This window comes from Pseudonocardia lutea (genome assembly GCF_042658055.1).
Lineage (GTDB): Bacteria > Actinomycetota > Actinomycetes > Mycobacteriales > Pseudonocardiaceae > Pseudonocardia > Pseudonocardia lutea.
This window is the reverse complement of the sequence record NZ_JBHSQK010000044.1, coordinates 18677-73450: the sequence shown is the minus strand read 5'-3', so window position 1 is coordinate 73450 and position 54774 is coordinate 18677. Positions and strand designations below refer to the sequence as shown.

Genomic DNA, 54774 nt, shown 5'->3' with positions numbered 1-54774 from the left:
CCTCGACGAGGCGTTCGAGGCCGTCCCGGTCGAGGGGGTGAAGTGCTGGGTCGGCGTCGCCGGCACGATCACCACGCTCTCCGGGATCGCCCAGGACCTGCCGGAGTACGACCCCGAGGCCGTGCACCTGTCCACCCTGTCCCGCGACGACGTGCACCGGGTCGCCCAGATGCTGATCTCCTCGTCGCGCGAGGAGCGGGCGAAGCTCGGTGCGCTGCACCCGGGCCGGATCGACGTGATCGGGGCGGGCGCGCTCGTCGTGGAGGCGCTGGCGGACGAGCTGCACTCGCGCGCCGGGATCGACAAGCTGGTCGTCTCCGAGCACGACATCCTCGACGGGATCGCGCGATCGATCGCGTGAGCGGACCCGCGGGCGGATCGCCGGCGCCCGCCGGACCGGCGGCGCCCGGCGAGGTGTCGGCGCCCGACTGGCCGCGCCACGCGGGGCCGGCCGCGCCGACGCTCGCCGACCTCGACGCCCGGGTCACCGAGTGCCGGGCCTGCCCGCGGCTGGTCGAGTGGCGGGAGAAGGTGGCGCGGGAGAAGCGCGCGGCCTTCCGGGACTGGGAGTACTGGGGGCGGCCCGTCCCCGGGCTCGGGCCGCCCGACGCGCGGTTGCTGGTCGTCGGGCTCGCCCCGGCCGCGCACGGCGGCAACCGGACCGGGCGGATCTTCACCGGGGACCACTCGGGCGACGTCCTCTATGCGGCGATGCACGCCGTCGGCCTCACCAACCAGCCGACCGCCGTGCACCGTGACGACGGGCTGCGGTTGATCGGCACCCGGATCACCGCACCGGTGAAGTGCGCCCCGCCGGAGAACAAGCCCACCCCGACCGAGCGCGACACCTGCCGGCCGTGGCTCGACGCCGAGATCGAGCTGGTCCGCCGCAGCCTCCGCGCGGTCGTCGTCCTCGGGGGGTTCGGCTGGCAGGCGCTGCTGCCGGTGCTCGCCGACCACGGCTGGACGATCCCGCGGCCGCGCCCCCGGTTCGGGCACGGCGCCCACGTCGAGCTGGCGTCCGTGCGGCCGGGGGGCTCGCTGCACCTGTTCGGCAGCTACCACGTGAGCCAGCAGAACACCTTCACCGGCAAGCTGACCCCGGCGATGCTGGAGGAGGTCCTGGCCGCCGCGGCCCGCGCCGCCAGGCTGTAGGTGAACTCACACCGGGCAGGACGCAGATCACGCCGGATCCGACGGTCGGGCTTACGTCTCCGGGGTACGAATGTGGGTATGGCGCACGCTCAACGAATCGTCGTGGTCGGTGGCGGCTACGTCGGCATGTACACCGCTCTGCGGCTGCAGAAGAAGCTGCGCCGCGGCGAGGCCGACATCACGGTCATCGACCCCCAGTCCCACATGACCTACCAGCCGTTCCTCCCCGAGGCGTCGGCCGGCTCGATCGAGCCGCGGCACGTCGTGGTCCCGCTGCACAAGGTGCTGCGCGGCTGCCGCGTGCTGACCGGCCGGGTCACCGCGATCTCCGACGCGCACAAGCAGGTCACGGTGCAGACCGCGGCCGGGCACACCACGACGCTGGGGTACGACGTCCTCGTCGTCGCCCCCGGCTCGGTCGCCCGGACCCTGCCGGTCCCCGGCCTGCCGGAGCAGGGCATCGCCTTCAAGACCGTCGGCGAGGCCATCTACCTGCGCAACCACGTGCTGTCGCGGCTCGACGCGGCCTCCACCACCGCGGACCCGGAGCTGCGCAGCCGGCTGCTGACCTTCGTCGTGGTCGGCGGCGGGTACGCGGGCGTCGAGGCGCTCGCCGAGCTCGCCGACATGGCCCGCTACGCGACCCGCTACTACGAGGGCATCGAGCCCGGCGACCTGCGCTGGGTCCTCGTCGAGGCGATGGACCGGATCATGCCCGAGGTCGGCCCGAAGATGGGCGCGTACACCGTGCGCCGCCTGCTCGACGCCGGCATCGAGGTCCTCCTCGAGACCCGCGTCGAGGCGATGGTCGACGGGCACGTCGTGCTGTCCGACGGGCAGGAGTTCGACGCCGACACCATCGTCTGGACCGCCGGCGTGAAGCCGAACCCGATGCTGGAGCAGACCGACCTGCCCCGCGGCCCCCGCGGGCACGTCGAGTGCGCGGCCGACCTCACGGTCGACGGGCTGAAGGGCGTGTTCAGCGCGGGCGACTGCGCGTCGATCCCGGACCTCACCAAGGACGACCCGAACGCCCGCACCAGCCCGTCGGCGCAGCACGCCGTCCGGCAGGCCAAGGTGCTCGCGGACAACATCGTCGCGTACCTGCGCGGGTACGAGATGAAGCAGTACCGGCACAGCTACGCGGGTTCGGTCGCGAGCCTCGGCCTGTACAAGGGCGTCGCCCAGGTCTACGGGATCAAGCTCAAGGGCTTCCCGGCGTGGTTCATGCACCGCACCTACCACGTGAGCCGCATGCCCACGTGGAACCGCCGCTTCCGGATCGTCATGGACTGGACCACCGCGCTGCTCATGGGCCGCGAGGTCGTGGCGCTGGGCCAGATCCACGAGCCGAAGGCGGAGTTCAGCCGGATCGCCGGCGGCACGGTGACCCCGCTGCCCCCGACGGTCGCGCAGGAGGCCGACGCCAAGGCCAGCTGACGCGGCTCCGGCCGACAGGCGCTCGACGGCGCCCGCCCTTCACCGGGGGCGGGCGCCGTCGGCGTTCTCGCCCCGCCCCGTCGTTAGGCTGCGGGCGGGCCCCCGTAGCCCAACGGCAGAGGCAGGCCCCTTAAAAGGGTCACAGTGTGGGTTCGAGTCCCACCGGGGGCACCCTCGTGAGACCGCGGGAGGCCGCGTGCTCCCTACTTCCGCACACGGAAGCGGAGCATCGTCACGGGACCCGACCGGCTGGTACCCAGCGGTTCGAGGTCGATCCTGCCGAGGCCCCCGGGCGAGAACCGCACGCCGTCGCCGAGGAGCACCGGCAGCACGTACACCAGGACCTCGTCGACGAGGCCTCGCCGCAGGCACTGACCGGCCAGGTCGGCTCCGAGGATCTCCAGGTTCCTGCCCCGCGCGGCGGCGTGCGCCGTGGCGACGGCCTCCCCCAGATCGCAGGTGAGGAAGGTGACCCCGGGCTCCGGCTCGTCCGGCGGCCGGTGCGTCAGGACGAACAGCGGCCCCCCGTCGTAGTCGGTGTCCTCCGGGGACATCCGCCTGGCGACCTCGTAGGTGCCCCGGCCGGCCAGCATGGCGCCGGTGGCCTGCACGACCTCGGGAAACGCGTACTGCGTCGCGTACTCGAGGACCCAGTCCATCGCGTGGTCGGGGCCGGCGACGAAGCCGTCCAGCGACATCGACCTGTTCACGACGACCTTGCCCGGGCCGGTATGCGTATCGCTCACGCCGGTGATGACCGGGAGCAGGTCACGAACTCATCGGCGTCGGCGGGACGAATGCCGTCCCGGCGACGACCGATGACTCCGCGCCGCCGTCGCGGTCCTGTGTTCGCGCGACAGGAGGGGATTCCGATGGACGGGACCACGCGGGTCGAGTCGGGGGGACGGGACGGCGCCCGGACGGGCGGTCCGCCGCGCGTCCTGACCGACGGGGGTCCGAGATGGCGGTGATGGAGGACGTCCGGCCGCTGGGCGCCGAGCTGGAACGCTCCTACCCGGTGTACGTCCACGGCAGGTTGAAGTTCCGGGTGAAGCAGATCGTCTACGTGGCGTTCTCCCTCGACGAGAGCGTGATGGGCTTCGCGTTCCCCAAGGAGGAGCGGGCGGCGCTCGTCGCGGGCGAGCCGCACAAGTTCCGGATGCCGTCGGCGTCGGAGATGCGTTTCAACTGGGTCGACGCCGAGCTCGCGGCGCTGGACCCGACCGAGGCCCGGGAGCTCGTCGTCGACGCGTGGCGCATGGTCGTGCCCCGGAAGCTCTCGCGCGCCTACGACCTCGCCCATCCGAACGGCCCGGGCTGACGCCCCGACGCGGCACGGCACCGGGGATCAGGCGCGACGCGGACCGGACGGGGACGCCAGACCCGTCCGCACGCCCCCGGTCGGCCGTCGCGGCCGTCTCGGGCCCTCGCTGTCGGCTCCCGGACCCGGCGGCCTTCGCCGGCGACGCCGACTACGTCCGCAGTCGGTGGGCGGCCGCACCGGCGGCCGCGCTGACCGCGGAGCTCGACGGCAGGGTCGTCGGGTCCAACTTCGCCACCCGGTGGGGGAGCGTCGGGTTCTTCGGGCCGCTCACCGTCGATCCCCGGTTCTGGAACGGGGGCGTCGCGCGGCGGCCCCTCGACAACACCATGGAGGGGTCCGCCGCTCCACCGTGTCGGAGGTCGCCAGCAAGCTCCAGGCCGACGGCCTCATCGAGTACAGCCGCGGGAACGTGCACCTGGCCGACCGTCCCCGGCTCGAGGAGGTCGCCTGTCCTGCTACGCGGTCGTCAAGGCCGAGTTCGACGCACTCGCCGCCGACTCCTGAGCGAGGCGGAGGTACGTCTCGTCCACGTCAGGGTGGCGGCGGGACCGCGCCGAGCTGCACGAGGAGCCCGAGCGTGTCGGCGCAGGACCAGCGCTCGACGCAGCGGGCCTCGGCGAAGTGCAGGATCGTGATGCCGGGCTGGGTGACCCGGATGCCGGTCGCGGGGATGCCCATGAAGTCCCCGTCGTGCCGGCCGGTCAGGGTGAAGCGCGCGACCAGCCGGTCGCCGGAGCCGAAGGTCTCGTGCAGTTCCAGGTGGTTCTCCGGGAACGCCGCCCAGAGCTTCTCGTAGAACGCGCGGACGGCCGGCTTGTCCATCGGCTCCGGGGACATGCCGTGCAGCCGGATCCGGTCGTCGTACACCTCGAGGTAGCCGGCCAGGTCGCCGGCGTTCCACCGCTCGATCGCCCGCGCGAGCGCGGTCTCGTTGCGCGACTCCGTCGTCGTGGTGGTCATCGTGCCCTCCTCCGAGGGGAGCGACCGTGGACGGGTCGGCCAGCGTACTGCGGCCGAACCGCCTCTCGCGAGGGACCGACGGGGCCGGTCAGTGGGCGAGCTTGAGCCCCACGACCCCGGCGACGATCGCGACCAGGCACAGCAGCCTGGCCACGCTCGCCGACTCGCCGAGCACGAAGATGCCGTACAGGGCCGTTCCCACCGCCCCGATCCCGACCCAGATCGCGTAGCCCGTGCCGACCGGGATCTCGCGGAGCGCGTACGCCAGCCCCGCCATGCTCGCGACCAGCGCCACGCCGAACACGATCGCCGGGCCGATCCGGGTGAAGCCCCGCGACTGCGACAGGGCCGACGCCCACACGGTCTCCAGCACACCCGAGACGATCAGGACGATCCAGGCCATCGCGCACCTCCTGCGCGTCGTCTTGTCGTTCCGGGTACGACGCACTCGTCCGGGGGTGCCGCGGGAGCGGGTCCGTCCCCGACCGTACCGGCGGCCCCGACCCGGGGCAGCGGGTGGTGACCGACCTGACCGGCGCGCAGGAGTCGATCAGGACGTCGACGGTGCGGACCTCTCGCCCGAGCCGCTCCTGCCAGGAGCAACGGTCCCGCGTTGCGCGAGACCGACGGCCCTGGCTCGGGGCGGGCCGAGCGCGGACGGTTGCCGCCGCCGTCCGGGGCCGCCGCGGGCGAGGTCCGCGAACTCGCGCGGCGGCGGACCGGGGCCGGTGGACCCACCGAGGGTGACCCTCGTCGAGCGGGGAGACCGATGACCTCCACGGGTGCGCCGGTTCCCGTCCGCGGCTCGGCGGCCAGCCAGAGATCCACTGGAGCGAACTGTCGAAGGATGTCCGCCATGCCCGGCCCGACCGAAACCTCGGACTACGCCTCGGCGATCCGGCCGCTCACGATCACCACTGCGGAGGGGGACCTGAAGGACCTGCGTGCGCGCATCGCGGCCACGCGCTGGCCCGGGAAGGAGACCGTCGAGGACGACTCGCAGGGCGTGCCCCTGGCGATGGTGCAGGCGCTCGCGCGCTACTGGCAGACCGAGTACGACTGGCGCAAGTGCGAGGCCGAGCTCAACTCGGTGCCCAACTTCCTCACCGAGATCGACGGGCTGGACATCCACTTCATCCACGTCCGTTCCGGGCACGAGGACGCGTTGCCGATCGTCGTCTGCCACGGCTGGCCGGGTTCGGTCGTCGAGCAGCTGAAGCTGATCGGCCGGCTGACCGATCCGACCGCGCACGGCGCGAGCGCGTCCGACGCGTTCCACGTGGTGATCCCGTCGATGCCCGGGTACGGGTTCTCGGGCAAGCCGACCAGCACGGGCTGGGGTCCGGTGCGCACGGGCAAGGCCTACGTCGAGCTCATGAAGCGCCTCGGCTACGACCGCTTCGTCGCGCAGGGCGGCGACTGGGGCGCCATCGTCGTCGATCTGATGGCCGGCGGCCGCAGCCCGGGGCCGGCCGAGCCGGCGCCGCCGGAGCTGATCGGCATCCACACCAACATGGCCGGCGCGATCCCGCCCGACCTCTTCTCCGCGTCCTTCGCCGGCAGCCCGCCGCCGTCCGGCCTCTCGGACGAGGAGCTGAGCACCTACGAGCAGCTGCGCAGCTTCTTCGCGACACACGTGGCGTACGGGCTGATCGCGGGGACGCGCCCGCAGACGCTGTACGGACTGGCCGACTCGCCGGTCGATCTCGCGGCCTTCATGCTCGACCACGGCGACGGGCTCGGTCAGCCCGGGCTGGTCCAGCAGGTGCTCGAGGGACGTCTGGAGAAGCCGAGCGACCTCACGCGCGACGACATCCTCGACAACATCACCCTGTTCTGGCTCACCAACACCGGCATCTCCTCGCTGCGGATGTACTGGGAGTTCGCGGGCGGCTTCTTCGACACCAAGGGCGTCACGATCCCGGTCGGTGTGAGCACGTTCGCCGACGAGATCTACCGGGTTCCGCGGAGCTGGGCCGAGCAGGCGTACCCCAACCTCGTCTACTACAACCAGCACGACAGGGGCGGCCACTTCGCCGCCTGGGAGCAGCCGCAGCTGCTCTCCGAGGACATCCGCGCAACGTTCCGGTCGCTGCGGTAGAGGGATCCGTGGCTCGCGGGCCCGACGACGGGCCGGCCGTTCTTCCCCCCGTCGCGCCGGCGGTCGACCCGTGATCCGAGCGCGGACCTGCGACGACGGCGCAGAGGACAGGCCCGCACGCCCTTCCGCTGCGGGGCGCTCGCTGGCTACGTTCCTGCGATGCAGACCCGGATCATGGGCACGACGATGCCCGTCCTGGAGATCACGATGGGTCCCGGCGAGCAGGTGATCGCCGAGGGCGGGGACGTCGCCTGGCTGTCCCCGGGGTTCGGCCTCGACACGTCGACCCGGTTCGGCTCGGGTGGCCGGGGCGGGTTCATGAGCGGCCTGAAACGCGCACTCGGCGGCGGGCAGCTGTTCCTCACCGAGTACACCGCCCCGCGGGAGGGCGGGTTCGTGGCCTTCGCGACCGACCTCCCGGGCACGATCCGGGAGCTGCGGGTCGACGCCGCGGACGAGTTCATGGTGCAGTCCGGCGCCTACATGGCCAGCACCCCGCAGGTCGAGGTGTCGGTCGGGCTGCAGAAGAAGCTCGGCGCCGGGATCTTCGGGGGCGCCGGCGTGGTGTTCCAGAAGCTGGCCGGCACCGGCACCGCCTGGGTCCAGCTCGCCGGCGAGATCACCGAGTACGACCTCCCCGCCGGGCGGTCCATGCTGATCCACCCCGGTCATCTGGCGCTGTTCCGCGCCGGGATGGGGCTCGAGTTCACCTCGGTCCGCGGGGTGAAGAACAAGCTGTTCGGGGACTCGCTGCTGCTGGCGGAGATCCACGGGCCCGGGCACGTGTGGCTCCAGTCGATGACCGCGGAGAAGCTCGCCTCCGCGATCGAGCCCTACCTGCCCGACCGCACCCCCTCGTCGTCCTCCGGCAACGGCTGACCCGCCCGGGCTCCGCCCGCGACCCGCTCGTCCAGGCGGGCCGCGCAGCGGGCGATCCCCTGCCTGATCATCCGGCCGTACCCGTCGTCCGGCAGGGCGCCGACGGCCCGTTCGGCCTCGACGAGATGGACGCGGGCCTGCCCGGTGTCGCCGAGCCGACGGTGGACGTCGGCCAGGTTGAGGTGCAGCGACGGGTAGAAGCCGGCCACGGTGAGCGAACCGTGGTGCTCCCGCGCCCGCGCGTCGGTGAGCTCGTCCGCCGCCGCGAGCGCGCGGAGGTCCCAGCGCAGCTCCTCGCCGAGGTCCTCCTGCACGTCCGCCGCGTGGTGGGCGAGCGCGCACCGGTGGAGCGGGTCGCCGGAGGGGCCCAGCCGCGCCCACAGCCGCGCGAACCGCTCCCGCGCCTCCGCGCGCGCTCCGGCGTGCCCGCGTGCGACCGCCTGCGCGATCTCGGCCATCACCGGGTCGGGCCGCTCCGTCATGTCGTCCTCCTGTCCGCCTGCCGGGACCCTACGGACGGGGTCCGACAGTTCCCGCGGGCCGCGCCCTCGGCGAGGATCGGCGCCGTGACCCCGCTCGACGCCCTGCTCGCCTTCGGTGCCGGGCTGGTCGTCGCGGTGGTCACCACGCCCGTCGGGGTGTCCGGGGCGGTGTTCCTGCTCCCGGTCCAGTTCGACCTGTTGGGGGTGCCCAGCCCGGCCGTCACCCCCACGAACCTGCTGTACAACGTCGTCGCCACCCCCGGCGCCCTCCTGCGCCACCACCGCACCGGCGCCCTCGGCGGCCCGCTCGCCCGCCGGCTCGTCGCGGGCACGCTGCCGGGTGTCGTCGCCGGGACCCTCGTGCGGGTGCTCCTCGCCCCCGGCGACCGGGTGTTCCGCGTGCTCGCGGCCGCGCTGCTGCTCGGCGTCGGGACCTGGTTGTGCCTGCGGGGCCGGGCCCGTCCGGCGCCGCGCCGCGCGGTGCGCGGAGGGGTCCTGACGGGGCTCGGCGCCGTCGTCGGGCTCATCGGCGGCCTCTACGGCATCGGGGGCGGGTCGTTGCTCGGGCCGATCCTGGTGGGGGCCGGGATGACCGTCGCCGTCGTCGCCCCGGCCGCGCTCGCCGCCACGTTCGTGACCTCGGTGGCCGGCGTGGCGACCTACGGGCTGCTGTCGCTGGTCGTCGACGGTCCGGTCGGCCCGGACTGGGTCACCGGCCTCTGCTGCGGCGCCGGCGGCCTGCTCGGCGGCTACCTCGGTGCCCGCCTGCAGCCCCACGTCCCGGAGGCGGCCCTGCGCGTTCTGCTCGGCCTCCTCGCGATCGGGCTCGCGGTCACCTATCTCGTCCGGGCGGCCGCGGCCTGACCCGTCCGCGCATGCGGGGGGCCCAGCAGGGCGGAGCCCGGCGGCGTCAGCCCGCGGTGGTGGCCGGGTACGTCGGCGCCGGGAGGTCCAGCACGCGGGAGGTGCGGAGCCGCCAGATCAGGTAGGCGACGCCGAGCCGGGTGCGGCCGATGCCGTCGAACGGGTCGAACCCGACGACGCCGGTGATCACGTCGAGCCGGGTCCGCAGCGTGCTGTGGTGCACCCCGGCCAGCCGCGCGGCCTGCCGGACCGACCCGGCGCGCACCAGCGCGTCGAGGGTGGCCGGGCCCCAGGCGTGGCGCATGACCGCGTCGAGGGCGTCGACGTCCGGGAAGTCGAGGTCGAGCCCGGTGTCGGCGAGCAGCTCGATCACCCCGCCGTACCGGTCGGCCGCCACACAGGGCGCCTCGGGCGGGGCGCACAGCCGCAGCGCGACCACGGCCGTGCGGAACGAGCGGTGCAGGTGCTCCACGGTGGTCGCGACCCCGAGGCCGGACGGGATCGCGCCGCCGGGCGCCCGGTCCTCGGGCAGGACGAGCGCGTGGATCGGCCCGTGCGGCGTGGCGACGACGTCCTCGGCGCCGGCGGGGTGGTCCTCCCACGCCGCGAACAGCGGCGCGGCGAGCACCCGGTAGCGGACGCCGGGGGAGAGGCGGAGGCGGGCCGCCGCGGTGCGGCGCTCCTCGACGGGGACCGAGCGGTCGAGCAGCAGGCCCAGCTCGCCGCGGTCCGGCTCCCGCCGGCCGCGCCCGTGCCGGATCCGCACGGCGAGCATCAGCCGCTCGAGGACGGTCCCGTCGTTCACCCGGGCGGGTCCCTCGCGTTCGAGCCACACCGTGAGGCCGTCGCAGCGGATCGACGAGCCCGGCGGCGGGAGCGCGCGGCCCTGGACGACCTTCCCCGTCGGTGCGACCCGCACGGACCGCGGCGGCGGGAGGTCGGTGCAGAACCCGGCGGTGCAGCCCGCGAGCGACGCGGCCGCGTTGAGCAGGCCCCGGGTGTCGACGTTGCCGACCATGAGCTCGTCGAAGCAGGCGATCACCCGCAGGTCCGCGCCGTCGTGCGGATCGGGGCCGGGGACCCGCCCCGGGAGCTCCTGCACGACAACTCCATCCCGTCGCTCCGGAGCGCACAGTGTAGTGGTCCGGATCACGAAGGAGCACCGGTCGATCGGGCAGGGCCCGCGCCGGGGTGGGTGATCGTGCACGGACCCGCCACGGCCGGCGGACCGGCCGCGGCGGGCGGGCGTCAGAGGCTGGCGTAGAGCGCGGACTCGAAGTCGCCGTAGAGCTTCCAGGCCTCGTTCTCGGTGATGAACGGCAACGAGTTCGTGTAGATCGAGGCGCAGACGCCGGTCGCGCGGTCGACGAAGAAGTGGGTGTTGAACAGGCCCGCCCACGCCCCGGTGCCCGCCCGCCGCCGTCCCGGGAGGTCCTGGGTGTTCAGGAGCAGGCCGAGGCCCCACTTCCAGCCCGGCCCGATGCGCAGGCTGTCGGTGATCGGCGGGTCGGCGGTCGGGATCTCCGCCGGGACGTCCAGGTCGCCGATCTGGTTGGTGAAGGCGGCGTCGACGGTCTGTTCCGTGAGGATGCGGGCGCCGTCGAGCTCGCCCCCGCGCAGCAGGGCCCGCTCGAAGCGGATGTAGTCGCGCGGGGTGGAGTAGAGGCCGTGGCCACCGGCCCACCAGTCCGGCTCCTGCGGCAGCAGCTCGCCGGCCGAGGCCCAGTTCCCGTCCTCGCCCCGGACGTGCACGGTCACGCAGTTGTCGCGGCGGCGGTCGTCGAGCAGGAACATCGTGTCGTCCATGCCGAGCGGGCCGGTGATGTTCTCCTTGATCACGACGTCGAGACCCGTGCCCGCCACGGTCTCGACGACCCTGCCCAGCCAGTCCGTGTTGATGCCGTACTCGAACCGGGTGCCCGGGTCGGCCACGAGCGGGGCCTTGAAGGCCTCCGCGCCGCCGAGGACGTTCGGCAGGCCGGTGACCTTCTGGTAGGTGTCGAGCGCCTCGTTCCAGAACCAGTACCCCAGGCCGGTCGTGTGCGTGATCAGCTGCTTCACCGTCGCGCGGCTGCCGGCCGGACGCAGCTTCGGGGTGTCGCCGTCGAAGCCCTCGAGGACCTGGAGCTCGGCGAACTCGGGGCGGTAGGTGTCGACGGGTGCGTCGAGCTCCAGCTCGCCCCGCTCGATCTGCTGCAGCGCCGCGACCGTCGCGACGATCTTGGTCATCGACATGATCCGGAACTGCGTCGACGTGGTGACCTCGTCGGTGGCCTCGCCGACGATGCGCGGCCCGGCCCCGCCCTCGTAGAGGATCCCGTCGCGGTCCGCGGCGATCGCCGCGACGTGCGGCACCGCGCCGGCCTCGACGGCGTCCCGCAGGACCCGGTCGATGGCGCTTCCGTCGATGGCACTGGACATGCTGAGCTCCGTCGGTCGGCGGGGGGAGACCGCGCGTCGGGCGCGGCGCCGTCGATCGTGCCGAGCCGCCGCCCGGCGCGGTACCGACGATCATGCGCAGCTTCGGGTGCGACGCCCGCCATTCGGCGGGGTGTCCCCCTGGCCCGGGGCGGGGCCATCGCGTGGTGAGCGGGGTCCGCGGTGGGTCCCGGACGGGCGGCGGCAGGTCGAGGAGCTGCCGGACGGGTCCGTGCTCCCCGAGCACGCGACGAGCACCGTGGTCCTTCGCCCACCCGCCTGACGGCCGAGGACGCTCAGACCGTCGCCCCGTTCCAGTGGATCTCCCCGTCCGGCCAGTCGGGCTGCGTGACGGGGAGGACGAGGGTGGTCGAGGAGATCTCGTCGACGAAGGGCTGCGGCTCGGTGGTGTCGTCGGGCGAGTACACGGCGCGCCGCGGGGAGAGCCGGCGCCAGCCCCCGCGCTCGTAGAAGGGGACGTGCTGCTCGGCGCACATGAGGATGCCGAAGGGCACGGCCAGCTCGCCCAGGAAGGCCCGCACCCGGTCGAGCAGGGCCAGGCCGACGCCCTGCCGCTGCAGCCCCGGCCGCACCGCCACCAGACCCACCACCGCGGCCAGCTGCTCCCTGCCGCCCACCTGCAGGAACCGCCGCAGCACGCCGGCGTGCGCGGCCGGTCCCTCGAGGTCCCACCCGACGACGCGGGCCTCGGGCCGGACGTACGACCAGGTCCGCACCCCGCCGAAGAACTGCGGGAGGTGCGCGTAGGACCTCCGGAGCAGCACCGCGAGCTCCGCGTGCTCGCGCATGCTGATCCGGCCCTCGCGGCATGCACTCCACTGCACCCCCCGACCCTCGCAGACATCGCCGCCCACGGCCGGACGGAGCGGGCACCCCGGCCGGCCACGGGCGGCGACGGGCACGGCCCGGATCCGGTCCCGCGGGCACCGGGCCCGGGCCCCGGGCGGAGGCCCCTCCGGCCCAGCGGCTCGGCGGGAGTGCTCCACCGGACGCGTGAACGACCGCCGAACGGGGTACAGCCGCATCATGACCATGGTCGAGGCGAACGAGAGGACGGACGTGGTCGGACGTCGCGTGGACGGCCCGCGGCCCGCCTCGCTCGTCGCCGCGTTCCGGGACGCCAGCTGCCTGCCCGGTCTGCGCGCCTGGCTGCGCGAGCAGCTCGCGCCGACGGACACCCTGCTCGACGCCGAACTCGTGTGCACCGAGCTCGTGACCAACGCCGTCGAGCACGCGGGCGGGCCCCGGCGGGTCCGGGTCACCGTGCTCGACCGGGTCCGGATGCGTATCGAGGTCGACGACGCCGGGGCCGGCGCCCCGCTGACCGTCGGCGAGTCGCGGCTCGGCGAGCACCGCGGCCGGGGTCTGACGATCGTCAACGCGGTCGCGCACTGGGGCGTCCGCCGCACCCGCACGGGCAAGACGGTCTGGGCCACGCTCGAGCTGGCCTGACGGCCTCGGCGACCCCCGCGGTCGGAGCGTCCTGCCTCGGTCGTGCGTCGGGCGGCGCGCGCGGTGAGGCGCGCCTTCGGGGCCTCCGTGGCGGGCGGTCCGGTCCCGGATCCCCTCGAGCACGCTGTCGCGCATGCGGTCGAGGTGCTCGCCCGGGGAGCCGATCCGGACGATCTCGCTGATATCCGGCACACCGTTTCCGTTCCGGCGCGATGGGGTAGCCAAAACGTGATCGGGGTGGACGAGACTAAGTCCCGGCACCGTGTAGCCGGGGGTCCGGTGCCCGCCACGACAGGGAGCTGCCTCGCGCGCGCAACTGGGGAGCTACGCGCGCACCCCCGGAGGTATCGCGGCCCGGCCGGCTCGACGGCGGCCGGGCCGCACCCCTGCGTGAGCCCGTCGTGGCCGTCGTCGATGGACCGCTCGGGCGTCGCCCGGCTGGGACGTCGCTCGCCCGGACGCTGCCCCGCCCGGGACGTCGCCGCTCGTGGCGCGGGAGGCACACCCGTCGAGGCGTGACACACCCGCTCCGGTGGCCCGGCACATCACGAGTGCGCGTGGCACACGTCGTCGACGGGGTGTGGACGACGCGATCAGGGGTGAGCCGGCCTGCTCGGAGGATCCGCCGCCGACCGCCGCAGTCGATCATCGCAGGTCCGCACACCCCGCCGGGCGGGACACACCCGGCCGACGACCTGTGCGACGCGTCCGAGGGGTGTGGGAGCCGGTCGCGGCGGGTGTGGCAGGCCAGGCGGAGGGCGCCAGGGACCCTCGCGTACCCCCTGCCGACCCGGCCGCCGGCCCGTGGGATCAGGCGCCGATCGGGTCGCGGACCTCGTCACGCGGTGTCGCGAGCGGCCGTGCGCCCCGCCCCCCGGCCGCTGAAGAGGCAGCCGCCGAGGAAGGTGCCCTCCAGCGAGCGGTAGCCGTGCACGCCGCCCCCGCCGAAGCCCGCGACCTCCCCGGCCGCGAAGAGCCCCGGCACCGGCGTGCCCGCGGCGTCGAGCACCCGGCCGGACAGGTCCGTCTGCAGCCCGCCGAGCGTCTTGCGGGTGAGCACGTGCAGCTTGACGCCGATCAGCGGGCCCGCCTTCGGGTCCAGGATCCGGTGCGGGGCCGCCGTGCGGCCGAGCCGGTCGCCGCGGTAGCGCCGGGCGTTGTGGATGGCGCTGACCTGCAGGTCCTTCGTGAACGGGTTGCTCATCTCGCGGTCGCGGGCCACGATCTGCCGCTCGATCACGGCCGCGTCGAGCAGCGGTTCGGAGGTCAGCTTGTTCATCCCGTCGACCAGCTCGGGCAGCGTCGCGGCGACCACGAAGTCCTCGCCGCGGTCCTTGAACGCCTCGACCGGGGCCGGGGCGCCGGGACGGATCCGGCCGAGCGTGGCGCGGACGTCCTTCTCGGTGAGGTCGGGGTTCTGCTCCGAGCCGGAGAGCGCGAACTCCTTCTCGATGATCTTCCGGGTGAGCACGAACCAGGAGTGGTCGTGGCCGGTGGCGCGCAGGGTCTTCAACGTGCCGAGGGTGTCGAAGCCGGGGAAGTTCGGCGCGGGCAGCCGCCGCCCGGTCGCGTCGAGCCAGATCGACGAGGGGCCGGGCAGGATCCGGATCCCGTGCCCGGCCCAGATCGGGGTGTGGTTGCGGACGCCCTCCGTGTAGTGCCACATCCGGTCCCGGTTGACGATCCGGCCGCCCGCCGCCTCGGTGATCGCGAGCATCCGGCCGTCGACGTGCGCGGGTACGCCGGTGACCATGTGCTCCGGCGGCGTGCCGAGCCGGGCCGGCCAGTTCGCGCGGATCAGCTCGTGGTTCGCGCCGATCCCGCCGGAGGTCACGATCACCGCCTGGGCCGTCAGCGCGAACGTCCCGGTCTCCGTGCGCGAGCTCGCGGCCCCGCGCGCCGCCGGGCTGGGCTCCAGCACCGCCCCCGACACGCCGTCGACCACCCCTCCGGTCGTGCTCAGCGCGTCGACCCGGTGCCGGAACCGCAGCTCGACGAGGCCGGCGCGCTCGGCGTCCCGCACCGCCGCGGCGAACGGCTCGACCAGGCCGGGCCCGGTGCCCCAGGTGACGTGGAAGCGTGGGACGGAGTTGCCGTGCCCGTCGGCCAGGTAGCCGCCGCGTTCGGCCCAGCCGACCAGCGGGAACCAGCGCACGCCGAGCCCGTGCAGCCAGGCACGCTTCTCGCCCGCGGCGAAGTCGACGTAGGCGGTGGCCCACTGGCGGGCCCAGAAGTCCTCGCCGGCCGGGTCGTCGACGTCGCGGTCGAAGCCCGCGCTGCCCAGCCAGTCCTGCAGGGCCAGCTCGGCGGAGTCCCGGATCCCCATCCGGCGCTGCTCGGGGGAGTCGACGAGGAACAGCCCGCCGAACGACCAGAACGCCTGGCCGCCCAGGCTCGTCTCGGGCTCCTGGTCGACGAGGACGACCCGCCGGCCGGCGGCCGCGAGCTCGGCGGTCGCGACGAGACCCGCCAGCCCGGCCCCCACGACGATCACGTCGGCGTTCATGCCCTCACCCTGTCGCGACGCGGCCTCCTCGGCAATACGGACAATTCGTACACGCCGATGAGTTCGGGGTCCCGCCGGGGTCGGCCCTGGTGAACACCGATCCGAGGAGGAGACCCATGACCCTGCCGGAGATCGTGAACCGCGAGGAGTGGCGGGCGGCCCGGAAGGCGCTGTTGGAGCGGGAGAAGGAGCTGACCCGGGCCCGGGACGCGCTCAGCGCCGACCGCAGGCGGCTGCCGATGGTGGAGGTCGAGAAGGACTACGTCTTCACCGGGCCGAGCGGCGAGGTGGGGCTGCGCGACCTGTTCGAGGGCCGCCTGCAGCTGCTCGTCGGGCACTTCATGTTCGCGCCGGAGTGGGAGGAGGGCTGCCCGAGCTGCACCGCGGGCGCCGACGAGGTGAACGACGGCCTGCGCGCCCACCTCGCCGCGCGGGACACCACCCTGGCCTACGTCTCGCGGGCGCCGATCGACAAGATCCAGCGGTACAAGGAGCGCCGCGGCTGGACCTTCCCCTGGTACTCGTCCCACGGCAGCGACTTCAACTACGACTTCCACGTCACGCTCGACCCGGCCGTCGCGCCCGTCGAGTACAACTTCCGCACCGCCGAGGAGCACGCGGCGGCCGGCACGGGCTACTACGTCGAGGGCGAGTACCCGATCGAGGGACCCGGCCTGTCGTGCTTCCTGCGCGACGGCGACCGCGTCTTCCACACCTACTCGCAGTACGCCCGGGGCGCCGAGTGGACCGGCGGCTCCTATGCCTTCCTGGACCTCACCGCCCTGGGACGGCAGGAGGAGTGGGAGGAGCCGAAGGGTCGGTCCGCCGCGGTCCGCCGGACCGGGCCGAGCTTCGCGAGCTGACCGGGGTCGTCCGTTCGACGTACGTTCGTCCAAGCCGGTAACGCCGGTCCCTCACCGTGCGAGGTAAGGGCACACCGCGTGTTGCTGGGGAGCGAACACGCGCTGCCGGGCGCCGCGATCCGATCCTTCGGGAGGGTCGCGGCGCCCCCCTTCTGCACCGGTCGGGCGCCGCCGGTCAGCGGGCCGGGCGGTCCTTCTCCGTCGTCCGCGCCGCGAGCGGGCCCTTCGAGCGACGCTGCAGCCAGCCACCGGCCTGCCGCAGCGTGCGGCTCACCGTGGTGGGTCCGTGGCGCTTCTCGATCACGTTCGCGAGCTTGCCCGCCAGCCAGCCGCCGAGCGGGACGGCGATCGCGAGGATCAGCCACATCCGCAGCCGGCGGGAGAAGAAGGCCCACATCGGTCCGGTCGCTCCTGGAGGTCGTGCCCGCGCGGTTCGGCGGGCGGGACCGTGAGGGTAGGGCGCCGGGGGAGCGGGCGCACCGCGGAGATCACCGTCCGTCGCCCGTGAGCGGCCGTGGTCCGCCCGCCGGGTCGCCGCGGACGGGACGGGGTGACCGGACGCGGCTCGGGTCGTTGCAGGGAAGGAGGGCGGCCCGCGACGGCGGCGGTCGACGGCGACCGCGGCCGGGGCCGCGCGGCGCGGGTCGGCCGGCCCGCGCGACACGGAAGGACCACGTCGTGCCGAACCTCGGTGGCTGGGAGATCGTCATCCTCGTCGGTGTGCTGCTGCTCCTCTTCGGGGCGAAGCGGCTGCCGGGCATGGCCCGCTCGGTCGGGCAGAGCGCCCGGATCTTCAAGGGGGAGATGCGCGGGCTGCGCGAGGACGGGCCCGCGCCGACGGTGAACGCCCAGCCGCCGACCCCGACCGCCGCGCTGCCCGTGGTCGGGGGGGAGGCCGACGCGGCGGCCGGGACGGCGCCCGCCAAGGACCAGGTCGCCTAGCAGGTCGTCAGGAGCCGAGCACGGCGCTGCGGGCCGGGTCCTCCGAGCGCCGGGCCGCCGGCCCGGCCCCGACGAGCGGGACCCGGACCGGCCTCCTCCTCGACGGCCGGACGCACGTCGGTCAAGATCCCCGCTGACCTGCGGATCCTCGGTACCCTCGGGCGGGTGTCGGCTGACCACCCGGTCGTCCTCGGCGTGCTGACGTACGTCGCGGTCGCCGTCGCGCCGACGCTCCTGATCTGGGCCGTCGCGCGCGGCCTCCCCGTCCTGCTCGGGCTGCCCGAGCTGCTGCGCCGGCTGTGCCGCCGCGCCGCCCCGCCGTGCGCCTCCGGGCAGTCCTTCGAGTCGCTGGTGGCCGACCTGCATCGGCTGCGTCGCGAGGTGCGCGGCCGGGAGCCCACGACCCGGGTCCGCCGGGTCGCCCTGCTGGCCGCCTACGACGACGTCCTTCACGATCTCTGCCGGGCGGTCGGCGTCGCGCGCCCGCCGCTCGCCGAGGTCCCCGAGCGGGAGCGGCCCTTCGCGCGCCTGCAGACCGAGGCGGCGATCGAGGAGGCCGGTGTGGTGTTGGACCCGCCGGATCGGGGCACTGCGGCCGCGTGACCGCCGCCCACCGGGCGAGCTGGGTAAAGTCGTCTTTACCGAGCGGGAACCGATCGGGGCCCGCCGACGTTGAACCGTGTATCGCGGCGAGACACGCGACGAGGAGGATCCGGTGCGCACCACCAGCAACCCGGCGTTCCGCAACCTGCCATCGGGGCAGGGCGGCGGCTACGCCACCTTCGACCGCCAGGGCGGCGGCATGTTGGGCGGCGGGGCCGCCTACGCCGACTCCCGGGCCGCGCGTGCCGGGTACGGCCGGGCGGGCGCGGGCGAGCGGCCGCTGACCGTCGACGACGTGGTCGTCAAGACCGCGATCACGGGCGGTGTCGCGCTGGTCGCGGGCATCCTGACGGCATGGTCCGGGCTCTTCGGCCTGGCCCTGCCCGCGATCGTCGTCGGCTTCGTCGTGTCGCTGATCGTGATCTTCAAGCAGAGCACCAACCCGTTCCTGGTGCTGCTCTACTCGGCGTCGATGGGTGTCGCGCTCGGCGCGCTCACCGGGGCGCTCGAGTTCTCCGGCACGAACTTCCAGGGGATCGGCTTCCAGGCGATCGTGGGCACCGCCGGCGTGTTCGTCGGCATGCTGATCGTCTACAAGACCGGCGCCGTGCGCGTCACGCCCAAGTTCACCAAGTGGCTGCTGGGCGCGTCGATCGGCGTCGTGGTCCTGATGCTGGCCAACCTGGTGGTGAGCTTCTTCACCACGGGTGGCCTCGGCCTGCGGGACGGGTCGCCGCTGGCGTACCTGTTCAGCATCGTCTGCATCGGCGTGGCCGCGTTCAGCCTGATGCTGGACTTCGACATGGCCGACCGGGCCGTGAAGGAGGGCGCGCCGGCGAGGTTCTCCTGGTACATCGCGTTCGGCCTGATGACCACGCTGGTCTGGCTGTACGTCGAGATCCTGCGGCTGCTGAGCTACCTGCGGCAGGAATGAGTCGGGCCATCCGGGGCACACCCGGGTGACGGCCGGGGTCCCCCTCCTCCCGGCCAATCGGGCGCCGCGGGCGGGTCTTCACGGACCGGTCCGCGGCGCTCCGGCGTTCTCGGGATTGCCCTCCCCCCTTCCTGACGGGTGCTGTCAGGGATCCGCGGGACGCTCGCCCCATGGCCTCCTGGAAGGACGTCGAGGAGCAGGCCCCCGAGCTGGCCGCCCGGGCCCGCCGGCTCTTCGACGCGCACACGCACAAGACCATCGCCACGCTGCGGGCGGACGGCGCGCCGCGGATCTCCGGCATCGAGGCGCAGTTCGAGGCGGGCGAGCTGGTGTTCGGCTCGATGCCGCACTCGCGCAAGGGCGCGGACCTGCTCCGGGACCCGCGGTTCGCCCTGCACAGCACCTCCGTGGACCCGCCGGAGGGGGCGCCCGAGGACTGGGAGGGCGACGCGAAGATCGCGGGCCGGGCGGTGCCCACCGGGCCGCTGTCCGGCGAGGCCGAGGGCGACGCGTTCCGCGCCGACGTCTCCGAGGTCGTGGTGACGAGGCTGAACGAGGCCGCGGACCGGCTCGTCGTCGAGTTCTGGCGGGAGGGGTCGGGGGTGCGGCGCGTCGAACGCGAGTGAGGGATCAGGCCCCTTCCGAGCGCGGTGCCGTGCGGCCGGCTGCCGCACGACACCGCGCTCACCCCTCGTTCAACCAGGTCCTGAGCTTGGCGAGCGCGCGGTGCTGGGCCACCCGCACCGCGCCGGGCGTCGACCCGACGGCCGCGGCCGTCTCCTCCGCGGACAGCTCGCCGAGCACGCGGAGCACCACGATCTCCCGTTGCAGGGCGGGCAGCCGGTCGATCAGCGCCCTCAGCTCCGTCAGCTGCGAGGAGCCCACAGCGGCGGCCTCGGGGCCGGCCCGCACGTCCGTTGCCTCCGGGAGGTCGGCTGAGGGGTCGGAGCGGTCCCGGGCCGCCGCCCGGTAGGCGTCGGCCACCTTGTTGCGGGCGATCCCGTACGCGAAGGCCATGAACGGGGTGTCCAGCTCCCGGTAGCGGGGCAGGGCCGTGCAGACCGCCAGCACGACCTCCTGGGCGACGTCCTCCGGGGTCGCGAGCCCGGGCGCGCGGTGCCCCAGCCGCCCACGGCAGTAGCGCACCAGCAGCGGGTTCGCCTCGCGCAGCAGGGCGTCCAGCGCGCCGTGGTCGCCGTCCGCGGCGAACCGGGCCAGCTCCGTGAGGTGGGCGTCCAGATCGGCCGGGAACGCCGTCGGCGGAGCGCCGGGGGACCCGGCGCGACGGGCACGGTGCCGGCCCGGGGTCCACGTGTCCGGGCCCTCCTCGCCGCGGGACCCGTCCGCCTCGCCCGCGTGCACGCGCCGTCGGCCTCCTCGATCTGCACTGTGCTCCGCACCGTCCGCGCTGCGGGTCCGCACCCGGGGGGCACGGGACGCGTGGGCCCGCGGCGCCCGGCGGTGGTGGGCGCCGCGGGTGCTCGGGACCGGGCCTTCGGGCCCGGGTGGGGAGCACGCCGACAGGGGCGACGACGGCGTGCCCCTCCGGTCACCGCCCGTGTCGGAACCCAGGAATCTAGTCCGAACGGAGGGCCGCCGTGCTCCGGAGAGGCGCTGTGGGGCCGGCTCGTACAACCTCGTACACACGGACGGGGCCCCGGGCCCGCCGTCCGGCAGGTTTGCCGGACGGCGCACGGGGGTGCCGCGGCGCCCTAAGCTCCCGGCACCCGGGGACGGCCCCCGGGGGCGCGTCGGGGGGAGCCGGGGATGCCGCAGCCGTCCGGCGACCCGGACGCCGTCGTCGACCGGGCCGGGCTCGCCGCGCAGCTGGGCCGCATGAAGGAGGCCACCGGGCTGAGCTTCCGGGCGCTCGCCGGGCGCACCCAGCAGTCGGGTGTCCCGCTGCTGCCCTTCACCACGGTGCGCGACTACGTCCAGGGTCGCTCGCTGCCTTCCGCGATGCGGCTCGACGCCCTCCTCACCGCGTTCGGCGTGCCGGCGGAGGACCCGGTGCGCGAGCGCTGGCGGGCCGCCCTGCGGCGCGCGGCCGCGGCGCCGGTGAAGCCGCCGCCCGGTCTGCGTCCGTATCCCGGGGCCGCACCGGTCGCCGGGCCGCTGCCCGGCCGGGCCGACCTGGTGGCCGAGGTGCTCGAGCGGGTCCGGGCCGTGCGGCCGTCGGGCGGGGTGGTCGTGGTGGCCGGGCCGTCCGGGGCGGGGACGAGCTCGCTGCTCCGGGCGGGGGTGCGCCCGGCGCTCGAGGGCGCGGTCGCGGTGCTCGAACCCGCTTGCGATCCGGCGGGGCTCCGCACCCTCCTCGGCGAGGCGGAGACCGTGCTGGTCGACGACGTCCACCACGGCGTCGCGGCGGCCGGGCTGCGGGACCTGCTCGGCGCGGTGCCGCCGGGCCGCGTCGTGTTGCTCGGGGTCCGCGAGGACGCCCTCGCCGCGCTCGGTGACTCCACGGGGGATCCGGTACGCGTGCCCGGGATGGGCGCGGCGCAGCTGCGCGAGGCCGTCGCCGCGCCCGCCCGCGCCGCCGGTTTCCCGGTGGCGGAGGGGCTGGCCGAGCTGGTGCTCGGCGAGCTCGAGGTCCCGCCCGGGGCCCCGGCGTCGCCACCGGGGGTCCTGCCCCTGCTCGCGCTGGCGTTGGCCGCCGCCTGGGAACGCACCGCCGCGGCGGGCGGCCCGGAGATCACGATCGCGCACTACCGCGCCGCCGGTGGGGTGTACGGCGCGGTGGCTCGCGCGGCCGAGGCGGCGTACGAGGTGCTCCCGCCGGAGCGGCGCGCGCTCGTCCGCCCCCTGCTGCTGCGGCTGGTCCGGGTGCCGGGGACCGCGGGCGTCGCGGACCCGGTCCGCCGGCGCATCCGCCGGTTCGGGCTCACGTACGGGCTCGACGCCGGGGCGGCCGCGGAGGTCGACGCGACCGTCGAGGCGTTGGTCGCCGCCCGGATCCTGGTGGCCGGGGAGGGCACGCTCGAGCTCGCCCACGACGTCGTGCTACGGGCGTGGCCGCGGCTGGCCGGCTGGGTCCGGGAAGACCTCGCGCGGCCCGCCCGCGGGACCGTGACCGACGGGGCGCGGATCTGGCACGACAGCGGCCGCGACGAGGGGACGCTGCTGGGCGGCCGCGTGCTCGCGGAGGCGGAGGCGTTCGCGACCGCGGAGCCCGGTGAGCTCTACCCGCTCGAACGCGAGTTCCTCGCCGCGAGCCGGGCGCGGGAGGCCGCCCGCACCGGTCCGGCCCGGGGGCTGCGGGTGGCCGTCGCGGTGCTCGCCGTGCTGCTGGCGGTCGCGATGGCGGCCACGGCCTATGCGTTCACCCGTGTCCCCGCCGACCGGACCGGGCACGGCGGCCGGTCCGCGGGCGAGGTGGGGGTGGTGGCCGCCGCGGCGGCCGTGGTGGCCGGGCCGGAACCGCGCGTCCCGTCGCCCTGAGCGATCGGGCACGATGACGGCATGCGCTACGCCGAGCACATCTCCGACCTCGTCGGGAACACGCCGCTGGTGAAGCTGGGCGGCATCGCCGCGGGCCTGTCCCCGCTGGTGCTGGCGAAGGTCGAGTACATGAACCCCGGCGGCAGCGTGAAGGACCGCATCGCGCTGAAGATGGTCGACGCGGCCGAGGCCTCCGGCGAGCTGCGCCCGGGCGGCACCATCGTCGAGCCGACCTCCGGCAACACCGGCATCGGCCTGGCCATGATCGCCCAGCGCCGCGGCTACAAGTGCGTGTTCGTGTGCCCGGACAAGGTCGGCGAGGACAAGCGCAACGTGCTCAAGGCCTACGGCGCCGAGGTCGTCGTGTGCCCCACCGCGGTCGACCCCGACCACCCCGACTCGTACTACTCGACGTCGGACCGGCTGGTCCGCGAGATCGAGGGCGCCTGGAAGCCGAACCAGTACGCGAACACGAACAACCCGGCGTCGCACTACGAGGCGACCGGGCCGGAGATCTGGGAGCAGACCGAGGGGCGGATCACGCACTTCGTGGCCGGCATCGGCACCGGCGGCACGATCTCGGGCACCGGCCGGTACCTCAAGGAGGCGTCCGGCGGGCGCGTGCGGATCGTCGGCGCCGACCCCGAGGGCTCGGTCTACTCCGGCGGGACCGGGCGGCCGTACCTGGTCGAGGGCGTCGGCGAGGACTTCTGGCCGACGACCTACGACAAGGAGGTGTGCGACGAGATCGTGGCCGTCTCCGACGCCGACTCCTTCCACATGACCCGCCGGCTCGCCCGCGAGGAGGCGCTGCTGGTCGGCGGCTCGTGCGGGATGGCCGTCGTCGCGGCGCTGCAGGTGGCCGAGAGCGCCCCGCCGGACTCGGTGATCGTCGTCCTGCTGCCCGACGGCGGGCGCGGCTACCTCGGCAAGGTCTTCAACGACACGTGGATGGCCAGCTACGGGTTCCTGCCGCCGAGCGCCGGCGCCACGGTCGGCGACGTGCTGCGGCGCAAGGACGGGACGCTGCCCGATCTCGTCCACGCGCACCCGAACGAGACCGTCGCCGACGCCGTGCACTACCTGCGGGAGTTCCACGTCTCGCAGATGCCGGTGGTCCGCGCCGAGCCGCCGGTGATGGCCGCCGAGGTCGTCGGGTCCGTGGTCGAGCGGGACATCCTCGACCTGCTGTTCACCAACCGCGCCAAGCTCTCCGACCGCCTCGACCAGCACATGTCCGCGCCGCTGCCGACCATCGGCGCGGGCGAGCCGCTGGAGACGGCGATGGGCGCCTTCGCGGCCGCCGACGCCGCCCTCGTGCTGGTCGACGGCAAGCCCGCCGGCGTCGTCACCCGCTCGGACGTCCTGGCCTTCCTGGGGTGACCCTCCGCGACGCGAGGGAAGCGGGCCTGCCTCGCGGCCGCGGGTGGCAGTCGCCACTCGCGCGCCCACGGCTCGCGCAGCAGTCGCAGCTCCGAGTAGGGCAGGGTCACGTCCGGGGAGGCGCTGCACGCTCGTCCGGACGGCGTCGTCCACCTGATGATCAGCGCACACCCGGTCGACGGCCCCCGTCGCGACCGATCAGGTGTTCCCGGATCCGGACCACCAGGTCGACCGCCGCCGCCTTCCCGGGCCGAAAGGGAGTGTGGGCACCGAGCTCTTCGACCTCGTGAGTGGCGAGAGTCGCCACGGCGACCACCGCCACTCACAGGGCCCCCTCAGCCGGCGCGGCTACCGTCTGGCCCATGCGGAGATCCCTGCTCGCGACCGTGCTCGGCGCGGGCGCCGCCGCCGTCGTCCTGCCGGACCGGCTCGGGCTCGACCGGCGGTACCCCTTCACCGCGCTCGGTGCGCTGCGCCCGCACACCACCACGGCGGCGGCCGTCGCCGCAGGTGTGCTGGCCGTGGCCCGGCCCACCCGCCCGGCCGGGCTCGCCGTCGGCGCGGTCGCGCTGGCCGGGGCCGCCGGGCTGGTGCCCCGGGTGGTCCCGCGCCGCCGGCCCGCCGGGACCGCGGACCTGACCGTGCTGGCCGCGAACGTCTGGGACGGCAAGGCCGACGCGGGCGCGCTCGCCGCCCTGATCGCCCGCGAGCGCCCCGACCTGGTGTCGCTGCCGGAGTCCGGGCGCTCGTACCGCGACAAGCTGATGCCGCTGCTCGACGGGCTCGGCTACCGCTCCTGGGTGTCCACCGAACCCGGCAGGCCCGACGGCTGGTCCGTCACCCTGCTCGTCGCCGACCGCATGGGCGACGTGGAGGTCGGCTCCGGCCCCGAGCTGCGACGCCAGCACCTCTGGGCCCGCGGCGGTCGGCTCGGCGCCCGCCGCTTCCACGCCGTGCACCCGCAGGCGCCCATGCGGCGCTGGCAGACCCGCGTCTGGTCCCGGGACATGGACAGCATCGCGCGGTGGAGCGCCGCGCTGCCCGCCCCGATCGTCGCCGGGGACTTCAACGCCACTCTCGACCACGCCCCGCTGCGCCGCGCGCTGACCGGCGTGCGCGACGCCGCCGAGGGCACCGGCCGGGGCCTGACCGGCACCTGGCACACGAGGCTGCCCCGGTGGGCCGGCATCCGGATCGACCACGTCCTCGTCCCGCGCGAGGCCCGCACCACCCGTTACGCGGTGCTCGACCTGCCCGGCTCGGACCATCGGGCGGTCCTGGTGGGGATGCGGCTGCCCGGGGCCGCGTAGCCTCGCCGCCATGCGCGGCTTCTCCACCCGGGCCATCCACGCCGGCCAGGACCCCGACCCGACCACGGGCGCGGTGATCGTGCCGATCCACGCCAGCTCGACCTTCGCCCAGGACGGCGTCGGCGGGTTGCGCGGCGGCTACGAGTACTCCCGCTCCGCCAACCCCACCCGGACCGCGCTGCAGGAGTGTCTCGCCGCGCTGGAGGGCGGGCGCCACGGGTTCGCGTTCGGCTCCGGCATGGGAGCGTCGGACGTCCTGCTGCGGGTGCTCCTGAAGCCGGGCGACCACCTCGTCATCCCGCACGACGCCTACGGCGGCACGTACCGGCTGGTCGACAAGGTCCTCACGCAGTGGGGCGTCGAGTACTCGAGCGTCGACCTCTCCGACGTCGACGCGCTGCGGGCCGCGCTGCGCCCGACCACCAAGGTCGTGTGGTGCGAGACCCCGACGAACCCGCTGCTGGGGATCGCCGACATCGCGGCGCTGGCCGAGGTCACCCGCGGGACGGGCGTGCGGCTGGTCGTCGACAACACCTTCGCCTCGCCCTACCTGCAGCAGCCGCTCGCCCTCGGCGCGGACGTGGTGCTGCACTCCACGACCAAGTACGTCGGCGGCCACTCGGACGTCGTCGGCGGGGCGCTGGTGCTCGACGACGACGAGCTCGCCGAGCAGCTCCGGTTCACCCAGAACTCGGTGGGCTCGGTCCCCGGCCCCTTCGACTCCTGGCTGACGCTGCGCGGCGCCAAGACGCTCGCGGTGCGGATGGAGCGGCACAGCGACAACGCCGAGCGGATCGTCGACGCGCTGGTCGACCACCCCGCCGTCGCGCAGGTCCTCTACCCGGGCCTGCCCGGGCACCCGGGCCACGAGGTCGCCGCGAAGCAGATGCGCCGCTTCGGCGGCATGGTGTCCTTCCTGGTCGCGGGCGGGAGGGAGGCGGCGCTGAAGGTCTGCGCCTCCACCGAGCTGTTCACCCTCGCCGAGTCCCTCGGCGGCGTCGAGTCGCTCATCGAGCACCCCGGGCAGATGACGCACGCCTCGGTGGCGGGTTCGCCGCTGGAGGTGCAGGACTCCCTGGTCCGCCTGTCCGTCGGCATCGAGGACGCCGACGACCTGGTCGAGGACCTGCGCACGGCGCTCGACGCCGCCGCCTCCTAGGACCGCTCAGGAACGCGGCGGGACCGGGGCCGAGGGGGCCACCGGCGTCGGCGCCGCCGGCGCGGCGGGGACGACGAGGTCGTCGGGGGAGAGGCAGCCGCCGACGAGCTCGTACCCGCCGTGCACCGGGACGTAGTGCCCCGGATCGGTGCAGCCCGCCTGCTCCACGGTCACGATCGCGAGGGTGCCGAGCACCGCGGCCGCGAGCAGGGGGACCGCGGCGCGGGCGCCCTTCGGCCCGCCACCCGTCCGGTGACCCACCCCGCCCCGCATCGTGCCTCCCCCGAGAAACCGCCCGTTCGCGAGGCTACCGGGCCCGGTGGCACGATGCGGGGGTGGACGCCGACTCCGGGACGACCGGCCTCCGAACGGCCGACCGAGGTCCCTCGACGGCGGCACCGGTGGGGATCGCGGAGATCGAGGCGGCCCGGGAGCTGCTCGCCGGCGTCACCCGCGCCACGCCGGTCGCGCGGTCCCGTGCGCTCGGTGAGGCCGTGGGCGGACCGGTGTGGTTCAAGTGCGAGAACCTGCAGCGGACCGGTTCGTTCAAGATCCGCGGCGCGTTCACCCGGCTCTCCCGGCTGTCCGACGCGGAGCGGGCCCGCGGCGTCGTCGCCGCCAGCGCGGGCAACCACGCCCAGGGGGTCGCCCTCGCCGCGCAGCTGCTGGGCATCGACGCCACCGTGTTCATGCCCGCGGGCGCCGCGCTGCCCAAGGTCGAGGCCACCCGCGGCTACGGCGCGCACGTCCGCCTCGGCGGGGGCTCGGTCGACGAGGCCCTGGTCGGCGCGCTCGAACACGCCGAGCGCACCGGTGCCGTGCTCATCCACCCCTTCGACCACCCGGACGTGATCGCCGGGCAGGGCACGGTGGGTCTGGAGATCCTCGAGCAGGTGCCGGACGTCGCCACCGTCCTGGTCGCGACGGGCGGGGGCGGCCTGCTCGGCGGGATCGCCGCGGCCGTCAAGGCGCACCGGCCCGAGGTGCGGGTGGTCGGGGTGCAGGCCGCCGGCGCGGCGGCCTGGCCGGGCTCCCTCGCGGCGGGCGAGCCGGTGCCGCTGGGCGCGATGCGGACCATCGCCGACGGCATCGCGGTCGGCCGGCCCGGGGACGTCACCTACCGGCAGGTCGAGGCGCTCGTCGACGAGTTCGTCGTGGTCGGCGAGGACGCGCTCTCCCGCGCCCTGCTGTTCAGCCTGGAGCGGGCCAAGATGCTGGTCGAGCCCGCGGGCGCGGCCCCGGTCGCGGCGCTGCTCGACGACCCCGGCCACTTCCGGCCGCCCGTGGTCGCGGTGCTCTCCGGCGGCAACGTGGACCCGCTGGTCCTGCTGCACGTGATCCAGAACGGCATGGCCGCGACCGCGCGGTACCTGTCCCTGGTCGTGCGGATCGGGGACCGCCCGGGCGCCCTGGCCGCGCTGCTGACCCGGGTGGGCGAGCTCGGCGCCAACGTGATCGACGTCGAGCACGCCCGGATCAGCGCGACCGTCCCGATGGGGGAGGTCGACGTGGCCGTGAGCCTGGAGATGCGCGGCCCGGAGCACTGCCGCGAGCTGGTCGCCGCGCTGCGGGACGCCGGCCACCGCGTGACGGTGACCGGCGTGCCGGACGGGGACCCCCGGCTCGGGCCGTGAGAGGTCGGGCCGTGCGGGCCGGACCGTGCGTGGTCGGGGCCGGACTCAGGCGGTGAACGGCTCGATGTCGACGAGCGTGACCCGCATGCTGCCGCCGTCCGGCAGCGGGTACTCGCGGTCCTCGCCCTTCTTCGCGCCGAGCAGCGCGGCGCCGAGCGGGGAGTTCGGCGAGATCACCTGCAGGTCGCCGTGGCTGCCCTCCTCGCGGGAGCCGAGCAGCACCTTCTCGGTGTCGTCGTCGTCGGAGTACTTGATGGTGAGGACGGTGCCGGGCGCGGCCTCCTCGGCGCTGGTCGGCGACGTGCCGACCTGGGCGGTGCGCAGCAGCTCCTGGAGCTGGCGGATGCGCGCCTCCTGCTGGCCCTGCTCCTCGCGCGCGGCGTGGTAGCCGCCGTTCTCCTTGAGGTCGCCCTCCTCGCGGCGGGCGTTGATCTCGGCGGCGATGACGGGACGGTTCGCGATCAGCTCGTCGAGCTCCGTCTTGAGCCGGTCGAAGGCATCCTGGGTGAGCCAGGTCACCTGAGTCTCCGTCACGGTCATCACTCCTCCAGCGAACCGGGCACCGCACCGCGCGGGCCGGGCGCCCGGCATGTCACGCGGGCACGATCGGGGCCGTCCACCTACAGGCCCCGAGTAAGGAAAAACACGACCCGCCTGCGGGCCGTGTGGGAATCACCCTAGCACGGGACCGAACGCTGGGCGCGGTCCTTCGGCGAACGGTCGGGCGTCCGAGGAAGTTCCCGGGGCATCGTTTGTGCTGGTGGGGGGGTTCGGGGAAGAGTCGCGGGGGCTCCGGCGTTGACCTCCCGCGAAGAGAACGTCGGTGGCGCATGCCAGGATCGGCCTCGACCGGCCGAGGCGGCGCCCCGGCCCAGCGAGGCACCCGCCCGCCACCGCGGGCGCGAGGACACGGAAGGACCCCGGTCACCCATGACGTCCGAACGCGAGCCGTTGCGGCTGATGACCGTCCACGCCCACCCGGACGACGAGTCGAGCAAGGGCGCCGCCACCACGGCCCGCTACGTCGACGAGGGCCACGAGGTCATGGTCGTCACGTGCACCGGCGGCGAGGCGGGCAGCATCCTCAACCCCGCGATGGACCGGCCGGACGTCCTGGAGAACATGTCCGCCATCCGGAAGCAGGAGATGGCCCGGGCGGCGGAGATCCTCGGCGTGCGGCACCACTGGCTCGGCTTCGTCGACTCCGGGCTGCCCGAGGGCGACCCCAAGCCGCCGCTGCCGGAGGGCTGCTTCGCGCTGGTCCCGCTGGAGGAGTCCACCGAGGCCCTCGTCCGCGTGATCCGCGAGTTCCGCCCCCACGTGCTCGTCACCTACGACGAGAACGGCGGCTACCCGCACCCGGACCACATCCGCACGCACGAGGTGTCGATCGCGGCGTTCGAGGCGGCCGGGGACCCGGAGCGGTTCCCCGGGGCCGGCGCGCCGTGGCAGGTGCTCAAGCTCTACTACTCGCACGGCTTCTCCAAGAAGCGGATCCTCGCGTTCGACGAGGGGCTGAAGGCCCGCGGCCTGGAGTCCCCGTACGGCGAGTGGATCGCCAACTGGAAGGACCGGCCGGACCCGGGCGAGCGCGTCACCACGCGGGTGGAGTGCGCGGACTGGTTCGAGCGCCGGGACGACGCGCTGCGCGCCCACGCGACCCAGATCGACCCGACCAGCCGGTGGTTCTTCACCCCGCTGGAGCTGCAGCGCGAGATCTGGCCGTGGGAGGAGTACGAGCTGGTCCGGTCGCTGGTGCCCAGCCCCACCCCGGAGGACGACCTCTTCGCGGGCCTGCGCGAGCCCGCGCTGCGGGCGGGCTGAGCGGGAGGTCCGCACCGGCGCCGTACGCGGGGCGACCGGTCCCGCGTAGCCTGGACCTCCGAGGACCTGACCTGACCTGCGACGGGAGTGACGAGACGTGCTGGTCGTGCTGGGCGGCGTGCCCGCTGTGTCTCCGGCGGCGACGGTCGCCACCGTCCTGGCGCAGAACCCGGAGCCCCCGGCGGACAAGGGCGAGGAGTTCGGCAAGGCCTCGCCGGTCGCGCTCGTGGTCATCCTGTGCCTGGCCGTCGCCACGATCGCGCTGATCGTGTCGATGAGCCGGCGGATCCGGCGGCTGCCGCGGACGTTCGACGAGGACACCGAGGCGGGGCCCGCCGAGGAGGCCCGCGAGGAGAACGGCACGCCCGCCGGGGAGCGCCCCGAGCAGCGGTGAGCCGAGGCGTGTCCGTCCGGGCGGCGGGCCGCTGCGGCCGGTGACAGGGTGGGCGCATGTCCAACCGGCTCGCCGAGGCGACCAGCCCGTACCTGCTCCAGCACGCGGACAACCCCATCGACTGGTGGGAGTGGTCCGACGAGGCGTTCGCGGAGGCGCAGCGCCGGGACCTCCCGGTGCTGCTGTCCGTGGGCTACGCCGCCTGTCACTGGTGCCACGTCATGGCGCACGAGTCCTTCTCCGACCCGGAGACGGCCGCGCAGGTCAACCGCGACTTCGTGGCGATCAAGGTCGACCGGGAGGAGCGACCGGACATCGACGCGGTCTACATGGCGGCGACCCAGGCCATGACCGGCCAGGGCGGCTGGCCGATGACCTGCTTCCTCACCCCGGTCGGCGAGCCCTTCCACTGCGGCATCTACTACCCGCCGACGCCCCGGCACGGCATGCCCTCGTTCCGGCAGCTGCTCGACGCCGTCACGCAGGCGTGGACCCAGGACGGCGCGCGGGTGCGCGGCGCGGCCGGGGAGATCGCCGCCCGGCTGGCCGACGCCGCGCACGTCGCACCGCCTCCGGTGGCGGTCGACCCGGACGTGCTCGACGCCGCCGTGGCCGGCCTCGTCGGGGACTTCGACGCCGAGCGCGGCGGGTTCGGCGGCGCCCCGAAGTTCCCGCCCTCGATGACGCTGGAGTTCCTGCTGCGCCACCACGAGCGCACCGGGTCGGCCGACGCCCTGCGGATGGTCGAGCGGACCTGCGGGGCGATGGCCCGCGGCGGGATGTACGACCAGCTCGCCGGCGGCTTCGCCCGGTACAGCGTCGACGCCGCCTGGGTGGTGCCGCACTTCGAGAAGATGCTCTACGACAACGCCCTGCTCCTGCGTGTGTACGCGCACTGGGCCCGCCGCACCGGCTCGCCGCTGGCGACCCGCGTGGCCACCGAGACCGCCGGGTTCCTGCTGCACGACCTGCGGACCCCGGAGGGCGGCTTCGCCTCCGCGCTCGACGCCGACACCGACGGCGTCGAGGGGCTGACCTACTCCTGGACGCCCGGCCAGCTCGCCGAGGTGCTCGACCCGGAGGACGCGACCTGGGCGGCGCAGCTGTTCGAGGTCACCGAGGCGGGCACCTTCGAGCACGGGGCGTCGACGCTGCAGCTGCTGCGCGACCCGGACGACCCGGAGCGCTGGGAGCGCGTGCGCGCGGTGCTGTACGCCGCCCGGTCGGCGCGGCCGCAGCCCGCCCGGGACGACAAGGTCGTCACCGCGTGGAACGGCCTGGCGGTGCAGGCGCTCGCCGAGGCCGGCGCGGCGCTCGGCCGGCTGGACTGGGTCGCCGCCGCGGGGGAGGCGGCCGACCTGCTGCTGCGCCTGCACGTGGTCGACGGCCGGCTCCGCCGGTCCTCGCGCGACGGCGTGGTGGGCTCGGCCATGGGCGTCCTCGACGACCACGCCTCCCTCGCCGAGGGGCTGCTCGCCCTGCACCAGGCCACCGGCGACCCGGCCCGGCTCGCGGCGGCCGTCGAGATCCTGGACCTGGCCGTCGCGCACTTCCGCGGCGAGGGCCCCGGCGCCTGGTACGACACCGCCGACGACGCCGAGGAGCTCCTGCACCGGCCGCGCGAGATCACCGACAACGCCACCCCGTCCGGCGGCTCGGCCCTGGCGAACGCGCTGCTCACCGCGTCGGTGCTGGTCGACGAGGAGCGCTCCGGCCGGTACCGGGAGCCGGCCGAGGAGTCCGTGCACGCCGTCGGCGGGTTGTTCGCCCGGCACGCCCGCTTCGCCGGGCACTGGCTCACCGCGGCGGAGGCGCTGACCTCCGGCCCGCCCCAGGTCGCGCTGGTCGGGCCTGTCGGCGATCCGGACCGCGAGGCGCTGCTCGCCCGGGCCCGGGCGCTGGTGCCCGGGGGCGGCGTCGTCGTCCCGGGGGACCCGGACGCGCCCGGGGTTCCGCTGCTGGCCGACCGCCCGCTCGTCGCCGACCGGCCCGCCGCGTACGTCTGCCGCGGGTTCGTGTGCGACCGGCCGGTCACCACGCCCGAGGAGCTGGCCGCCCTGCTCTGAGTTCCCGTCCGCCCTCGGAGAACGGTCCGACGCGCCTTGTGTAGCGGTGTAATCTCGTAAGCATCGCAGCGGGAGGTGCGGGATGACAGGACGGATGCACAAGGGCTGGCACGGCGGTGGGCGCGGGCAGGGCCGCGGGCCGCGGGGCGGGTGGCAGCAGGCGGACCTGCCGGACACCGGCGACGCCGCGGCGTGGCTGCGGGGCCGGCTGCCCGACGGCTGGTTCGTCGGCGCGCCGGACGTCACCATCGACCGGGAGGAGATCGTGATCGTCGGCGAGCTGGCGCCGGTCGAGGGCGACTTCCCCGACACGGACGCCGGGCGGGCCGAGAAGGCGGCCGCGGCGGCGGGGCGCATCGCGCGCTTCCGCGAGGAGACGCGCGAGGAGCGGATCGACATCGCCCGCCAGGCCGAGCACCGCTACCAGCGCAAGGTGGCGTGGGGCGCTCGGATCGGCGAGGTCGAGGAGCTGTTCACCACCGCGTCCGTCCCGGTGATGACGCGGCTGCGCCAGCCGGAGCGCATGGTGCTGGACACCCTGGTCGACTCCGGGGTGGCCCGCTCGCGGTCCGACGCGCTGGCCTGGGCCGTGCGCCTGGTGGGCCGCAACGCCGACACGTGGCTCGCCGACCTGCGCGAGGCCATGGCCAAGGTCGACGAGCTGCGCACCCGCGGCCCCGAGTGAGAGCCCTGCGGAAGGCTCTTCCGGGGCCCCTCTGACGGCGTCATGGAGCCATGACGCCGATTCCGACCGGCTCCGACAGCGTCAGGGCTCCCTGGTGCGGTGGTGAGGGCGGCTGCTCACGAGCCGAAGAGCGCGAACCAGATCGCGATCTGGTGGCAGATCGCGGCCAGCACCGTGGCCGCGTGGAAGAACTCGTGGTAGCCGAAGGTCTTCGGCCACGGGTTGGGCCAGTGCACCGCGTAGAAGATCGCTCCGGCGGTGTAGAGCGCGCCGCCGACCAGCAGCAGGACCAGGGCGGCCACGCCGGCGTTGTGCAGCAGGTCCGGCAGCACGAACACCGCGACCCAGCCGAGCGCGAGGTAGATCGGCACGGCGAGCCACTTGGGCGCGTGCGGCCAGCACGTCTTCAGGATGACGCCCGCCAGCGCGCCACCCCACACCACGCCCAGCACGATCCGGGCGGTGCCGGGGTCCATCGCCAGCATCGCGACGGGCGTGTACGTGCCCGCGATGAACACGAAGATCATCGAATGGTCGAGCCGCCGCATGACGAGGCGGCTGCGCGGCGTGCTCCAGGTCCGGCGGTGGTACAGCGCGCTCACCCCGAACAGGCCGAGGATCGTCACGCTGTAGACCGAGGTCGCCAGCGCGGCGGCGGCGCCGACCAGCGACGCGGAGACGGCGATCAGGGTGGCGCACGCCGCCACCGAGGCCACGAACGACCAGAAGTGGAGCCAGCCACGCATCCGCGGCTTGACGAAGGGAAGGTCCGACGGCGGCTGGACGGTCCCGGCGGTCACCCGCCCGAGGGTACGCGATCTCCCTGCGCGGCCGGGTTGCCGGCCGGTGGCCCGTCGGTGAAGAGGCTCCGGACCCGGGCCTTCGCGCACAGGTGGTCCGCGCCCGCGGCGTAGGCTCCGCCCCGTGGGTGTCCGTGACCTCCTCTATTCGACCTACGAGGCGAGGCTCGCCCGGCATCTGGTCGGCGCGGAGCGTCCCCGCCATGTCGCGCTGATCCTCGACGGCAACCGGCGATGGGCCCGCGACGCCGGGCTCGAGGACGTCAACGACGGCCACCGGGTCGGCGCGGCGAAGATCTCCGACCTGCTCGGCTGGTGCGCCGACGCCGGGGTCGAGGTCGTGACCCTGTTCCTGCTGTCCACGGACAACCTGTCCCGCCCGGCCGACGAGCTCGAGCCGCTGCTGGAGATCATCGCCGACGTCGTCGACGAGCTCAGCGGCCCGTCCGCCCCGTGGCGGCTGCGCGTCGTCGGGGCGCTGGAGCTCCTCCCCGAGTGGATCGCGCAGCGGCTCACCGCGGCCGCCGCCCGCACGACGGACCGCCCGGGCCTGCAGCTCAACGTCGCGGTCGGGTACGGGGGCCGGCAGGAGATCGCCGACGCCGTGCGCAAGCTGCTGCTGCAGTACGCCGAGTCCGGGTCCTCGATCGAGGAGCTGGCCGAGGTGCTCGACGTCGACCACATCGCCGCGCACCTCTACACCTCCGGCCAGCCCGATCCCGACCTCGTGATCCGCACCTCGGGGGAGCAGCGGCTCTCCGGTTTTCTGCTCTGGCAGAGCGCGCACTCCGAGTTCCATTTCTGCGAGGCCTACTGGCCCGAGTTCCGTCGGGTCGACTTCCTCCGGGCGTTGCGCGACTACGCGGCCCGGCACCGTCGATTCGGCGGCTGACCCGCGCCCACCCCGAGAACGCGGAACGGCGCCGGCCCCGAAGGGCCGACGCCGTTCTGCGTCGGGAAACGAATCTCAGTCGTCGACCGAGTCGCCGGCGGCCGACTCGATGCCGCAGGTGCGGTCGGTGTCGGTGTGCACCGAGCTGTTCGCCTTGGCGTTGCCGAACAGGCCGAGCGCGCCGGTGGCGGAGCCGACGATGTCCTTGACGTTGGCCTGGCCGGCCAGCACGCCGGCGTTCACCGGAACGTCGTTGTTGCAGGCCTGGACCGGCACGTTGGCGTTGTTGCCGGAGACGTTGATCAGACCCTTGCCGGACTTGTCGATGCCGGTCTCGTGCGACTCGTGGGCGAACGCGAGCGGGCTGACGGCGACGACGGACGCGGCCGAGGCGGCGGCGACCAGGGCGACCTTCTTCAGCATTCTTCTTCTCCTGTGTGTGTACGGGCCCGGGGAAGGCCCGGACTGTCGAGTCGGTGTCCGACCGGGGAGCCCGCACCGACTGCGGATCACGCTATCGGAGCAATCCGGGAATGGCGAAATCCGTACCACGATCGTGTTGGATCACGATTCGGGACAAGGTTACTCACTCGATCGGTTGAGTTCTGGCTCACCACTGCGAAAAGGCTCGGAAAAGACGGGACGCCGACCCGCGAAAGGCGGGCCGGCGTCCGGTCGTGGAGCCGGTGAGGTCAGTCGACCGAGTCGCCGGCGGCGGACTCGATGCCGCAGGTGCGGTCGGAGTCGGTGTGCACCGAGCTGTTGGCCTCGGCCTTGCCCAGGATGCCCAGCGCGCCGGTGGCGACGCCGGTGATGTCCTTGAGGTTGGCCTGGCCGACCAGCAGCCCGGCGTTCACGGGAACGTCGTTGTTGCAGGCCTGGATCGGCACGTTGGCGTTGTTGCCGGAGACGTTGATCAGGCCCTTGCCCGACTTGTCGATGCCGGTCTCGTGCGAGTCGCTCGCGAACGCGAGCGGGCTGACGGCGACGACGGACGCGGCCGAGGCGGCGGCGACCAGGGCGACCTTCTTCAGCATGTTCTCTCCTGTGTGTGTACGGGTCGGGGCCCGAACTGTCGAGTCGGTGTCCGACGGGGAGCCCACACCGACTGGGAGCGACGCTATCCGGCGCCTTCGCGATATGCGAATTGCTTACCACGATCGTGTCGGATCGCGTTTCTCCGTGGAGTTACTCCCTCGATCGGATGATTCCGGAATGTCGTTCCCGAGTGGCCCGCAAAAGCCAGGACGCCGGCCCGGGAACCGGGCCGGCGTCCTGTGGGACGAAGCTGGTGAGGTCAGTCCACCGAGTCGCCGGCGGCGGACGCGATGCCGCAGGCACGGTCGGAGTCCGTGTGGACGTGGCTGTCGGCCTTGGCGTTGCCGAGCAGGCCCAGGGCGCCGGTCAGCGCGCCGGTGATGTCCTTGGCGTTGCCCTGGATGGCGCCGACGCCGGCGTTCACCGGGACGTCGTTGTTGCACACCTGGATCGGGACGTTCACGTTGTTGCCCGACACGTTCAGCAGGCCCTTGCCCGACTTGTCGATGCCGGTGACCGAGGAGCCGTGGTGGCCCTTGTCGCCCTTGTCGTGGTCGTGGCCCTTGTCACCGGCGAAGGCGAGCGGGCTGACCGCGACGAGGGAGGCGGCGACGCCGGTCGCGACGATTCCAGCCTTCTTCAGCACAGTTTCTCTCCTGTAAGTCTGCGGAACCGGCGAGCCGGCACCTTTCGAGTCAGCGTCCGACCGGGGAGCCCGCGCCGACTGCGTCGAAAGCTATCCGCCGTCGTACGTGGACAACAAATCCCGTTCCACCATCGTGTGATGCGCGAACCGTGCGTTTGGTTATTCCCTGGATCGGTGGAATTCGGCGCCGCCGTGGAGGCGCTTCCCGCGCGATTCCGCGGACGTTCGGTAGCCGGCCCACTCGTTCGGGAAGGAGGGCGTCACGATCGTGGACGGGGCGCCGGGCGGCCGTGCGGCGGGTAGCGTCCCGCTGATGCGGAGGGTGCCGTGAAGGCGAGCGGGCTGGCACGCGACGTGGCGCTGCTGGCGCTGCGGCTGGACCGCCTCGCGCCCGGGACCGTGGAGGCCTTCGACGGCGACCCCGCACTCCGCCGGCACGTCCGCTCGGGGCGTGCCCCGGTGCCGTCCGACCTGGCCTCCGAGGCCGAGCGGCTGCGGCGGGCGGTCCCGTACCTGGGCCTGCCGCCGGTGCGGAAGACCTTCCTCGACGGCGAGCTGCTGGCCCTCGAGCGGACCGCCCGGACCGCCGCGGGGGAGCGGGTGCCCCTGCGGGCGGAGATCCGCGAGACCTACGGCGTCGACGTCGGGCCCGGCGACCCGGACCGGTACCGGGAGGCGCACCGGGCCGTCGACGCCCTGCTGCGCGGACCCGGCTCGCTCGCCGACCGGCTCGCCGCACACCGGGGACGGGACGAGCTGCCCGCCGACCGGCGGCCGGCCGCGATCCGCGCGCTCGTCGCCGCGCTGCGCGCACGCACCGCCGCGGTGCTCGGGTTGCCACCGGGTGAGGAGGTCGAGGTCGAGCTCGTGGAGGGCCGGCCGTGGAGCGGGTTCACCCGCCACCTCGGGGGGAGCCGCTCGCTCGCCCGGTTCAGCGCGGACGCCCCGCAGCGCGCGGGGCAGCTCGTCCGCCTCGTCGCGCACGAGACCTACCCGGGCCACCACGTCGAGCACCTCCGGCGGGCGGCCGCGGCCCGCACCGACCCCGAGCGGTCGCTGAGCCTGACCCGCAGCCCCCGCGCGCTCGTCGTCGAGGGGGTGGCGGACCTCGGGCTCGACGCCGTCGTCGGGCCCGGATGGGGCGCCTGGGCGGCCGAGGTGCTGGCCGAGGTGGGCGTGGTCACGGACGGTGAGCTGGCCGAGGCGCTGGACGAGGCGATGCTGCCGCTGCAGCAGGTCCGGCTCGACGCGGCGCTCCTCGTCGACCGGGCGGGCGAGGCGGCGGCCCGTGACCACCTGCGGCGCTGGCTGCTGCTCGACGGAGCCCGCGCGGACCGGGTCCTGCGCTTCCTCACCGACCCGCACTGGCGTGCGTACACGGCCACCTACGTCGTCGGCTATCCCCTGCTGCGGACCTGGTGGGCGGGCGACGAGGCGCGGTTCCGCCGGGCCCTGGACGAGCCCGTCACGCCCGCCGTGTTGATCTCGCCGACGGCCGGCCGCTGGTCCGGACGGCGGGCGGCCGACCGGGGAGCGACCACGACGGACGGTGTCGATCATGCGATGAGTGGTCGGCCGTTCTGTTAATTCTCGGGTTCGGTCACGGCTGCGACACGATCTCACCCTTGACCGCATCAGGGTGACCGCTAGTAGCGTCAGCGGTGGCGGTGCGTTCCGATCGCACCGCTCGGGGAGGCCCTGGACGTGGTGTTGCAAAGCACCCGAGAGGGCCGGCACCCGGCCCTTGCGGGCGTGCCGGCGGCGTCGCTGACGCGGCTGTCGCGACCGCACCGGGGTCGGCCGGCCCACCGGAACTGTGGGCGTGGTGCCGCGCCCGCGAGGGAGCACCCGTGACCGAACGTCGTACGGCCCCGGTTCAGGAGAGCGGCTCCGACGTCCCCGCGGACGTCACGCCCCGCTGCTACGTGCTCGACACCTCGGTCCTCCTCTCCGACCCGTGGTCGCTGACCCGGTTCGACGAGCACCAGGTCGTCCTCCCGCTCGTGGTCATCTCCGAACTCGAGGGCAAGCGGCACCACCCGGAACTCGGGTGGTTCGCACGGGCGGCCTTGCGGCAGCTCGACGACATGCGGATCAAGCACGGCCGGCTCGACGCGCCCGTCCCGATCGGGGACGCCGGCGGCACGCTCCACGTCGAGCTGAACCACAGCGACCAGTCGGTGCTGCCGAGCGGCTTCCGCACGGACAGCAACGACAGCCGGATCCTCGCCTGCGCGCTCAACCTCCAGGCCGAGTACGGGGCCGGGCGGCGGGTCGTGCTGGTCACCAAGGACATGCCGCTGCGGGTCAAGGCCGCGGCCGTCGGGCTTCCCGCCGACGAGTACCACGGGCAGGACGTCGTCCCCTCCGGCTGGACCGGGATGGCGGACATCGAGGTCGCCCCGGAGGAGGTCGACACGCTCTTCCGCGAGGGCCTGCTGGACCACCCCGAGGCGGCCGAGCTGCCCTGCCACACCGGCATCCGGTTGCTCGGCGGCACCTCGTCGGCGTTGGGCCGGGTCACGGCCGACAAGCGGGTCAAGCTGGTCCGCGGCGACCGCGAGGCCTTCGGGCTGCACGGGCGCTCCGCGGAGCAGCGCGTCGCGCTCGACCTCCTGCTCGACCCGGAGGTCGGCATCGTCTCCCTCGGCGGCCGCGCCGGCACCGGCAAGTCGGCACTGGCGCTGCTCGCCGGCCTCGAGGCCGTCATGGAGCGCCAGCAGCACCGCAAGATCGTGGTGTTCCGCCCGCTCTACGCCGTCGGCGGACAGGAGCTCGGGTACCTGCCCGGCAGCGAGGCGGAGAAGATGGGCCCCTGGGCCCAGGCCGTCTTCGACACCCTCGGCGCGCTGGTCAGCCAGAACGTGCTCGACGAGGTGATCGCCCGGGGGATGCTGGAGGTCCTGCCGCTCACCCACATCCGTGGGCGGTCGCTGCACGACACCTTCGTGATCGTCGACGAGGCGCAGTCGCTGGAGCGCAACGTGCTCCTCACCGTGCTCTCCCGGCTCGGCACCGCCTCGCGGGTGGTCCTGACCCACGACGTCGCCCAGCGCGACAACCTGCGGGTCGGCCGGCACGACGGCATCGCCGCGGTGATCGAGAAGCTCAAGGGCCATCCCCTCTTCGCCCACGTCACCCTCACCCGCTCCGAGCGCAGCCCCATCGCCGCTCTCGTGACCGAGATGCTGGAGGGCCCCGGCAACTGACCGGCACCGCGTGACACCGACGGCGCCGCACCCTCCGGGTGCGGCGCCGTCCGCGTGTCGGCGGCGCCGCGGTCACGGGTGGTCGATGCCGAGCGCGCCCAGGTTGTCCTCGGCCGGGTGCACGGCGCCGGCCGGGCCCCCGGCGAACGCGGTGAGCAGCCGCGTCGTGATCGCCGCGACCACCGGGGCGCTCCGCCCGCCGCGGCAGCCCGGGTCGAGACCGCAGATCCAGTACTGGGTACCGGCCGAGAACACCCCGGCACCGCTGGGTACGGAGTACCAGGTCGCGTCGGCGAAGTCCGGCCGGCCGCGGCAGGTCAGCGGTGAGTGGAACAGCACCTCGATCGGCCGGGGCGTGGGCACCCGCAGGTCGACGCGCTCGTACTCGTCGCCGACGAGACCGGGGAGCCGGTCCCCGTTCCGCACCAGCCCGGAGAGCAGCCAGTTCCGGTCGTCCGCGACGACGAGGTCGGCCTGGGCGGGGTTGCACTGGTAGAAGTTGCCGAGCAGCACGCTCTCCGGGCGCGGGTCCGGCGGGTCGCGCCACTGCTGCGTCGCCTCGAGCGGATCGGTGCGGCTCGCCGGGTCCTCGGTGAAGGACTTGTAGTCGACCTCCGTCCGGTCCGGGCCCAGGGCCGTGTCCTCGAACCGGATGTGCCGGTAGATCTCGTTGCCGCCGAGGAAGGCGAGGTTCACGCCCCGGTCGCGGGCGGCGGTCGCCGCCGCCCGCATCGCCGTGGACCAGTACTCGTCGTGGCCGAGGGTGATCACGGCGCGGGCGCCGTCCAGGAGATGCGGATCGGCGTGCAGGTCGACGTCCGTGGCGTAGCCGAGCGGGAGCCCGGAGTGCTCGGCGAACTCGACGAACGGCAGCTCGAAGATCAGGAAGTCGCCGGCGCCCTGCATGTCCTTCGCCTGGTAGGGCCGGTCGAAGGAGACGGCGCGGGAGCGGTCGGCGAACCGACCGCTGCGGGCGGCGTACAGGCTGTAGCCGCCCCACCGGTTGTAGGCCTGCCAGGTGGTCACCGCGTTGACCACGACGAGGCGGCCCGTGTTGTCCGGCGTGGCGAGGGTCAGCGGGACGAACTGCCGGGCGCCGCCCTCCGCGTCGAGCCGGAGGAGGTAGTCGCCCGGCGGCCAGCCCGCGGTGTCGAGGGTGAGCGAGGGACTCCAGGGCGCCACCACCGTGTTCCGCGGCGCCTGCACCACAGGGTCGGCCTGTCGCCGTCCGGGCTGGGGCGGCGAGACCCAGACCCGCGCCGCGCCGGTGGGCGGATAGTCGCCCATCCGGAAGGCGGTGACCGTGAAGTGCGCGGCCGTGGTCGAGACGAACAGGTGCACGGGTTCGCCGGGACGGACGGAGGTGCGGTCCGCGAAGCCCTCGACGGCGTGCTCGGGCCCGGGGTCCGTGATCCGCCAGTCGGCACCGGGCACCGCCCCGGGCGGCAGTGCCGAGAGGGCGGGTGCCGACGTCGACGGCGGGCCGGACGACGGCGGTGCCGGCGCGGACCCACCGCCGCCGGCGGTGCAGGCGGCGATCAGCGCGAGCACCGCGGCGAGGGCCAGGAGGACGGGCGACGATCGCCCGAGCCGGCGTGCGCGCACCGCGTCCCCCTCACCCGGCCGACCACACCAGCGCGGGGCCGCACGGCAGACGCTAGGGCCCGGGCAGGGGCACGCCTAGGGCACGTCGGCCCGGGTGCGACCGGTACTCGTCACAGGCCGTGGGGGGTGCCCTCCGTGAAGCCGGCGGACGTCTGGATGCCGACGACGGCGCGTTCGTGGAGCTCGGCGAGGGAGCGGGCGCCGGCGTAGGTGCAGGCCGAGCGGACGCCGGAGCAGATGCCGTCGAGCACGTCCTCGACGCCGGGGCGGGCCGGGTCGAGCAGCTGCCGCGAGCTGGAGATGCCCTCCTCGAACAGGCCCTTGCGCGCCCGGTCGAAGTCGCCGTCGCCGCGGGTCCGCGCGCTCACCGCGCGCTTCGACGCCATGCCGAAGGACTCCTTGTACGGGCGTCCGTTCTCGTCGCGCTGCAGGTCACCGGGGGACTCGTAGGTGCCGGCGAGCCAGGAGCCGATCATCACGGACGCGGCGCCGGCGGCGAGGGCCAGCGCGACGTCCCGCGGGAAGCGCACCCCGCCGTCCGCCCAGATCGCCACGCCGTGCTCGCGACCGGCCGCGGCGCACTCGAGCACCGAGGAGAACTGCGGGCGCCCGACGCCGGTCATCATCCGCGTGGTGCACATGGCACCCGGCCCGACCCCGACCTTGATCACGTCCGCGCCGGCCTCGGCCAGGTCGTGCACGCCCTCGGCGGTGACGACGTTGCCCGCGGCGATCGGGACCGACAGCCCGGAGTCGCGGACCACGGCCCGGACCGCCTTCAACGCGTCGATCATCTTGTCCTGGTGCCCGTGCGCGGTGTCGACGACGAGGACGTCCACCCCGGCCTCGAGCAGCGCCTTGGCCTTGGTGGGCACGTCGCCGTTGATGCCGATCGCCGCCGCGGTGCGCAGCCGGCCGTGGCGGTCGAGGGCGGGTGTGTAGATCCCGGCCCGGATCGCGCCGAGCGCGGTGAGCAGACCGGCGAGGCGGCCGTCGTCGTCGAGGCCGAGCGCGACGCCGCGGCCGCCGAGCGCGTCGAAGATCTCCCGGGGCGGCGTGCCGAGCGGGAGCATGACGGGCGAGCCGTCGAGGACGTCGGCGAGCCGGGTGAAGCGGTCGACCCCCGTGCACGCGGCCTCGTCGACGGTGCCGACCGGCCGCCCGCCGTCGTCGACCACGACGACGGTGCCGTGCGCCCGCTTCGGGAGCAGGTTCAGCGCGTCGGCCACCGCGTCGCCGGTGCGCAGCACGAGCGGGGTGTCCCACACGGGGTGCCGCGACTTGATCCACGCGACGATCTCGCCGACCGCCTCGGGCGCGACGTCCTGCGGCAGGACGGTCAGGGCCCCGCGCCGGGCCAGCGTCTCGGCCATCCGGCGGCCCGCGACCGCGGTCATGTTGGCCGCGACGACCGGCACCGTGGCGCCCGTGCCGTCCGCGGTGGTCAGGTCGACGTCGAAGCGGGAGGCGACGGAGGACCGCCCGGGGACGAGGAAGACGTCGTCGTAGGTGAGGTCCGAGGTGGGCCGGTGCCCGTCGAGGAAGCGCACGGAGAGCCAAGGATAGCGGGCAGACGCGCCGCGCGCCGCCGGAGCAGGCGGGAGAGTGACCCATCCCCGCGAGTCGGCACTCTCGGGACACCGAACCACACATCTCGGCAGTCCCGAACCGTGCGACTCGAGTCTCCCGGGGGTGCCGACGCGCAGGACCTACAGCAGCGCGCGGACCGCCTCGATCGTGTCCGCCTCGGCGGGGCTCTTGTCGGGGCGGTAGCAGAGGACCCGGGCGAAGCGGAGGGCGACGCCGCCGGGGTAGCGGATGCTGCGCTGGGCGCCGTCGAGGGCGATCTCGACGACGAGCTCGGGCCGCATCTCGACCACGTGCCCGTCGTCGTGCACCGCGTGGCCCGGGAACTCCGTGGTCTGCCAGGCGAGCAGCTCGTCCGTCATGCCCTTGAAGGTCTTGCCGACCATGATCGGCGGGCCGCCGTCCGGGTCGCGGGCGCCGAGGTGGATGTTCGAGAGCGTGCCGGTGCGCCGGCCGTACCCCCACTCCGCGCCGAGCACCACGAGGTCGAGCGTGTGCACCGGCTTGACCTTCTGCCAGCTCTTCCCGCGCCGCCCGGCCGCGTACGGGGCGTCGAGCGCCTTGACGACGACGCCCTCGTGCCCGGCCGACAGCGCGCCGTCGAGCACGTCCGCGGCCTGCTCCGGCGTCGGCCTGCGGATCCCCGGCATCCGCAGCGGCTCCTGCGCCGGGTCGGCGAGCAGGCCGGAGAGCGCGTCGAGCCGGGTGCCGAGCGGCTCGTCGAGCAGGTCACGCCCGTCGAGGTGGAGCAGGTCGAAGAAGAACGGGCTGAGGAGGACCTCCTCCGATCCCTCCGAACCGAACCGGGACATGGTGTCCTGGAACTTGCGGGGGCGGCCGTCGTCGTCGAGCGCGAGGGTCTCGCCGTCGAGCACCGCCGAGGTGCACGGCAGCTCCCGGACCCGGGCGACCAGCTCCGGCACCCCCTCGGTGACCTCGCGCAGGGTCCGGGTCCACACCCGGACCTCGTGGCCGCAGCGGTGCACCTGGATGCGCGCGCCGTCGAGCTTGTACTCGACGGTGACCTCCGCGCCGAGGGACTCGAGCGCGGCGTCGAGCGAGGACCCGGGGCTGGCGAGCATGGGCCGCACCGGCCGCCCGACCTCCAGCCGCACCGCCTCCAGCCCCGCGGCGCCCTCGGACAGGGCCAGCGCGGCGGTCTCCGGGAGCCGGCCGGACAGCATGAACGCCCGCCGCACGACCGGCGCGGGGACCTCGGCGGCCGCGGCGATCGCGTCGAGCATCACGCCCTCCAGCGCCCCCTGCCGCAGCTCGCCGGTGAGCAGCCGGACGAGGAAGGCCTGCTCCGCCTCGGTCGCGGCGCCGAAGAGCGATTCCAGCAGCTCGCGACGTCGCCGGGTCGAGCCCGCCCCGGAGGTCCCGGCCAGCTCGGTGAGCAGCTCGTCGACCTGCGCGACGGTGAGCGCGGGCTCCGCAGCCGGGGCACGGGCCAGGGCCGAGAGGGTGCGCCAGCCGGTGCCGATCCGCCCCTGCCGGGGCTCGCCCGCGAGCCAGGCCGTGGCCGGCGCGACCTCCGCCGGCCCGGCGAGGGTCAGCAACGCGGCGAGCGCGACCGTCTTCTCCTTGCGGGAGCGGGTGGCGCCGACCGCGGCCGAGGTCCGGACCACGTCGTGGAGCAGCACGGTCCGCATTAGACCAGCGCCCACCGACATTCCGCGCGCCGCCGGACCGCCCCCCCGCCCGGCCCGGCGGCCGCGGACGCGGTCAGCCCATCGACTTCTGGCCGTCGATCGTCTCGCGCAGGATGTCCGCGTGCCCGGCGTGCTGGGCGGTCTCGGCGATGACGTGCACCAGCACCCGCCGCGCCGACCAGCCCTCGCCCGGCTCGAACCACGGCGCCTCCGGCAGCGGGTGCGCGACGTCGAGCGAGGGCAGCTCCGCGACGATCCGCTCCGTCTCGGCGGCGATCGCCTCGTACTCGGCGAGGAGCCCCTCGAGGGTCTCGCCCGGCAGCATCCGGAAGCTCGCCGCGTGCTCGGCGTAGGAGTTCTCGTGCATCGCCATCGCCGCGGTGCCCTCCACCACGAACCGCAGCCAGCCGCGCTCGCCGTGGGCCACGTGCTTGATCAGCCCGCCGAGGCACAGCTCGCTCGCGGTCGGGGTGGCCGCGGCCTGCTCGTCAGTCAGGCCCCGGACGGTGTGGCGGAACAGGAACCGGTGCTTGGCCAGCGCCCCGAGCAGCTCGGCCTTCTCGCCGGTCAGGGTCGGGGTCTCGGTGGTGGTCATGCCGTCCGCCTCTCGTCGTCTCCTGCTGACGAGAACCACGCTACGGACCACTCCGGCCAGATCCTGTCCGCAATTCGGGGCCGCCCGGGATAGTTCCGGACGGCCCCGTGAGCCCGGGTCAGACGACTGCGCGGCCGGTCATCGCCTGCACGTGCATCTCGTCGTAGGCGACCTCCTGCTCGCGGCGCGGCCGGCTGAGCACCGTGCCCAGCCAGCAGCCCAGGAAGCCGATCGGCACCGACACGAGGGTGGGATAGGACAGCGGGTAGAGCGCCGCCGTGCCCATCACGCCCGGCCCGACCAGCACCAGGACGACCGAGCTGACCAGGCCGGCCACCACGCCGACGATCACACCGGTCGTGTTGAGCCGCCGCCAGAACAGCAGCAGCACGAGCACCGGCACGTTGGCGCTGGCCGCGACCACGACCGCCATCAACGCCAGGAGCGCGATGTTGGTGTTCTGCGCGCCGAGGGCCAGCACGATCGACACGGCCGCGATCGCGACGGCGGCGATCCGGCCGGCCTTGACCTGCTCGGCGTCCGAGGCCTTCCCCTTCCGGATCAGCGAGCTGTAGATGTCGTGCGCGACCGCACCCGACCCCGCGATCACCAGGCCGGCGACGACCGCGAGGATCGTCGCGAACGCCACCGCCGAGATCAGGGCGAAGAGGACCGGGCCGCCGAGCATCTCGGCCAGCTGCGGCGCGGCCAGGTTGCCGGCCTTGTTCGCCGCCGCGACCTGGGCCTGACCGACGATCGCCGCCGCGCCGTAGCCGATGAACGGCATCGCGAGGAACGCCAGCCCGAGGATCCACAGCGCGACGCTCATCGACTTCCGGGCGACCTTGGCGTCGGGCACGGTGAAGAACCGGATGAGGATGTGCGGTAGCGCCGCGGTGCCGAGCACCTGCGCGATCGCGACGGACAGCAGGTCCAGCCCGGGGACGACGCCGGTGGCGCGGGCGAACAGGTCGGTCGGCGAGGCCTCGGAGACCGCCTGGAACAGCGCCATCGGGTTCCACCCGAAGCGGGCGAGCACCAGCACCACCAGCACGGCCAGCGCCGCGAGCAGCATGACGGCCTTGACGATCTGGATCCAGGTCGTGGCCAGCATCCCGCCGACGGTGATGTAGACCGCCATCAGCACCCCCACGACGATCACCGCGACCCAGTACGGCACGTCGATCAGCAGGCTGATGAGCACGCCCGCGCCGACCAGCTGGGCGATCATGTAGAAGACCGTGACGACGAGGGTGTTGACCGCCATCACCGCACGCACGCCCTTCGAGCGGAAGCGGCTCGAGAGCACGTCGGCGATCGTGTAGCGACCGAGGTTCCGCAGCGGTTCGGCCACCAGCAGCAGCACCAGCAGGAACGCGACGAGCCCGCCCGCGACCAGGTAGAAGCCGTAGACGCCCTGCAGCGCGAGGATGCCCGCCACGCCGAGGAAGGTGGAGGCGGAGAGCAGGTCGCCGCAGATCGCGAGGCCGTTCTGCCAGCCGGTGATCTGCCCGCCCGCGACGTAGTGGGATCCCGCGTCGCGGTTGCGCTTGCCCGCCCAGGCCGTGATGACCAGGGTCAGCGCGATGACCGCGACGAAGATCCCGATCGTGATCGGGTCGGCGCTCATCGGTGCAGTCCCTTCTCGGCGGTCGGGGCGGTCGTCCGGGTCTCGATCCCCGACTCGGACACCGCCCGGTCGGCCAGCTCGTCCCACCGCGCGGCCCGGCGGGTGTAGAGCCCGCAGAGCAGCCAGACGAGCGGGAAGATCAGCGCGGTGAGGACGAAGGTCCAGCTCAGCTGACCGGCGGCCTTGCCGTTGAGCACGGGGGTGAAGCCGGACAGCACGATCACGAGCAGGTAGGCGCCGAAGCCGAGGGCCGCGGCGGGGATCGCGAAGCGGTTGCGGCTGCGGACGAGCTCGGTGAACGCCGGGGTGGCCACGACGGCGGCCGCGCCCGGTGGCGCGTCGGGAGCCGGGGCGGCCGGCTCGGTGGGATCGGTCTCGACGGAATCGGACACGGGTGCCTCTCCTACTTCCTCGTAGGTGATCGAGCGGGGCGGGTCAGCGCCGGAACCGCTCCCGGAGGACGTGCTTCTGGATCTTGCCGACGGCCGTGCGGGGGAACTCGTCGACGAAGTGGACCTGCTTGGGGGTGTTGTAGCCGGCCAGGTTCGCCTTCACGAACGCCGTGAGCTCCTCGGCGAGGGCCTCCGACGGTTCGCCGGTCGGCACCACGATCGCCACGACCTGCTCCTCGTAGACCGGGTCGGGCAGCCCGATCACGGCCGCGTCGGCGACGCCCGGGTGCCTGCCCAGGCAGTCCTCGACCTCCTTCGACCAGACGTTCTGGCCGCCGGAGCGGATCATGTCCTTCTTGCGGTCGACGATGGTGAGGAACCCGTCGGCGTCGGCGACGGCGATGTCCCCGGTGTGCAGCCGGTCGCCGGCCAGCGCCGCCTTCGACGCCTCCTCGTTGCGCCAGTACCCGCTCATCCGCGGGCCCCGGACGCAGATCTCGCCGGGCTCGCCCGGCGGGACCTCGTTGCCGTCGTCGTCGAGGAGGGCGACGTCGACGCCGGGCATCGCGCGCCCGATCGACCCCCACCGCTCGAACACGTCCTCCGGCGGGCACCAGGTCACGAACGGGCCGGCCTCGGTCAGCCCGTAGGTGTGCGCGAACCGCACCTTCCCCTCGCGGGCGCCGAACGCGTCGGCGGTGCGGTCCATGATCCCGCTCGGGTCGTAGGCGCCGTAGTACAACAGCCGCACGGACGAGGTGTCGGTGTCCGGGAAGGACGGGTGCGTGATCAGCGCGTGCAGCATCGTCGGCACGCCGAGGATCACCGAGACCCGGTGCCGCGGCAGCAGGTCGAGCACCACGTCCGGATCGAACTCGCGCAGCAGGATCACGGTCGCCCCCATGAGCAGGAAGGGCTTCATGTGGTCCCAGTTGCCCACGTGGAAGGGCGGGAAGTAGTTCATGAAGACGTCGCGGTCGTGCGCCCGCAGCGTCGCGGCCATCGCCAGCCCGTCGTCGACGGTCCGGCGGTGGGAGAGCATGGCGCCCTTGGGCTTCCCGGTGGTCCCCGAGGTGTAGAGGATCATGTGCGGGTCGCGCTCGTCGACCGTCACGGGCGGCACGTCGACCGCGGCGGCGCTGAAGGCCTCCCAGTCGGCGCGGTCGCCCTCGGGGCCCGGGATGCGCAGCACCGGCAGGTCCGGGTGCGCGGCGCGGGCCTCCTGGGACACCTCGTCGTACTGCGCCTCGACGAACCAGAGCGCCGGCTCGGAGTCGCCGATCGTGTAGGCGTGCTCGGCGCCGCGGTGCCAGAAGTTGAGCGGCACCAGGATCGCGCCGATCGAGGCGGTCGCGAAGTAGAGCTGGACGTACTCCAGGCTGTTCTTCGCCAGCACGGCGACCCGGTCGCCGTAGCCGATGCCACGGGCGGTGAGCGCCCCGGCGGTCTCCTCGACGAGCTCCTGCAGGGCGGCGTAGGTGACCTCGCGGCCGTCGACGACGAGGGCCACGGACCCGCCGCGGGCGCGGGCGTTGTTCCGGATGATGTCGGAGACGAGCAACGTCAGGCCCTCCCCAGCAGCCGCAGCGCGTTGCCGCCCAGCCACTTGTCCATGACGTCGTCCTTCAGCGGGAGCCCCCGGACCTCGGCGACGAGGTCGGCCGGCGGGACGCCGAGCAGGGTCCACGTGGAGGCGAAGAGGACCTTGTCGGCGAGCTGGCGGTTGCCGAACTGCAGGAGCGGCTCCCAGCCCGAGTTCGGCCGGGTGAAGGTGCGCGGGCGGTGGGCCGAGAGGTCGACGTAGACGTTCTCGTGCCGCCAGGTCACCATCATCATGTCCTCGACCCACGGCCACGCCGCGTGCAGCGCGACCACCTTGAGGTCGGGGAACGCGGTCGCGACGGCGTCGACGTAGCGCGGGTGCCCCACGTCGTAGGCGGCGTCGAGGGACCAGTTGATCCCGGTGTGCAGCAGGACCGGCACGCCGAGCGCCTCGCACCGGCCGTAGACGCGGGCCATCCGCGGGTCGTCCGGCAGGAGCTGCTGCTTGAACGGGGACAGCACCACCCCGGAGAGCCCGAGGTCGACCGCCTCGTCGACGGTCCGGGCCGCGTCGAGCTCCCACGGGTCCACCCCGCCGAAGCCGACGACCTTGTCGGAGTGCCGCTTCACGAAGTCCGCGACCACGCCGTTGTCCGCCGTGGGCACGCCCAGCCGGGAGCCGAAGGACTCGGTGTAGACGCCGGCGAGCCCGATGCCGCCGTCGTCGAGCATCCGGAGGAAGTCCTCCTCGGACGGGACCCGCTCGCGCGCGGCCTCCCGCGCGGCGGCCCACCGCGCGGTGACCTCGGCGTGCGTGCGGGCGGGCTTGAGGGTGCCGCCGAAGTGCTCGGCGTAGCCGCGCAGCCGGCCGTGCGTCACGGCCTCGGAGAGGGTGAACGCGTCCTCGTCGGGCACGGCGCCCGCCAGGAAGTCGACGATCATCGGGTGCCCTTCAGGATCTCGTCGGTGGACGCGGGTCGCTGCGCGGTGAACCGCGGCCGGCGGCCCTCGAGCGCCGCCGCCGCGCCCTCGGCGTAGTCCGGCCCGCGGAAGGTCGCGAACGCCGCGGCCTGCTCCTCGGCGTCGTAGGCCCGGCTGGGCCCGTCGCCGGCGAGGCCGTAGCAGCGGTGGATGCCCAGCTTGGTGAGCGGCAGGGCGTAGGCGGAGTACCCGGCGTAGCGCCGCGCCGCCTTCTCGACCTCGGTCGCCAGGTCGTCCGTCACCGTGGTGACCAGGCCCAGCTCGAGCGCCTCCGCCGCGGGCACCAGCCGCCCGCCGTAGATCAGCTCCTTGGCCTTGCCGATGCCCACGTACGCGGTCAGCCGCTGCGCGGGGGAGACGAAGCCGACCTTCATCTCCGGCAGCCCGATCCGGACGTCGGCGGCGCAGATCCGGAAGTCGCAGGCCAGCGCGAGCTCGGTCGCGTTGCCGACGCAGGGCCCGGCGAGCGCCGCGACGGTGATCAGCGGCAGGTCCTCCACCTCGGCGAACAGCGCGTACTCGGTGGCGATGTAGTGCCTGTACTCCTCGTCGTCGAGCGACCCGAGGTAGCCGAGGTCGGCGCCGCCGGAGAAGACGGTGTCCCTGCCGGTGACCACCAGGACGCGCACGGCGCGGTCCGCGGCGACCTCGGCCACCTTCTCGCGCAGCGCCTCCAGGGTGTCGACCGTGAAGACGTTCATCGGGTGGTCGCTCGCGAACCTCAGCGTCGCGATCGTGCCGTCGGGGTTCCGGTCGAGCGTGACGGTCATCGGACTCCTTTCCCTGTCTCACGGGGGCCGTGGACGGCCCCCTCGTCGAAGAGGGCCGTGACCGCCGCGTCGTCGAGGCCGAGCACGTCGGTGAGGACCTCGGCGGTGTCGGCGGCGATCGGTCCGGTGGGTCGTCCCGGGCGCACCTCGGCGCCCGAGAAGCGGTAGGGGGCGGTCTGCAGGAGGACCTCGCCGTGGCCGGGCTGGCGCACGGGGCTGAGCGTGCCGCGGGCGACGAGGTGCGGGTCGGCGAGGTTCTCCCGGACGTCGCGGACCCGCGCGGCGGACAGACCGTGCGCCACGAGGTGCTCGACCAGGGCGTCGGCCGTCGGCCAGGTGGCGGCCCACGCCTCGATCCGGTCGTAGAGCGGCCCGGGGTCCGCGACGCGGGCCTCGACCGTGCCGTAGGAGTCGAGCAGCTCCGGCGCGTCCATGGCCTTCGCCAGGCGGGCGAAGAAGACGTCGCCGCTCATGCCGTAGGCGAGGTGGGTGCCGTCCGCGCAGGTGGCGACGCCGGAGGGAACGCTGGTGGTGTGCCGGTTCCCGTACTTGCCGCGCACCGCCTCGCCGTCCGTGAAGGCGCCCGCCGCCGGCTGCTGGTCGATCATCGCGAACAGCGCGTCGAAGGCGGAGATGTCGACGTGCGTGCCCTCGCCGGTGTTCCTCCGGTGGTGCAGGGCGGCGCCGATGCCGGCGAGCGCGTGCACCGCGGAGTTGACGTCGGCGAGCGCGGTGCCGAAGTGCATCGGCGGGCCGCCCTCCTCGCCGGTCAGCGACATCAGGCCCGAGTAGGCCTCGGCCACCAGCCCGAAGCCGGACAGGTGGGAGTACGGGCCGGTCGCACCGAAGGTCGACAGCGAGCAGAGGATCGTGGTGGCGTCGCGGGCGTGCAGGACCTCCCAGCCGAGTCCGAGCCGGGCCAGCACGCCCGGCGCGAAGTTCTCGACGACGACGTCGGCCCAGTCCGCGAGCCGCAGCGCCAGGTCGAGCCCGCGCGGGTCCTTGAGGTTCAGCCCGATCGACCGCTTGCCGGTGTTGTACTGCGCGTACGCGCTGGAGACGTGGTCCTCCGGGTCGCCGACCGCCACCGGCAGCGCCCGCATCAGGTCGCCGGTCGGCTGCTCGACGCGGACGACGTCCGCGCCCATGTCGGCGAGCAGGCGGGTGCAGAACGGCCCTGCGATCACATGGCTCAGGTCGAAGACCCTGAGCCCGGCGTAGGGACCGGCCATGGGACACGCACCTCCGTCGGTGCCGGCGTCCGGCCCATCGCCGAACGCTCGTTCAGCGCACGGTAGGACTACTCACCTGCTTCGTCAACCGTGCTTTGAACGCTCGTTCAGAGCGGCTAGGGTGGTGGCATGGTCAGCGCCGAGAAGCCGGCCGCGCCCGCCGGAGCGCGTCGGGGCAGCCCCGGGGAGGGGCTGCCGCCCACCACGCTCGTGCTGCCGGGCGACGAGCCCACGGCGGCCGCGCTCATCGCCGCCGCCGTCGAGGTGATGGCGGTGCACGGCTACCACGGCACCTCGGTGCGGGACATCGCCGCGGCCGCCGGGACCAGTCCGGCGGTGCTCTACCACCACTTCACCTCGAAGCACGGCCTGCTGGCCACGATGCTCGACCGCGGCATGGACGTGCTGATCTCCGCCACCGAGGAGCAGCTCGACCTCGCCGGCGAGGACCCGGCCGAGCGGCTGCGCGCGGTCGTCGGGGCGCACGTGCGGGTGCACCTGGAGTCCCAGCGGGAGAGCCTGCTCGGCAACAGCGAGCTGCGTTCCCTCGAACCCGGGGCCCGGCGGCTGGTGGTGGCGAAGCGCGACGTCCAGCAGCGGATCTTCGACCGGGTGGTGCGGGACGGGGTGCGCCGTGGGGTCTTCGGGGCGGAGCACCCCGACGACGCCGCGCGGTTCGTCAGCGCGGCCTGCACGAGCACCGCGGCCTGGTACCGGCCCGGCGGCCCGCTCACCCCCGAGGAGATCGTGGTCCGCTACCGGGAGATCGCGCTCGACACCGTGCGGTACCGGCGATGACGGCCGTCGTCCCGGACTCGCCGGCCGCCGCCCTCGAACGGGTGGTGGGCGGCCCGGTCACGGACCTGCGCCGGCTGTCCGCCGGGGCGAGCCGCGAGACCTGGTCCTTCGACGCCGGCGGGCGCGGCCTGATCCTGCGTCGCGACCCGCCGGAGGCCCCGGATCCCGAGGGCATGGCCCGCGAGGCCGAGTGCTTCCGCGCGGCCGCCCGGGCGGGCGTGCCGATCCCCGAGCTGCTGGCCGCGGGCGACGGGACGGACGGCGTCGGGAGCCCGTACCTGCTGATGGAGCGGCTCGCGGGGGAGACCCTGCCGCCCCGGCTGCTGCGTTCCGAGCGGTGGGCCGCCGTCCGGCCGCGGCTGGCGCGGCAGTTCGGCGAGATCCTCGGCCGCATCCACGCGATCGACCCGGCGGAGGCGCCCCGCCTGGAGCACCACGCCGATCCGCTCGCCCTGCTGCGGGAGAGCCACGCCGCGTTCGGCGAGCCGCGGCCGGCGATGGAGCTGGTGTTCCGCCGGCTCGCGGAGACGCGCCCCGACCCGGTGCCGCCGGCCCTGGTGCACGGCGACTTCCGCAACGGCAACCTGCTGATCGACGACACCGGCGTCCGCGCCGTGCTCGACTGGGAGCTCGCGCACGTCGGCGACCCGCGCGAGGACCTCGGCTGGGTGTGCGCGCGGGCCTGGCGGTTCGGCGCGGCCCCCGAGGTCGGCGGCTTCGGCTCCCGCGAGGAGCTCCTCGCGGGGTACGAGTCCGTCACCGGCGTCCGCCCCGATCCGGAGGAGGCCCGGTGGTGGGAGACGTTCGCCTGCGCCCGCTGGGCGGTGATCTGCCGGATCCAGGCCGAGCGGCACCTCGGCGGCACCGAGCGGTCCGTGGAGATGGCGGTGCTGGGGCGGCGGATCGCCGAGGCCGAGCACGACGCCCTGCTGGCGCTCGGCCTCACCGAGCCCGAGGTCGTCACCGACCCGATCGACGAGCCGGCGGTCGTCGAGGAACCGGTCGTGCACGACCGGCCGTCCGTCGACGAGCTGCTGGAGGCCGTCACCGGGTTCCTGCGCGAGGAGCTGGCGCCGCCCGACCCGCGCACGGCCTACCTCGCCAAGGTGGCCGCCAACGCCCTCACCATCGCCCGCCGCGAGCTGCGGCTCGGGCCGGCGCAGCGGGCGGAGCACCGCGCCCGGCTGCACGCGCTCGGGTGCGCGGACGACGGCGAGCTGGCCGCCCGGATCCGCGACGGCGCGCTGCCCGCCGACGGCCCCGACGTCGTCGCCGCGGTGCGCGCCTCGGTCACCGCACAGGTCGCCGTGGCCAGTCCGCGGTACCTGGCGCCCCCGCCCCCGACCTGACATGTTCGACGACGAACGCGACGACAGGAGACATGCATGCGCGCAGCACGGGTGACCCGCACGGACGGGCCGCAGGCGCTGGAGATCGGCGAGGTGCCGGACCCGGTCGCCGGGCCGGGCGAGGTGCTGATCGAGGTCAAGGCGGCCGGGGTCAACTTCCCGGACCTGCTGCTCACGCAGGACAAGTACCAGTACAAGCCGGAGCTGCCCTTCACCCTCGGCGGCGAGCTGGCGGGCGTGGTCCGCGAGGCGCCGGAGGGCTCGGAGTTCTCGCCGGGTGACCGGGTCGCCGCGAGCACCTCGACCGGCGCGTTCGCGGAGCTGGCCACGGCCCCGGTGCTCAGCGTGTTCCCGCTGCCGGACAACGTGGGCTTCGCCGCGGGCGCCTGCCTGCCGATGAACTACCTGACGATGACCTTCGCGCTGATCACCCGCGGCCAGCTCCAGAAGGGCGAGACCGTGCTGGTGCACGGCGCGGCCGGCGGCATCGGCACCGCGACCGTCCAGCTCGCGAAGGCCCTGGGCGCCCGGGTGATCTCCGTCGTCTCCACCGAGGAGAAGGCGGAGTTCGTGAAGTCCGTCGGATCGGACGAGGCGGTGCTCGCGGACGGGTTCAAGGACGCCGTCAAGGAGCTGACCGGCGGCACCGGCGTGGACATGGTCGTCGACCCGGTCGGCGGCGACCGGTTCACCGACTCGCTGCGCTCGCTCGCCCCGCTCGGCCGGCTGCTGGTCATCGGCTTCACCGCGGGCGAGATCCCCACGGTCAAGGTGAACCGGCTGCTGCTCAACAACATCGACGTCCGCGGCGTCGGCTGGGGCGCCTACGCCTCGCCGCGCGAGGGCTACACCCGCGCGGAGTGGGAGAAGCTGATCCCGTACCTGGAGTCCGGGATCGTCGACCCGCCGATCGCCGGGACCTACCCGCTGGAGAAGGCGGGCGAGGCCGTCGCGCTGCTGGGTGAGCGCGGCGTGCTGGGCAAGGCGGTCGTCGAGCCCTAGTGATTGCGGTCGGTATCCGGCCGCAATGGCCGGATACTGACCCTGTGACCTCACCCAGCTCGCGGACGCTGCGGCTGCTCTCGCTCCTGCAGACCCACCGGTACTGGCCGGGGCCGGAGCTGGCGTCCCGGCTGGAGGTGTCCGTGCGGACCCTGCGCCGGGACGTCGACCGGCTCCGCGAGCTCGGCTACCCGGTCATGGCGACCCGCGGCGTCGA

55 protein-coding genes, 1 tRNA gene, 2 pseudogenes and 1 riboswitch (1 of these 59 running past the window's edge) are annotated in these 54774 nt (G+C 74.3%); of the genes and pseudogenes, 31 read left to right on the top strand and 27 right to left on the bottom strand.

The window, feature by feature from the left end:
• The 4 genes from ACFQH9_RS17900 to ACFQH9_RS17885 all read left to right on the top strand — a co-directional run.
• A protein-coding gene (locus ACFQH9_RS17900) for a Ppx/GppA phosphatase family protein (protein WP_379567281.1) crosses the window boundary here: on the top strand, positions 1-361 show its end. The gene continues 584 nt to the left of window position 1, outside the view; 361 of the gene's 945 nt are visible here — the last part of the coding sequence; its start codon lies off the left edge, out of view; it ends in the stop codon at positions 359-361.
• Between the two features lie 53 nt (positions 362-414).
• Positions 415-1155 (top strand): uracil-DNA glycosylase, encoded by a 741-nt coding sequence (locus ACFQH9_RS17895; protein WP_379567391.1) that lies wholly within the window; start codon positions 415-417, stop codon positions 1153-1155.
• Positions 1156-1233: 78 nt separating this feature from the next.
• The gene (locus ACFQH9_RS17890) at positions 1234-2595 is read left to right on the top strand and encodes an NAD(P)/FAD-dependent oxidoreductase (RefSeq protein ID WP_379567280.1); all 1362 of its coding nucleotides are present in this window, start codon (positions 1234-1236) and stop codon (positions 2593-2595) included.
• 98 nt (positions 2596-2693) lie between these two features.
• Positions 2694-2766: transfer RNA gene (locus ACFQH9_RS17885), tRNA-Leu, on the top strand.
• A 32-nt stretch (positions 2767-2798) separates the two neighbouring features.
• On the opposite strand, the gene ACFQH9_RS17880 is transcribed toward ACFQH9_RS17885, so the two are convergent.
• Positions 2799-3341, bottom strand: coding sequence for a dihydrofolate reductase family protein (locus tag ACFQH9_RS17880; RefSeq protein WP_379567279.1), 543 nt, complete (start codon positions 3339-3341; stop codon positions 2799-2801).
• A 215-nt stretch (positions 3342-3556) separates the two neighbouring features.
• Between ACFQH9_RS17880 and ACFQH9_RS17875 the strand changes: the two genes are divergently transcribed.
• The gene (locus ACFQH9_RS17875) at positions 3557-3916 is read left to right on the top strand and encodes an MmcQ/YjbR family DNA-binding protein (protein ID WP_379567278.1); all 360 of its coding nucleotides are present in this window, start codon (positions 3557-3559) and stop codon (positions 3914-3916) included.
• A gap of 151 nt (positions 3917-4067) precedes the next feature.
• Here ACFQH9_RS17875 and ACFQH9_RS17870 read toward each other — a convergent pair whose 3' ends face one another.
• Complete coding sequence (locus tag ACFQH9_RS17870; RefSeq protein ID WP_379567277.1) at positions 4068-4190, bottom strand: hypothetical protein; 123 nt, start codon at positions 4188-4190, stop codon at positions 4068-4070.
• Here ACFQH9_RS17870 and ACFQH9_RS17865 point away from each other — a divergent pair.
• Positions 4158-4349, top strand: a pseudogene (locus ACFQH9_RS17865) (hypothetical protein); the annotation flags it as partial. The gene ACFQH9_RS17870 and the pseudogene ACFQH9_RS17865 sit on opposite strands and share 33 nt — an antisense overlap.
• Positions 4350-4450: 101 nt before the next feature.
• On the opposite strand, the gene ACFQH9_RS17860 reads toward ACFQH9_RS17865, so the two are convergent.
• Positions 4451-4879, bottom strand: a complete 429-nt coding sequence (locus ACFQH9_RS17860; protein WP_379567276.1) for an ester cyclase — start codon at positions 4877-4879, stop codon at positions 4451-4453.
• Positions 4880-4967: 88 nt separating this feature from the next.
• Entirely contained in the window at positions 4968-5282 is a 315-nt protein-coding gene (locus tag ACFQH9_RS17855) for a DMT family transporter (protein ID WP_379567275.1), read from the bottom strand.
• Between the two features lie 11 nt (positions 5283-5293).
• A riboswitch (guanidine-III (ykkC-III) riboswitch) is annotated at positions 5294-5358 on the bottom strand.
• A gap of 377 nt (positions 5359-5735) precedes the next feature.
• Here ACFQH9_RS17855 and ACFQH9_RS17850 point away from each other — a divergent pair.
• Positions 5736-6980: an epoxide hydrolase family protein gene (locus ACFQH9_RS17850; protein ID WP_379567274.1), complete on the top strand. Its 1245-nt coding sequence runs from the start codon at positions 5736-5738 to the stop codon at positions 6978-6980.
• Between the two features lie 159 nt (positions 6981-7139).
• Positions 7140-7859 (top strand): TIGR00266 family protein, encoded by a 720-nt coding sequence (locus ACFQH9_RS17845; RefSeq protein WP_379567273.1) that lies wholly within the window; start codon positions 7140-7142, stop codon positions 7857-7859.
• Here ACFQH9_RS17845 and ACFQH9_RS17840 read toward each other — a convergent pair.
• The gene (locus tag ACFQH9_RS17840) at positions 7814-8341 is read right to left on the bottom strand and encodes a hypothetical protein (protein ID WP_379567272.1); all 528 of its coding nucleotides are present in this window, start codon (positions 8339-8341) and stop codon (positions 7814-7816) included. The genes ACFQH9_RS17845 and ACFQH9_RS17840 overlap by 46 nt on opposite strands.
• Positions 8342-8425: 84 nt before the next feature.
• Between ACFQH9_RS17840 and ACFQH9_RS17835 the strand changes: the two genes are divergently transcribed.
• Positions 8426-9205, top strand: a complete 780-nt coding sequence (locus tag ACFQH9_RS17835) for a TSUP family transporter (protein WP_379567271.1) — start codon at positions 8426-8428, stop codon at positions 9203-9205.
• A gap of 46 nt (positions 9206-9251) precedes the next feature.
• Here the strand turns inward: ACFQH9_RS17835 and ACFQH9_RS17830 are convergent, their stop codons facing one another.
• From ACFQH9_RS17830 to ACFQH9_RS17820, 3 genes are all read right to left on the bottom strand, one after another.
• Positions 9252-10307, bottom strand: a complete 1056-nt coding sequence (locus ACFQH9_RS17830; protein ID WP_379567270.1) for a helix-turn-helix domain-containing protein — start codon at positions 10305-10307, stop codon at positions 9252-9254.
• A 146-nt stretch (positions 10308-10453) separates the two neighbouring features.
• Complete coding sequence (locus tag ACFQH9_RS17825) at positions 10454-11626, bottom strand: serine hydrolase domain-containing protein (protein ID WP_379567269.1); 1173 nt, start codon at positions 11624-11626, stop codon at positions 10454-10456.
• Positions 11627-11919: 293 nt separating this feature from the next.
• Positions 11920-12468, bottom strand: coding sequence for a GNAT family N-acetyltransferase (locus ACFQH9_RS17820; RefSeq protein ID WP_379567268.1), 549 nt, complete (start codon positions 12466-12468; stop codon positions 11920-11922).
• Between the two features lie 202 nt (positions 12469-12670).
• On the opposite strand from ACFQH9_RS17820, the gene ACFQH9_RS17815 reads away from it, so the two are divergent.
• Positions 12671-13096 carry an ATP-binding protein gene (locus ACFQH9_RS17815; RefSeq protein ID WP_379567267.1) on the top strand — a complete coding sequence of 142 codons (426 nt, stop codon included), beginning with the start codon at positions 12671-12673 and terminating at the stop codon, positions 13094-13096.
• Between the two features lie 838 nt (positions 13097-13934).
• On the opposite strand, the gene ACFQH9_RS17810 is transcribed toward ACFQH9_RS17815, so the two are convergent.
• Entirely contained in the window at positions 13935-15602 is a 1668-nt protein-coding gene (locus ACFQH9_RS17810; protein ID WP_379567266.1) for an FAD-binding dehydrogenase, read from the bottom strand.
• Positions 15603-15718: 116 nt separating this feature from the next.
• Between ACFQH9_RS17810 and ACFQH9_RS17805 the strand changes: the two genes are divergently transcribed.
• The gene (locus tag ACFQH9_RS17805) at positions 15719-16465 is read left to right on the top strand and encodes a DUF899 domain-containing protein (protein ID WP_379567265.1); all 747 of its coding nucleotides are present in this window, start codon (positions 15719-15721) and stop codon (positions 16463-16465) included.
• A gap of 175 nt (positions 16466-16640) precedes the next feature.
• Here ACFQH9_RS17805 and ACFQH9_RS17800 read toward each other — a convergent pair whose 3' ends face one another.
• Positions 16641-16862, bottom strand: coding sequence for a hypothetical protein (locus tag ACFQH9_RS17800; RefSeq protein ID WP_379567264.1), 222 nt, complete (start codon positions 16860-16862; stop codon positions 16641-16643).
• Positions 16863-17143: 281 nt separating this feature from the next.
• Between ACFQH9_RS17800 and tatA the strand changes: the two genes are divergently transcribed.
• The 4 genes from tatA (at position 17144) to ACFQH9_RS17780 (ending at position 19570) form a co-directional block, all read left to right on the top strand.
• A complete protein-coding gene (tatA, locus tag ACFQH9_RS17795; RefSeq protein WP_379567263.1) occupies positions 17144-17407 on the top strand; it encodes a Sec-independent protein translocase subunit TatA in 264 nt (87 codons plus the stop codon).
• A 165-nt stretch (positions 17408-17572) separates the two neighbouring features.
• Positions 17573-18010 (top strand): hypothetical protein, encoded by a 438-nt coding sequence (locus ACFQH9_RS17790; RefSeq protein ID WP_379567262.1) that lies wholly within the window; start codon positions 17573-17575, stop codon positions 18008-18010.
• A 112-nt stretch (positions 18011-18122) separates the two neighbouring features.
• Positions 18123-18944, top strand: coding sequence for a Bax inhibitor-1/YccA family protein (locus ACFQH9_RS17785; protein WP_379567261.1), 822 nt, complete (start codon positions 18123-18125; stop codon positions 18942-18944).
• Between the two features lie 170 nt (positions 18945-19114).
• Positions 19115-19570 carry a pyridoxamine 5'-phosphate oxidase family protein gene (locus tag ACFQH9_RS17780; protein WP_379567260.1) on the top strand — a complete coding sequence of 152 codons (456 nt, stop codon included), beginning with the start codon at positions 19115-19117 and terminating at the stop codon, positions 19568-19570.
• A gap of 58 nt (positions 19571-19628) precedes the next feature.
• Here the strand turns inward: ACFQH9_RS17780 and shbA are convergent, their stop codons facing one another.
• Complete coding sequence (gene shbA / locus ACFQH9_RS17775; RefSeq protein WP_379567390.1) at positions 19629-20183, bottom strand: RNA polymerase sigma factor ShbA; 555 nt, start codon at positions 20181-20183, stop codon at positions 19629-19631.
• A 528-nt stretch (positions 20184-20711) separates the two neighbouring features.
• Here shbA and ACFQH9_RS17770 point away from each other — a divergent pair.
• The 4 genes from ACFQH9_RS17770 to ACFQH9_RS17755 all read left to right on the top strand — a co-directional run bounded on the left by ACFQH9_RS17770 (position 20712) and on the right by ACFQH9_RS17755 (position 26234).
• Complete coding sequence (locus tag ACFQH9_RS17770) at positions 20712-22382, top strand: nSTAND1 domain-containing NTPase (RefSeq protein ID WP_379567259.1); 1671 nt, start codon at positions 20712-20714, stop codon at positions 22380-22382.
• A 21-nt stretch (positions 22383-22403) separates the two neighbouring features.
• Positions 22404-23765, top strand: a complete 1362-nt coding sequence (locus tag ACFQH9_RS17765; protein WP_379567258.1) for a cystathionine beta-synthase — start codon at positions 22404-22406, stop codon at positions 23763-23765.
• 362 nt (positions 23766-24127) lie between these two features.
• Positions 24128-25075 carry an endonuclease/exonuclease/phosphatase family protein gene (locus tag ACFQH9_RS17760; RefSeq protein ID WP_379567257.1) on the top strand — a complete coding sequence of 316 codons (948 nt, stop codon included), beginning with the start codon at positions 24128-24130 and terminating at the stop codon, positions 25073-25075.
• 10 nt (positions 25076-25085) lie between these two features.
• Positions 25086-26234 carry a cystathionine gamma-synthase gene (locus tag ACFQH9_RS17755; protein WP_379567256.1) on the top strand — a complete coding sequence of 383 codons (1149 nt, stop codon included), beginning with the start codon at positions 25086-25088 and terminating at the stop codon, positions 26232-26234.
• A 6-nt stretch (positions 26235-26240) separates the two neighbouring features.
• Here the strand turns inward: ACFQH9_RS17755 and ACFQH9_RS17750 are convergent, their stop codons facing one another.
• Entirely contained in the window at positions 26241-26507 is a 267-nt protein-coding gene (locus ACFQH9_RS17750) for a hypothetical protein (RefSeq protein ID WP_379567255.1), read from the bottom strand.
• Between the two features lie 128 nt (positions 26508-26635).
• On the opposite strand from ACFQH9_RS17750, the gene ilvA reads away from it, so the two are divergent.
• A complete protein-coding gene (gene ilvA / locus ACFQH9_RS17745) occupies positions 26636-27868 on the top strand; it encodes a threonine ammonia-lyase (protein ID WP_379567254.1) in 1233 nt (410 codons plus the stop codon).
• 45 nt (positions 27869-27913) lie between these two features.
• Here the strand turns inward: ilvA and greA are convergent, their stop codons facing one another.
• Positions 27914-28402: a transcription elongation factor GreA gene (gene greA / locus ACFQH9_RS17740; protein ID WP_379567253.1), complete on the bottom strand. Its 489-nt coding sequence runs from the start codon at positions 28400-28402 to the stop codon at positions 27914-27916.
• 396 nt (positions 28403-28798) lie between these two features.
• Between greA and mca the strand changes: the two genes are divergently transcribed.
• The 4 genes from mca to ACFQH9_RS17720 all read left to right on the top strand — a co-directional run bounded on the left by mca (position 28799) and on the right by ACFQH9_RS17720 (position 32837).
• Positions 28799-29692, top strand: coding sequence for a mycothiol conjugate amidase Mca (gene mca, locus ACFQH9_RS17735; RefSeq protein WP_379567252.1), 894 nt, complete (start codon positions 28799-28801; stop codon positions 29690-29692).
• A gap of 97 nt (positions 29693-29789) precedes the next feature.
• Positions 29790-30086, top strand: coding sequence for a hypothetical protein (locus tag ACFQH9_RS17730; protein WP_379567251.1), 297 nt, complete (start codon positions 29790-29792; stop codon positions 30084-30086).
• Positions 30087-30142: 56 nt separating this feature from the next.
• The gene (locus ACFQH9_RS17725; protein ID WP_379567250.1) at positions 30143-32152 is read left to right on the top strand and encodes a thioredoxin domain-containing protein; all 2010 of its coding nucleotides are present in this window, start codon (positions 30143-30145) and stop codon (positions 32150-32152) included.
• A gap of 82 nt (positions 32153-32234) precedes the next feature.
• The gene (locus ACFQH9_RS17720; protein ID WP_379567249.1) at positions 32235-32837 is read left to right on the top strand and encodes a hypothetical protein; all 603 of its coding nucleotides are present in this window, start codon (positions 32235-32237) and stop codon (positions 32835-32837) included.
• A gap of 116 nt (positions 32838-32953) precedes the next feature.
• On the opposite strand, the gene trhA is transcribed toward ACFQH9_RS17720, so the two are convergent.
• Entirely contained in the window at positions 32954-33583 is a 630-nt protein-coding gene (gene trhA / locus ACFQH9_RS17715; RefSeq protein WP_379567389.1) for a PAQR family membrane homeostasis protein TrhA, read from the bottom strand.
• A gap of 178 nt (positions 33584-33761) precedes the next feature.
• On the opposite strand from trhA, the gene ACFQH9_RS17710 reads away from it, so the two are divergent.
• Positions 33762-34529 carry an isoprenyl transferase gene (locus ACFQH9_RS17710; RefSeq protein WP_379567248.1) on the top strand — a complete coding sequence of 256 codons (768 nt, stop codon included), beginning with the start codon at positions 33762-33764 and terminating at the stop codon, positions 34527-34529.
• A 75-nt stretch (positions 34530-34604) separates the two neighbouring features.
• Here ACFQH9_RS17710 and ACFQH9_RS17705 read toward each other — a convergent pair whose 3' ends face one another.
• The 3 genes from ACFQH9_RS17705 to ACFQH9_RS17695 form a co-directional block, all read right to left on the bottom strand.
• Positions 34605-34952, bottom strand: coding sequence for a hypothetical protein (locus tag ACFQH9_RS17705; protein WP_379567247.1), 348 nt, complete (start codon positions 34950-34952; stop codon positions 34605-34607).
• 269 nt (positions 34953-35221) lie between these two features.
• Entirely contained in the window at positions 35222-35566 is a 345-nt protein-coding gene (locus tag ACFQH9_RS17700; RefSeq protein WP_379567246.1) for a hypothetical protein, read from the bottom strand.
• A gap of 260 nt (positions 35567-35826) precedes the next feature.
• Positions 35827-36213, bottom strand: a complete 387-nt coding sequence (locus ACFQH9_RS17695; RefSeq protein WP_379567245.1) for a hypothetical protein — start codon at positions 36211-36213, stop codon at positions 35827-35829.
• Positions 36214-36540: 327 nt separating this feature from the next.
• Here ACFQH9_RS17695 and ACFQH9_RS17690 point away from each other — a divergent pair, with 327 nt between their 5' ends.
• Positions 36541-37800 (top strand): DUF885 domain-containing protein, encoded by a 1260-nt coding sequence (locus ACFQH9_RS17690; protein WP_379567244.1) that lies wholly within the window; start codon positions 36541-36543, stop codon positions 37798-37800.
• A 338-nt stretch (positions 37801-38138) separates the two neighbouring features.
• On the top strand, positions 38139-39422 hold the full coding sequence (locus ACFQH9_RS17685; protein WP_379567388.1) for a PhoH family protein: 1284 nt from the start codon (positions 38139-38141) through the stop codon (positions 39420-39422).
• A gap of 72 nt (positions 39423-39494) precedes the next feature.
• Here the strand turns inward: ACFQH9_RS17685 and ACFQH9_RS17680 are convergent, their stop codons facing one another.
• The 10 genes from ACFQH9_RS17680 to ACFQH9_RS17635 form a co-directional block, all read right to left on the bottom strand.
• Positions 39495-41027, bottom strand: coding sequence for a N,N-dimethylformamidase beta subunit family domain-containing protein (locus ACFQH9_RS17680; RefSeq protein ID WP_379567243.1), 1533 nt, complete (start codon positions 41025-41027; stop codon positions 39495-39497).
• Between the two features lie 110 nt (positions 41028-41137).
• The gene (locus tag ACFQH9_RS17675; protein WP_379567242.1) at positions 41138-42577 is read right to left on the bottom strand and encodes a GuaB1 family IMP dehydrogenase-related protein; all 1440 of its coding nucleotides are present in this window, start codon (positions 42575-42577) and stop codon (positions 41138-41140) included.
• Between the two features lie 159 nt (positions 42578-42736).
• A complete protein-coding gene (locus ACFQH9_RS17670) occupies positions 42737-44266 on the bottom strand; it encodes an ATP-dependent DNA ligase (RefSeq protein ID WP_379567387.1) in 1530 nt (509 codons plus the stop codon).
• A 73-nt stretch (positions 44267-44339) separates the two neighbouring features.
• A complete protein-coding gene (locus ACFQH9_RS17665) occupies positions 44340-44861 on the bottom strand; it encodes a DinB family protein (protein ID WP_379567241.1) in 522 nt (173 codons plus the stop codon).
• Positions 44862-44979: 118 nt separating this feature from the next.
• The gene (locus tag ACFQH9_RS17660) at positions 44980-46491 is read right to left on the bottom strand and encodes a solute symporter family protein (RefSeq protein WP_379567240.1); all 1512 of its coding nucleotides are present in this window, start codon (positions 46489-46491) and stop codon (positions 44980-44982) included.
• The gene (locus tag ACFQH9_RS17655) at positions 46488-46883 is read right to left on the bottom strand and encodes a DUF485 domain-containing protein (RefSeq protein WP_379567239.1); all 396 of its coding nucleotides are present in this window, start codon (positions 46881-46883) and stop codon (positions 46488-46490) included. The genes ACFQH9_RS17660 and ACFQH9_RS17655 overlap by 4 nt, the downstream gene beginning before the upstream one ends.
• 43 nt (positions 46884-46926) lie before the next feature.
• Positions 46927-48444 carry a class I adenylate-forming enzyme family protein gene (locus ACFQH9_RS17650; RefSeq protein ID WP_379567238.1) on the bottom strand — a complete coding sequence of 506 codons (1518 nt, stop codon included), beginning with the start codon at positions 48442-48444 and terminating at the stop codon, positions 46927-46929.
• 2 nt (positions 48445-48446) lie between these two features.
• Positions 48447-49367, bottom strand: a complete 921-nt coding sequence (locus ACFQH9_RS17645; RefSeq protein WP_379567237.1) for an amidohydrolase family protein — start codon at positions 49365-49367, stop codon at positions 48447-48449.
• A complete protein-coding gene (locus ACFQH9_RS17640) occupies positions 49364-50176 on the bottom strand; it encodes an enoyl-CoA hydratase/isomerase family protein (protein ID WP_379567236.1) in 813 nt (270 codons plus the stop codon). The genes ACFQH9_RS17645 and ACFQH9_RS17640 overlap by 4 nt, the downstream gene beginning before the upstream one ends.
• Positions 50173-51408: a CaiB/BaiF CoA transferase family protein gene (locus ACFQH9_RS17635; RefSeq protein ID WP_379567235.1), complete on the bottom strand. Its 1236-nt coding sequence runs from the start codon at positions 51406-51408 to the stop codon at positions 50173-50175. The genes ACFQH9_RS17640 and ACFQH9_RS17635 overlap by 4 nt, the downstream gene beginning before the upstream one ends.
• A 129-nt stretch (positions 51409-51537) precedes the next feature.
• Here ACFQH9_RS17635 and ACFQH9_RS17630 point away from each other — a divergent pair, with 129 nt between their 5' ends.
• From ACFQH9_RS17630 to ACFQH9_RS17615, 4 genes and pseudogenes are all read left to right on the top strand, one after another.
• The gene (locus ACFQH9_RS17630; RefSeq protein WP_379567234.1) at positions 51538-52206 is read left to right on the top strand and encodes a TetR/AcrR family transcriptional regulator; all 669 of its coding nucleotides are present in this window, start codon (positions 51538-51540) and stop codon (positions 52204-52206) included.
• Positions 52203-53555, top strand: a complete 1353-nt coding sequence (locus tag ACFQH9_RS17625) for a phosphotransferase family protein (protein WP_379567233.1) — start codon at positions 52203-52205, stop codon at positions 53553-53555. Before ACFQH9_RS17630 ends, ACFQH9_RS17625 begins: the two co-directional genes overlap by 4 nt.
• A 36-nt stretch (positions 53556-53591) precedes the next feature.
• Positions 53592-54557, top strand: coding sequence for an NADPH:quinone oxidoreductase family protein (locus tag ACFQH9_RS17620; protein ID WP_379567232.1), 966 nt, complete (start codon positions 53592-53594; stop codon positions 54555-54557).
• Between the two features lie 44 nt (positions 54558-54601).
• A pseudogene (locus tag ACFQH9_RS17615) lies at positions 54602-54774 on the top strand (helix-turn-helix domain-containing protein); the annotation flags it as partial.

Bases quoted from the DNA above. Each gene is read 5' to 3' on its own strand.
- ACFQH9_RS17890 (WP_379567280.1), top strand. From the start codon at position 1,234: ATGGCGCACGCTCAACGAATCGTCGTGGTCGGTGGCGGCTACGTCGGC.
- ACFQH9_RS17875 (WP_379567278.1), top strand. From the start codon at position 3,557: ATGGCGGTGATGGAGGACGTCCGGCCGCTGGGCGCCGAGCTGGAACGC.
- ACFQH9_RS17860 (WP_379567276.1), bottom strand. From the start codon at position 4,879: ATGACCACCACGACGACGGAGTCGCGCAACGAGACCGCGCTCGCGCGG.
- ACFQH9_RS17855 (WP_379567275.1), bottom strand. From the start codon at position 5,282: ATGGCCTGGATCGTCCTGATCGTCTCGGGTGTGCTGGAGACCGTGTGG.
- ACFQH9_RS17850 (WP_379567274.1), top strand. From the start codon at position 5,736: ATGCCCGGCCCGACCGAAACCTCGGACTACGCCTCGGCGATCCGGCCG.
- ACFQH9_RS17845 (WP_379567273.1), top strand. From the start codon at position 7,140: ATGCAGACCCGGATCATGGGCACGACGATGCCCGTCCTGGAGATCACG.
- ACFQH9_RS17840 (WP_379567272.1), bottom strand. From the start codon at position 8,341: ATGACGGAGCGGCCCGACCCGGTGATGGCCGAGATCGCGCAGGCGGTC.
- ACFQH9_RS17825 (WP_379567269.1), bottom strand. From the start codon at position 11,626: ATGTCCAGTGCCATCGACGGAAGCGCCATCGACCGGGTCCTGCGGGAC.
- ACFQH9_RS17815 (WP_379567267.1), top strand. From the start codon at position 12,671: ATGACCATGGTCGAGGCGAACGAGAGGACGGACGTGGTCGGACGTCGC.
- ACFQH9_RS17810 (WP_379567266.1), bottom strand. From the start codon at position 15,602: ATGAACGCCGACGTGATCGTCGTGGGGGCCGGGCTGGCGGGTCTCGTC.
- ACFQH9_RS17805 (WP_379567265.1), top strand. From the start codon at position 15,719: ATGACCCTGCCGGAGATCGTGAACCGCGAGGAGTGGCGGGCGGCCCGG.
- ACFQH9_RS17800 (WP_379567264.1), bottom strand. From the start codon at position 16,862: ATGTGGGCCTTCTTCTCCCGCCGGCTGCGGATGTGGCTGATCCTCGCG.
- ACFQH9_RS17780 (WP_379567260.1), top strand. From the start codon at position 19,115: ATGGCCTCCTGGAAGGACGTCGAGGAGCAGGCCCCCGAGCTGGCCGCC.
- ACFQH9_RS17770 (WP_379567259.1), top strand. From the start codon at position 20,712: ATGCCGCAGCCGTCCGGCGACCCGGACGCCGTCGTCGACCGGGCCGGG.
- ACFQH9_RS17765 (WP_379567258.1), top strand. From the start codon at position 22,404: ATGCGCTACGCCGAGCACATCTCCGACCTCGTCGGGAACACGCCGCTG.
- ACFQH9_RS17760 (WP_379567257.1), top strand. From the start codon at position 24,128: ATGCGGAGATCCCTGCTCGCGACCGTGCTCGGCGCGGGCGCCGCCGCC.
- ACFQH9_RS17755 (WP_379567256.1), top strand. From the start codon at position 25,086: ATGCGCGGCTTCTCCACCCGGGCCATCCACGCCGGCCAGGACCCCGAC.
- ACFQH9_RS17750 (WP_379567255.1), bottom strand. From the start codon at position 26,507: ATGCGGGGCGGGGTGGGTCACCGGACGGGTGGCGGGCCGAAGGGCGCC.
- mca (WP_379567252.1), top strand. From the start codon at position 28,799: ATGACGTCCGAACGCGAGCCGTTGCGGCTGATGACCGTCCACGCCCAC.
- ACFQH9_RS17725 (WP_379567250.1), top strand. From the start codon at position 30,143: ATGTCCAACCGGCTCGCCGAGGCGACCAGCCCGTACCTGCTCCAGCAC.
- ACFQH9_RS17720 (WP_379567249.1), top strand. From the start codon at position 32,235: ATGACAGGACGGATGCACAAGGGCTGGCACGGCGGTGGGCGCGGGCAG.
- trhA (WP_379567389.1), bottom strand. From the start codon at position 33,583: ATGCGTGGCTGGCTCCACTTCTGGTCGTTCGTGGCCTCGGTGGCGGCG.
- ACFQH9_RS17705 (WP_379567247.1), bottom strand. From the start codon at position 34,952: ATGCTGAAGAAGGTCGCCCTGGTCGCCGCCGCCTCGGCCGCGTCCGTC.
- ACFQH9_RS17700 (WP_379567246.1), bottom strand. From the start codon at position 35,566: ATGCTGAAGAAGGTCGCCCTGGTCGCCGCCGCCTCGGCCGCGTCCGTC.
- ACFQH9_RS17670 (WP_379567387.1), bottom strand. From the start codon at position 44,266: ATGCGGACCGTGCTGCTCCACGACGTGGTCCGGACCTCGGCCGCGGTC.
- ACFQH9_RS17665 (WP_379567241.1), bottom strand. From the start codon at position 44,861: ATGACCACCACCGAGACCCCGACCCTGACCGGCGAGAAGGCCGAGCTG.
- ACFQH9_RS17660 (WP_379567240.1), bottom strand. From the start codon at position 46,491: ATGAGCGCCGACCCGATCACGATCGGGATCTTCGTCGCGGTCATCGCG.
- ACFQH9_RS17645 (WP_379567237.1), bottom strand. From the start codon at position 49,367: ATGATCGTCGACTTCCTGGCGGGCGCCGTGCCCGACGAGGACGCGTTC.
- ACFQH9_RS17640 (WP_379567236.1), bottom strand. From the start codon at position 50,176: ATGACCGTCACGCTCGACCGGAACCCCGACGGCACGATCGCGACGCTG.
- ACFQH9_RS17635 (WP_379567235.1), bottom strand. From the start codon at position 51,408: ATGGCCGGTCCCTACGCCGGGCTCAGGGTCTTCGACCTGAGCCATGTG.
- ACFQH9_RS17630 (WP_379567234.1), top strand. From the start codon at position 51,538: ATGGTCAGCGCCGAGAAGCCGGCCGCGCCCGCCGGAGCGCGTCGGGGC.
- ACFQH9_RS17625 (WP_379567233.1), top strand. From the start codon at position 52,203: ATGACGGCCGTCGTCCCGGACTCGCCGGCCGCCGCCCTCGAACGGGTG.
- ACFQH9_RS17620 (WP_379567232.1), top strand. From the start codon at position 53,592: ATGCGCGCAGCACGGGTGACCCGCACGGACGGGCCGCAGGCGCTGGAG.